The organism is Thioalkalivibrio sp. AKL9 (assembly GCF_000377825.1).
GTDB classification, from domain to species: domain Bacteria; phylum Pseudomonadota; class Gammaproteobacteria; order Ectothiorhodospirales; family Ectothiorhodospiraceae; genus Thioalkalivibrio; species Thioalkalivibrio versutus.
Genome location: NZ_KB905104.1, coordinates 115,344 through 171,629, shown reverse-complemented (window position 1 = coordinate 171,629; position 56,286 = coordinate 115,344). Strand labels below are relative to the sequence as shown.

The following is a 56,286-nucleotide window of genomic DNA, read 5'->3' as shown; positions in this document are numbered from 1 at the left end:
CGTCTGGGCATGCGGCGGACCACGCTGGTTGAGCGCATGCGCAAGTTCGGGCTCGGCAAGGCCTGAGAACACGCGAATGCGGGCGTGAACGCGCCCGGAAATCGGTGTGCTCAAGTGGACGGAATCCCGTCACTCGCAGGAGCCTAGGTGGACGATCCCAGCGTCATAGGCTTGACGAATCCCGGTTCGATCCAGAAAAACCCGCTATAAACCAATCGCCTGCATTGGTGGCGCGATGTTTGCTAGATCTTCCCCGAATCGATACGGGAAGAACTTCATGTCGCGAGCCACGATCCTGCTGGTGGATGCCGAACCCGAACTGCGAGAGGCCGTGGTCCAGGTGCTGGCCACGATCCCGCGGGTGCGTCTGCAGACGTGTACTGCCGACGATCTGGTGCAATCCCTGGAGGTGTCCGCCCCGACGGTCATCCTGCTGGCGCATCCTGCGGACGTGTCCCGGGATGCCCTGAGCCAAGCCACGGCAGCACTGGCGGCAGTCAGCCGCGACGCAAGCCAGGATCAGGAGCTGGCTGCGATGCGACATGGGCTGGAGGCGCACTTCGCGCTCCCGCGGATGGCGGACGAGCTGGCCGGGTGGCTGCGTCCGCGAGTGCGGCCGGAGCCGTCGCTCGAGGTCCCTGCATTGGTGACACGCAGTCCCGTGATGCGCGGCATCGATCGCTTCGTTACGCGCATTGCCGGCAGCACGGCAACCGTCTTCGTTACCGGTGAGTCGGGGGTGGGCAAGGAGGTCCTGGCGCGGCAGCTGCACGCGCGCTCGCCGCGGCGACGGGGACCATTCGAAGCGATCAACTGCGCCGCACTGCCCGAGGCGATGCTTGAGGCGATGCTCTTCGGGCATGCCAAGGGCGCCTTTACCGGCGCGGTCGAGGCGCGACCGGGCAAGTTTGTGCGGGCTGACGGCGGCACATTGCTGCTGGACGAAGTGACGGAGATCCCAGTGCATTTGCAGGCAAAGCTGCTGCGTGCGCTGCAGGAGCGCGAGGTCGAGCCCCTGGGCGGGCGGCGGCCGCAGCGCGTGGACGTGCGCGTGATCGCGACCTCCAATCGCGATTTGCGCGCAGCCGTGGCCGAAGGGCATCTGCGTGAAGACCTGTACTACCGACTGAACGTCTTTCCCCTGTGCATCCCGCCTCTGCGCGAACGTGCGGAAGATATTGTGCCCTTGGCCGAGGCCTTGCTCCGACGCCTGAGTGGCGGCCAGCTCCAGACCCTGGATGACGGCGCACAACGACGGCTGCGCGAACACGACTGGCCGGGCAACGTGCGCGAACTGGCGAACGTGATGGAACGCGCGGTCACCTTGCATGACAACCCGGATCCGCAGGTGAGTGCAGAGTCGGTTTGGCTGGATGCGGACATGGTGAACCCCTGGAGTACCGGGGCCGGCGAGGTGACCACCGGGGCGCAATCGATACCGGATGACGAGAACCCGACACCGATGCTGGAGCAGACCCTGCAGACGCAGGAGAGCAGGGTGATCATGAACGTCCTGCGCGAGTCCGGCGGGCGGCGCAAGGAGGCGGCCGACCGGCTGGGAATCAGCCCCAGAACATTGCGTTACAAGATTGCGCGTCTGCGCGAGCACGGCTTTGCGGTGCCCGCGTCGGGCTAGTGTGCCGTCGCCTGGCATATGGATTGCTTGAGAGTTTCTGTCGAACACGAAAATACGACGGGCCCTTCGTGGTCGGTCGGCCGGCGTAACAAGACGCCCCGGGGGTAGTGAGCATGAGCGAGATGCAGATCCAGAACGTCCTGCAGCAGATGCGTCAACTGACGCAAGCCAACGGCGTGGAAAACACGAATGCGGCCCAGCAGACGCGCGAACCCCAGCGCGTCGGCGGCGCGGACTTCCAGAACGTGCTGACGGAGTCGCTGCGGGGTGTCAATCAGGTGCAGCAGCAGGCGACCGATCTGCAGACGCGCTTCGAGCTCGGCGACGACAACGTGAGCCTGCCGCAGGTGATGACCGCGATGAGCAAGTCGAGCATTGCCTTCGAGGCGACCAACCAGGTGCGCAATCGTCTGCTGACGGCGTATCAGGAAATCATGCGGATGCAGGTCTGATCGGCCGATCGGGCTGAGGGAGAGAACGGACGATGGCCGAAAATGCACAATCCCTGCCCGCGGTGGTGACCGGCGGGATCAAGGAGTTTAACGGGATGCCTGCGGGCCGCCAGCTTGCCCTGATCGGCATGCTGGCGGGTGCCATTGTGGTGATTGTGGCGCTGCTGTACTGGGCGCTGCGCCCGACCTACGTACCGCTGTTTCCGCGCATGGATGCGGAGGATGCGGCGGAGGTCGTGCAAGTCCTTTCGCAGGCCGGTATCCAGTATCAGGTCGATTCCACGACGGGGCAGGTGAAGGTGCCCCAGGGCGAGGTGGCGGGCGCGCGACTGCAGCTGGCCGGCGAAGGCCTGCCACGTTCCGGCGACATGGGCTTCGAGCTGCTGCAGGAGGATACCGGCCTGGGTACGAGCCGGATGATCGAGGGGGCGCGCCACCATCGGGCGATGGAGGGCGAACTGGCGCGTACTGTGGCATCGCTGAATGCGGTGGACCGCGCGCGTGTGCACATTGCCGAGGGTGAGCAGTCGGTGTTCGTGCGTGATCGGCGCCCGGCCAGCGCGTCGGTGGTCGTGCACCTGCGCGGTGGGCGGTCCCTGAGCGAGTCGCAGGTCGGTGCGATCGTGCACCTGGTCGCGTCCAGCACCTCTGATCTGGATCCTGATCGGGTCACTGTGGTGGACCAAAGTGGGACGCTCCTGACCCAGGATGGCGGCGAGAGGGGCATGGGTGGTAGTGGCGACCGCCTGAGTTTCACCCGCGACGTGGAGACCCGCTATACCGACCGTATCCGTGACCTGCTGATTCCGATCGTCGGGCGCGACAAGGTCCGGGTGCAGGTGAACGCGGACATCGACTTCTCGAGCGTCGAGCGCACCGAGGAACTGTACGATCCCGAGACGATTGCCCTGCGGTCCGAGCAGACCCGCGAGGACGAGCGCACGGGACCCGAGGGCGGTATCGGGGGTGTCCCCGGGGCGCTGACTAACCAGCCGCCCGCCGGTGGGGTTGTCGGCGAGGAAGGCGAGGAGGGTGATGGCCCGCCCGCGGCTCTCCCGGGCAGCCGCAGCACCAATATCACCCGCAACTACGAGGTGGATCGCCGCATCAACCATATCCGCGAAATGCCGGGCGGCGTGCAGCGCGTGTCCACGGCCGTGGTGGTGGACTTCCGCCAGGAGGTCAACGAGGACGGCGAGACCGTGCAGGTGGCGAGGGATGCGGAGGAACTGCAACGCATCGAGGCGCTGGTGCGCGAGGCGGTAGGATTCAATGCCGAACGGGGGGATACGATCAATGTAGTGACCGCCCCGTTCGAGGCACCCATCGAGGCGGTGGCGGCGGACGAAATCGCGTTCTGGGAACAACCCTGGTTCATCGAGGTGGTCAAGATCGTGGCGGCATTGCTGCTGGCTCTGATTATCCTGTTGACGGTGGTGCGTCCGGCGATGAAACATCTGATGAAGCGGCCGGCTCCGCCGCCGCGGCGCGAGGAAGATCGCGAGGCGCTGACCGACGAGTCAGGCGGCAGCGAGACGGGCATGGCAATGGGCCAGGGCGAGGGTTCGGCCGTGGCTGCGCTGACTGGCCCCAAGGGGCCGGACCAGCAGGAGATGGATCTGGAGGCGGTGCGCGAGATGGTCCGCGAGGACCCCAAGCGCGTGGCACAGGTGATGAAGACGTGGTTGGGTGACGATGGCCGCTGACAAGAACGCCAAACAGGAAGGTGCCGAGCGCGCCGCCGTGTTCATGATGAGCCTCGGCGAGGACGCCGCCGCCGAGGTCATGCGCCACATGGGGCCCAAGGAGGTGCAGAAGATTGGCACCGCGATGGCCTCCATGGACCGCATTTCGCGCAGTGACGTGAACGCGGCGCTGCACGAGTTCTCCACTCACGTGCAGGAACAGACGGCGCTGGGGGTGGGTGCCGACGAGTACGTGCGCAGCGTCATGGAGAGCGCGCTGGGTGACAAGGCCTCGGGCCTGATCGACCGCATCCTGCTGGGACGCAATTCCAAGGGGATCGAGGCACTCAAGTGGCTGGACCCGCGGGCGATCGCGGACATGCTGCGCAACGAGCACCCGCAGATCGTGGCGATTGTGCTTTCCCACCTCGACTCCGACCAGGCCTCGGACACCCTGCAGTACCTGCCCGCGCGGGTGCAGTCCGACATCGTGATGCGCATTGCGACCATGGATGGCGTCCAGCCCCAGGCCCTGCAGGAGCTGGACGAGATCCTCGACCGTCAGCTTTCCGGCAATGCCGCGAGCAAGACGTCGATGCTGGGTGGCGTGCGTTCGGCGGCCAACATCATGAACTTGATGGAGGGCTCACGGGAGGCGGAGATCATGGATACGATCAAGGAGTCCGATTCCGATCTGGGTTCGCGGATCGAGGAAGAGATGTTCGTGTTCGAGAACCTGGTGGAGATCGACGACCGCGGTATCCAGACGCTGATGCGCGAGATCCAGACGGAATCGCTGGTGCTTGCCATGAAGGGTGCCGACGACGACATGAAGGACAAGATCTTCCGCAACATGTCCAAGCGCGCGGCCGAGATGCTGCGCGAGGACCTCGAGGCCAAGGGCCCGGTCCGGGTCAGCGAGGTCGAGGGCGCGCAGAAGGAGATCCTGTCCGTGGCCCGCCGGCTTGCGGAGAACGGCGATATCGTGCTGGGTGGCGGTGGTAGCGAGGCGATGTTGTGACCGATGGCCCGGCGGCCAGGCTTTACACCGACGCGGCGGCATCGCTTTGGGAGCCGCCGGAGATTGGTGACAATGGGGTCCATCCCCCGCGTCGCCTGCCGACGGCCGCCGAGATCGAGGAGATCGAGGACGAAGCCCGCAAGAACGGGTTCGAGGGCGGTTATGCCGAGGGGCATGAGCTTGGCAAGAAAGAGGCCGAGAAGGCCACCCGGGCGCGCGAGGACAAGAAACTGCGCGAGACGGTCGCCATGCTGGAATCCGTGGCCGGCGGCCTTGCTGATCCCCTGGCGGATGCCGCGGATGCCCTGGAGCCGGAGTTGTTGGCGCTGGTGACGGCGCTTGCACGCAAGGTCGTCCAGAGCGAGTTGGAGACGCGACCGGAGCAGATCCGGACGGTCCTGGAGGGGGCATTGGCCCAGCTTCCCGGGCGCAACCAGGAGGTTCGGGTGCACTTGAACCCGGAGGACCAGGCGCTGGTGGAGGCCTATGGTGAGCGGGCGGATGCGCGCATCACCTGGGTCCCGGACGCGGGCCTGGCGCGCGGCGGTTGTCGCCTCGAATCGGGCGCGGCGAGCGTCGACGCAAGTCTCGAGCGGCGTTTGCAGCACGCGGTGGAAGCCCTCTGGGATGGCGAGTATCCGGAGATGGACAGCGCACCCGACGAGGAACATCACCAGTCCGCCACTTCCATGGACAGCGCGGCCCCGGAGGATTCATGAGTACCCCGATCGACGAGGTGCGCCGGAAGGGCCGGGAGCGGCTGAATAGCGGCTTGCTGGATCGTCTGCAGCAGTCACGCGGGCGGGTCGAGCGGGTCAACCCACCGCAGTCGGAGGGTCACCTGTCGCGCCTGACCGGCCTGACGCTGGAGGCGGAAGGCCTGCGCTTGCCCATTGGAGGGCGCGCGCTGATCCACGGCGAGAACGGAGACACGGTGCCGGCCGAGGTCGTCGGTTTCCAGAATGAACGCACGTTCCTGATGCCCGAGGAGATCGCGGCGGGCCTGACCCCCGGCGCGCGCATCGAACCGCTGGACAACCAGCGTCAGATTCCGGTCGGGGAGGGGTTGCTGGGCCGCGTGATCGATGCCAACGGGCAGCCGCTGGACGGAAAAGGCCCGATCCGTACCCATGATTTTGGGCTGTTGGCCGGGCGGCCGATCAACCCCCTGCAACGCGCACCGGTCCGTGAGCCGCTGGATGTGGGGATCCGGGCAATCAATGGTCTGCTGTCGGTGGGTCGTGGTCAGCGCCTCGGTCTGTTCGCCGGATCCGGGGTCGGCAAGAGTGTGCTGCTGGGGATGATGACGCGCAACACGACGGCGGACGTGATCGTGGTCGGACTGATCGGCGAGCGCGGTCGGGAAGTGAACGAGTTCATCCACGAGATTCTCGACGAGGAATCGCGCACGCGCACGGTGGTGGTCGCGGTGCCGGCCGACCAGTCGCCGCTGCTGCGCCAGCACGGGGCCTGGGTGGCCACTGCGGTGGCGGAGCATTTCCGCGACCAGGGCCTGCACGTGCTGTTGCTGATGGACTCCCTGACCCGCTTTGCCCAGGGCGCCCGCGAGATCGCGATGGCGATCGGCGAGCCGCCGGCCTCCAAGGGGTATGCGGCATCGGTATTTGCGCGCCTGCCGCAACTGGTGGAGCGCGCTGGCAACGGCGACGTAGGGGGCGGCTCGATTACCGCCTTCTATACCGTGCTCGCCGAGGGCGATGATCAGAACGATCCGATCGTGGACGCCGCGCGCGCGATCCTGGACGGCCATGTCGTGCTGTCGCGCGAGGTGGCAGAGACCGGGCGCTACCCGGCGATCGATGTCGGTGCATCGGTCTCGCGCGTGATGTCTTCGCTGATCTCGCCGGAACACGAGCGGGCGGCGCGACGCTTCCGCGGCCTCTCCGCCACCTATATGCAGAACCGCGATCTGATCGCGGTCGGGGCCTATCGCAAGGGGGCCGACCCGCATCTGGACGAGGCAGTGGCGATGCACGAGCGCCTCGAGGCGTATCTGGCGCAGGGTCGCGAAGAGGCCGTCGGCTTTGACCGGGCGCGGGATGACCTGCTGGCGCTGGTGGGCGGGGCGGTATGAACCCGAAGCGCCTGGAACGACTGTTGCGCCTGCGCCGGATCGAGGAGAGCGAGGCCACCCGCCAGTTGGGTGAACGTCTGCAGCAACTGGATGGCATTGCCGGTCAGCGCGATCGCCTGGAAACCTATCAGCGCGAGTATCTGCAGGCGACCCTTCCGGATGACGCCAACGCCCTCAAGTGGTTGGCGGGCATGCGCGACCAGTTGCGCTCGGCGCTGGAGCAACAGGACCTGCGCATTCAGGCGGCGGAGTCGCAGGTGGAGACCGCGCGCCAGGAGTGGCTGGAGCGCCACCGCAACAGCCTGTCGCTGGAAAAGCTGCTGCAACGCCGGAAGGCCGAGACGGCGCAACACGGCGCCCGGCGCCAGCAGACCGAACAGGATTTGTGGGCCACGCGGCAGGCTCATGCGCGCGAGGAAGCGTCGCGTTGGCAAGGTTCTTGAATGGACCGTGACTATCGATTAGGGCAAGGGCCCGGGGATTCGAGGATTCGGAGATGATCGCGACACAGAACACCGGTCAGGGCATGCTGCCGCTGCTGCAATTGCTGGGCGGCGAGGCATCGCTGCAGGACTTGGACGGCCTGAAGGGGCTGAAAGGGAAGGACGGCGAGGGGTTCCTCGCGGTTCTGGAGCCGCAGATGGAGGCCTTGCTGGCGAACCTGGGCGTGCCCGGGGACGAGCTGGAAGGGCTCGATCTGGAAGCCATGCTGGCGCGGTTGCAGGATCTACTCGACGGGCAGGGTTTCGCCGCGGGCGACGAGGCGGGTGGCAAGGGCTTGCCGGTCGCCAGCCTGATGGCGGGAGTGCACGAACCGGGGCGCATGGACGCCGCCCGTGGGGAGGCGGGCGTCTCTGGCCGCGGGGGTGCCGAGGGCCAGGCGTTGCCGGTCAAGCCCCTGCCTGCAGCTGTCATGCGCCTGTTTGTCGAGGCCAGCCAGGCGGCGGGCGGGCGCGATGGCCTGGCCGCATTGAAGCCCGAACTGCTGGGCGCGCAGGGCGGGCTGTCGCGGGATGGCGTGCTTGATGTCCTCGCGCAGTGGATGACCCAGGGCGGGGACGAGTCGCGTCGGGGGCGTACCGATCCCCTGGGGGGCGTCCTGCCGGCTGTCGCCGGTGGCCAGGCCGAGGGGGCGGACGCTGCACGCGCGTTGCCGCGACTGGACCTGACCCGGCTCCTGCAGCAGCCCAATGGGGCCCGCGAGCTGGCCGATCAGGTGCGCATGCTCGCCCAGGCACAGGGTGGGCGAACCGAGCTCAAGCTGCATCCCCCGCAGCTGGGCAGTCTGGATATTCGGGTGCTGGTCGAGGGTGACCGCACAAGCATCCAGTTCATCAGCGCCAATCCGGTGACCCGCGAGGTGCTGGAGGCGGCCATGCCGCGCTTGCGCGACAGCCTCGCCGAGAGCGGGCTGATGCTCGAGGACGCGACCGTCTCCGACCAGGCGGCCGAGGAGCAGGCCGAGCAGGATGAGCGCCAGGCCGCCGCCGGGACTGCTTCGGAGCTGGACGAGACCGAAGACCACGAGAATGGGGGCAGCACGCTCTCGATGCTGAACCGGCGCCTGGATCTGTTTGCCTGAGTCGAGCCCGGCGCGGGCTTGGTCTTGCGCTATCCGATGGGCGGCCGGCGGTATCCGTGACCTGCCCCATCGGGCCCCTTTCTCTGTCGTAGCGATCTTCCATGAGTGCCGCCAAGAATCCGTCTTTCCTGCGCGGAGGGCGGCCGATTCTTGACGTTATCGGCCGTGCCTTTCCCCGAAGTGTCCTTCCGCCCCCTCCAGTATTCGCTTCTAACTATCGGATAATGCGATAGAAAGCCAATGCTGGCATCTGCCTTGCTAAGGTCTTTGCCGAGAGCAAATCCTCGGTTTACCGGACAGCGAGTGCGACATGGCGGATAAAGAAGTCAATCTGGACGACGACGAAGGCGGCGCCCCCAAGAAGGGCGGCATGGGCAAGCTGATTCTGCTGTTGCTGATCGTGATCCTGCTGGTGGGTGGTGGTGCCGCTGCGGCCTGGTTCTTCCTGGTTGCGGGCGACGATGACGCCGAACAGGTCGAGGAAGGCCCGCCCGAGCGCTTCTACACCAGCCTGGAGCCGATGACTGTCAACATCGAAGCGCCGGGCCGCATCCGGTATCTGCGTGCCGAGGTGAGCCTGGTGACCCACGAGGCGCCGGTGATCGAGGCGTTCGAGCGGCATATGCCGGCGATCCGCAACGACATCCTGGGCATCCTGGCGGAACAGCGTTACGAGGATCTGAATACGCGTGATGGCAAGGAATCGCTGGCGGAGGAGCTGAAGGAAGCAATCCGCGAGATTCTGCGCTCGCGGGATGCGCCAGACGCGGTCGAGGCCGTGTTGTTCAACGAACTGGTGATGCAGTAGGAGCCCCGTTATGGCGCAGACGGATATCCTCAGCCAGGACGAGATCGATGCCCTCCTGCATGGTGTGGACGAGGGCGACGTCGAGACCGAAGACCCGTATCCGAGTGACGGTGAGGCGCGGGAATTCAACTTTGCCACGCAGGATCGCATCGTCCGTGGGCGCATGCCCACGCTGGAGATGATCAACGAGCGCTTTGCGCGTCAGCTCCGGGTCCGTCTGTTCAATGTACTGCGCCGCTCGGCCGAGATCTCGGTGGTCGGCACCCGTATCACCAAGTTCTCCGAGTACATGCACTCGCTGTTTGTCCCCACCAGCCTGAATCTGGTGCGGGCGCATCCGCTGCATGGCACCGGCTTGTTCGTGTTCGATCCCAAGCTGGTGTTCATCCTGGTCGACAACTTTTTCGGTGGCGACGGACGCTACTACACCCGCATCGAGGGACGAGACTTCACCCCGATGGAGATGAAGGTCGTCCACGGCGTGCTGGAGGGGGCCTTCGAGGATATGCAGAAGGCCTGGCAGCCGGTGATGGAGCTCAAGTTCGAGTTCCTGAACTCCGAGGTCAACCCACAGTTCGCGAACATCGTCTCGCCGACCGAAATCGTGGTTATCAGCGAGTTCCACATCGAGCTCGACGGGGGCGGCGGCAATCTGCACGTGACCCTGCCGTACTCGATGATCGAGCCGATCCGCGAACAGCTGGATACCGGGATCCAGTCGGATCGCTCCGATGTGGACCAGCGCTGGATGCACGCGCTGCAGGAGGAGATCCAGACCGCCGAGGTCGAGATCAGCTCCATGCTGGCGGAGACCGAGGTCACCGTGCGCGAGCTGCTGGATATCCAGCCGGGCGACATCATCCCGGTGGACCTCCCCGAGAAGATCACCTTGCAGGTCGAAGACATCCCGATGTTCCGCGGGAAGTTCGGCGTATCCAATGGCATGAATGCGATCCAGGTTTCGGAACGCATTATCAAACGATAGAGGGCGCAGCATGGCTGACACCGACGATCCCAAACAGGACACCCCGGCCGTGGATGAAGATACCGCGGGCGCTGAAACCATGGCCGACACCGAAGGCGGCAGCGATGACCAGGCGCTGGCGGATGAGTGGGCGGCGGCCCTGGCCGAGCAGAAGGATGACGACGGCGAAGACGCGGCTGATCCCGATGAGTTGCTGAACGCCGCGCAAGGCGGGGCTGCTGCGGGGGGAGGTGATGACGCGACCGCAGCGAAGCAGACGCCGAAGTCCGAGAAAAAGGAGCGCAAGCACCAGCCCGATTCGTCCGCGGAGGCCCTGCAGCCCGAACAACTCTCGGGGGTGGTGCAGGGCGACGGCGAGGAGATGAATCTGGAGATGGTGCTGGACGTTCCAGTGACGATCGCCATGGAGATCGGCCGCACGCGGATCCCGATCCGCAACCTGCTGCAGCTGAACCAGGGCTCGGTGGTGGAACTGGACCGTCTGGCCGGGGAGCCGCTGGACGTGCTGGTGAATGGCACGCTGATCGCGCATGGCGAGGTCGTGGTGGTCAACGAGAAGTTCGGGATCCGGCTGACCGATGTGATCAGCCCCAGTGAGCGCATCCGCAAGCTCAAATAGCCATGAATCCACGTAATACGCGCAGTTCGGCCCTCGTCCTGGCGGCCGTCACGGGGACCCTCTGGCCATTGACTGCCCTTGCGGAGGGTGGCAGTGGCGGGGCCGCGGCCTATCTGACCCAGCTAATCGGCGGTCTGGTACTGGTGATCGGTGCCATTGTGGTGCTGGGCTGGATCCTGCGCCGGACCCAGGGCGGACTGAACCGCGGCTCGCAGGTGATCGAGATCGTCGCGGCACGTTCGGTGGGCACGCGCGAGCGTCTGGTGCTGGTTCAGGTGGGCGATGAACAGGTGCTGGTGGGCGTGGCGCCCTCCGGCATGCGCACCCTGCACACGATGCGCGAGCCGGTGGTGGCGCCGGCCGGGGAGACGCCGGATTTCTCCAGCGCACTCAAGCGCGCCGTGACCCGCCGGGCTCCGCCCGGTAGCAGCGAGCGGGGGCAGTCGTGATGGCGCTGTTCCTGCGGTTCGCGCTGGCACTGGGCCTGCTGCTCCTGCCGGGGCTCGCCGGTGCCCAGGTGGCGCAGGGCATCGAGGCCCTGACTGTGACCACCAACGGAGACGGGGGCGAGACCTACTCGGTCACGCTGCAGATCATCCTGTTGATGACGCTGCTCACCCTGCTGCCGTCGATCCTGATCATGATGACGTCCTTCACCCGGATCATTGTGGTGTTGGCGATCCTGCGCCAGGGCCTGGGCACGACCCAGACACCCTCGAACCAGATCCTGATCGGTTTGGCCTTTTTCCTGACCCTGTTCGTGATGGCCCCGGTGCTCGACGAAATCTACGAGACCGCGTTTGTGCCCTACGTGAACGAGGAGATCGGGACAGAGGAGGTGATCGAGGCGGGGGTGCAGCCGTTGCGCGAGTTCATGTTGATGCATACCCGCGAAAGCGATATCGCGATGTTTGCCGAGATCAACGGGATCGACGGATTCGAGGAGGCGGATGACATCCCGTTGAACCTGCTGGTGCCGGCGTTCATTACCAGCGAGCTCAAGACCGCATTCCAGATTGGCTTCCTGATCCTGATCCCGTTCCTGATCATCGACCTGGTGGTGGCCTCGGTCCTGATGTCGATGGGGATGGTGATGCTCTCCCCGCTGATTATCTCGCTGCCGTTCAAGGTGATGCTGTTCGTTCTGGTGGACGGCTGGGCGCTGATGATGAACACCCTTGCCACCAGTTTCTTCGTGTAGGAGAGCGCGATGACACCCGAACTCGTTGTGGATATCGGTCGCGAGACACTAACCGTGGTGGTCCTGCTAGCCGCGCCGCCGCTGCTGACGGCGCTGGCCGTGGGTCTGACCATCGGGATGCTGCAGGCAGCGACCCAGATACAGGAAATGACCCTGTCGTTCATCCCCAAGCTGCTGGCGATGTTCGCGGCGCTGCTGATCAGCGGGCACTGGATGCTGGCGTTGTTGATCGACTACACCGAGCGCCTCTACGAGAGTGCGCCGGGGATGGTGGGGTAGGCATGGCCCTGGCGGCGGAACAGCTGGTGCTGTGGGTGGGGGCGGTCCTGTGGCCGTTCGCCCGCATTGGCGCCATGCTCGTCGCCATGCCGATCTTCGGCGCGGATACGGTCAATGCGCGGGTGCGCATGGGGCTGGCGCTGTTGCTGGCGATCTTTGTGGCCATGCAGGGCCCGGTCCTGCCGGATATCGATCCGTTGAGCCTTGAGGGCGTGCTGGTCACCCTGCACCAGGTCGCGATCGGCGTGTTCATGGGGTTTATTCTGCAGATGGTGTTCTCGGCCGTGACCCAGGCGGGCGAGGTGGTCGCACTGGGTATGGGCCTGGGTTTTGCCTCCATCATGGATCCGGCCCAGGGGGTGCAGGTCCCGGTGGTCTCCACCATTTTCGTCATCTTCTCGACCCTGCTGTTCCTCGCAATGAACGGCCATCTGATTGCTCTGGAGCTGATGTTGACCAGCTTCGAGACCATGCCGATCGCCCCGACCGGTCTGAACGCCGAGGCCTTCTACGCCCTGGTGGCCTTCGGCTCCACGATGTTTGTGGGCGCGGTGCTGGTGGCATTGCCGGCGGTTGCGTCGCTCCTGTTGGTGAATATCTCCATGGGGGTCATCACCCGCGCGTCCCCGCAGCTCAACATCTTCGCGGTGGGTTTCCCGATGATGATCCTGATCGGGTTCGTGCTGATGATGTTGATCCTGCCGGGCCTGCCGGAACGTTTTGGCGAACTGATGTTCGAGGCCTTCAACCTGATGCAGACCCGGATGGGCTTCTGAAATGGCCGAGAACGAAAGCGGACAGGAAAAAAGCGAAGAGCCCACTCCGAAACGCCTGCGCGAGGCGAAGGAGAAGGGGCAGGTCCCGCGCTCGCGCGAGCTGAGCACCTTTCTGGTGCTGATGGCGGGCGGGAGCTTCCTGCTGATGTACGGCCCGAACATGGGGGCGCAACTTACTGAACAGATGAGCAGTCGCCTGGATTTCGAACGCGAGATGGCCTACGACTCGTCGCTATTATTGCCCTATCTGGCCGACGAGATTTTCCGCACCCTGCGGACCCTGTTCCCTCTGTTCGGCGTACTGGTGGTGGCCGCGGTACTCGCGCCGATCGTGATCGGCGGCGCCAATTTTTCCTGGAAGGCCGCCGCGCCCAAGGTCTCCAAGCTGAATCCCGGGAAGGGCCTCAAGCGAATCTTCTCCTGGCAGGGGCTGATGGAGTTCGGCAAGACCTTCGCCAAGTTCGTACTGATCAGCAGTGTCGCGGTCGCCGTGCTGGCCACCTTCTCCGACCGGCTGCTGATGCTCGGTTACGAGCCTGTTCATCAGGGCATCATCCATGCCGCCCAGCTGGTTCTGGGAACCTTCATCGCGGTCTCGGCGGCCCTGATCGTGGTCGCCGCCATTGATGCGCCGTTCCAGATGTGGAATCACCAGAAGCAACTGCGCATGACCCGGCAGGAGGTCAAGGACGAGTACAAGGAGACCGACGGCAAGCCAGAGGTCAAGCAGAAGATCCGTCAGTTGCAGCAGGAGATGGCGCAGCGGCGAATGATGGAGGAGGTCCCCAAGGCCGACGTGATCATCACCAACCCGACCCACTATGCCGTGGCTATCGTCTACGAGGCCTCGCGCATGGCGGCACCGAAGGTGGTGGCCAAGGGCGTCGACGAGGTGGCCGCCTCGATCCGTGCAGTCGGGGACGAACACGCGATCATCCGCGTCGAGGCCCCGCGCGTGGCCCGCGCCATCTACTTCACCACCGATCTGAACCAGGAAGTGCCCAACGGGCTGTTCGTGGCCGTGGCCCGCATCCTGGCGTACGTCTACCAGCTCAAGCGGGCCGATGCCGACGCGCAGATGCCGGATGACCTTCCAGTGCCCGAGGACTATCTCGACCCCGACAAGCAACGCGGCCCGCGGAGGGATCGCTAATGGCCTTCTTTGACCGTCTGGGTAACGTGGGCAAGTGGGGGCTGGGGGCGCCGATCCTGCTGATCGCGATGCTCTCGATGATGGTGCTGCCGCTGCCGCCGCTGGCGCTGGACGTGCTGTTCACCTTCAATATCGCGCTGTCGCTGGTGGTGATCATGGTTGCGGTGTACACCCCGCGGCCGCTGGAATTCGCGGTCTTCCCGACCGTGTTGCTGGTCGCCACGCTGCTGCGCCTGGCGCTGAACATCGCCTCCACCCGCGTAATCCTGCTGGAAGGCCACACCGGCACGGATGCCGCTGGCAAGGTCATCCAGGCCTTCGGCGACTTCGTGGTCGGCGGCAACTACACCGTGGGGCTGGTGGTGTTCGCGATCCTGATCATCATTAACTTCGTGGTGGTGACCAAGGGGGCCGGGCGTGTGTCCGAGGTCAGCGCCCGCTTTACCCTGGACTCCATGCCCGGCAAGCAGATGGCGATCGATGCCGACCTGAACGCCGGCATCCTGACTCAGGAAGAGGCGCGCAAGCGCCGCGAGGAGATTGCCAGCGAGGCGGACTTCTACGGCTCCATGGACGGTGCCTCCAAGTTCGTCCGCGGCGATGCCATCGCGGGGATCCTGATCCTGTTCGTAAACATCATCGGCGGGCTCACCATCGGTGCGGTGCAGCACGGCATGTCGATCGGCGATGCCGCGACCAACTACGTGTTGCTGACCATCGGCGACGGCATTGTCGCCCAGATCCCGTCGCTGGTGCTGTCCTCCGCCACCGCGATCATCGTGACCCGCGTGACCAGCAGCCAGGACATGGGCCAGCAGGTGTACGGGCAGATGTTCTCCAACCCGCGGGTCCTGTACGTCGCCGGTGGCGTGATCGGCGCGCTGGGCGTCGTGCCGGGCATGCCGAACGCCGTGTTCCTGGGGCTGGCGGCGTTGATCTTTGGCTGGGCCTACCTGCTCAAGCGCCGGAGTCGCGAGGCCGAGGTGGAAGTGGAGCGCATCCCGCAGGAAGAGGAAGGCGGGGCTCGTTCGGAGGATCGCGACCTGACCTGGGAAGACGTCCCGCCGGTGGACCTGGTTTCCCTTGAAGTCGGCTACCGCCTGATCCCGCTGGTGGACCGTACCCAGGACGGTCAGTTGATGGGACGGATCAAGGGCGTGCGCCGCAAGCTGTCGCAGGAGCTGGGCTTCCTGCTGCAGCCGGTGCACATCCGCGACAACCTGGAGCTCAGTCCCAACGCTTATCGGATCAGCCTGTTGGGGGTGACCGTGGCTGAGGCCGAGGTATTCCCCGACCGCGAACTGGCGATCAATCCGGGCGAGGTCTTCGGCACCGTGCCGGGCACCCCGACCAAGGACCCGACCTTCAACCTGGATGCCCTGTGGATCGACCCGTCGGATCGCGACCAGGCCCAGGGCGCCGGCTATACCGTGGTCGACTGTTCCACGGTGATTGCGACGCATCTGTCGCAGGTGTTCCGCGAGAACGCCCACCGCCTGATCGGGCACGAGGAGGCACAGCACCTGCTGGATCAGCTGGCGCGGCATTCGCCGAAGCTGGTGGAGAACCTCGTGCCCAAGACCCTGTCGCTTTCGATCGTGCTGAAGGTGTTGCAGAACCTGCTGGCCGAGCAGGTCTCGATCCGCGACCTGCGCACGATCGCCGAAACCCTGGCAGACGACGGGGTGAAGAGTCAGGATCCCGGCACTTTGACCGCTGCGGTGCGCGTCGCGCTGGCGCGCTCCATCGTCCAGGACCTTGTGGGACCGGAGGATGAGCTGCCACTGATTGCCCTGGACCCATCGCTGGAACAGCTCTTGCATAAGTCCCTGCAGGGCAGCTCGGGTGGCACGGTTGGACTGGAGCCCGGGCTGGCGGAACGGTTGCAGCGTTCGGTTGCGGATGCGGCGCGGCGCCAGGAGACGGCCGGCCAAGCGGCGATCCTGGTGGTGGCACCGGAGATCCGTTCCTGGATTGCCGGCTGGTTGCGCGGCGCGGTTCGCAGCCTGACCGTCCTGGCGTTTACCGAGATCCCCGACAACCGGCGGATTCGGGTAGTGGCCACGGTCGGTCAGGAAGAAACGGCGAAGCAGTCCGCATGATACATAGGGGTTCCGCCGCGTGAGCGGCGCAGGAGATCAAAGCATGAATGTCAGACGATATCGGGCCCGGGACATGCGCGACGCCATGCGTCAGGTGCGCGAACAACAGGGAGAGGATGCCGTGATCCTCTCCAGTCGCCGGGTGGATGGCTGGTTGGAGGTGGTCGCCGCCCTGGAGGATGGCGAGTCCTCGGAGCCGGTGCGCGAGCCGGAGGCCGCAAAGCCGGCCCGCGTGGCGCGAACCGCCGACCGTGCCCCGAATTCGGCGGCCCCTTCGTGGCCGGCCGATCCCGAGCTCACCGCGATGCGCCAGGAGTTGCGTGACCTGCGCAGCCTGATGACGCGTCAGTATGCGGAGAGTGACGAGGCTCGCTGGGCGGCCCGTCACCCCCTGGCGGCCGAATGCAAGGTCCGCCTGATCGACCGCGGCTTCGGTGAATCGCTGGCCCGCAGCCTGGCGGGCAGCATCCTCGATGACAGCTCCCCCGAGCAGGCTTGGGAGCGTCTCCGCGCGCGGCTTTCGGGTGCGATTGCCACGCATCGCCCGGCGATCCTGGACGAGGGCGGGCTGCTGGCGATGGTGGGGCCGACCGGTGTCGGCAAGACCACCACGCTGGCACGGATCGCGTTGCGCCAGATCCGTCGGATGGGACCGGATTCGGTTACGCTGGTGACCCTGGACAGCCAGCGCATCGGTGCCACACGGCAGCTGCAAGCCTTTGCGCAGATGGCGGGGATCTCGGTGCGCGTGCTGCAGAATGCGCGCGAGCTGCGCGATCTGGCGCGGCGCGTGGACGATGGCCACCTGATCCTGGTGGATACCGCCGGGCAGGCGCCGCGCGCGGTGGAGGAGGAGTCGCTGTTCGCGCATCTGCCGCCGGATATTCGTGCCGAGAGCTGGTTGGTTGTGTCGGCCACGACCCAGGGCAGTACCTTGCGGCGGGTGCTGGACGCGTTTCGCAAGGCGGATCCCTCGGCGCTAGTGCTGACCAAACTGGACGAGGCAGAACAGCTGGGCGAGGTCCTGTCGGTCCTGCTGGACCAGCACCTGGGGCTTGGGTTCGTAAGCGATGGCCAGCGCATCGCCGAGGATTTTCACCGGGTCGATACGGGGTATCTGACCCGCCTGGCACTGGACGACGATGCCGAGGGTGCGCGGGCGGGTGGCAATGCCCGCGAGACCTGGGCCGCCGAACGGCTGGCCGAAATGGAAGCGCCGCGACGCTCGCGCTCGCCGCTGCGCCCGGCGCAGGGGGCCGAGCCGGCCACACTGGAACTGATTCAGCCGGTTGGAAAGGGGCGTTATGCCACGCACTAACAAGCCGTTGAAGGTCATTGCGGTCGCCTCGGGCAAGGGCGGCGTGGGCAAGACCAACGTGTCGGTCAATCTGGCGGTCGGCCTGGCCCGGTTGGGCCGCGAGGTGATGCTGTTCGATGCGGATCTGGGCCTGGCCAACGTGGACCTGTTGCTCGGGATGCGCCCGGAGCGCACCCTGCACGACCTGGTGACCGGCGCGGTGGACAGCCTGGACGATGTCCTGGTTCAGGGGCCGGACGGGGTGAAGGTGGTCCCGTCGGCCTCCGGTATCGCGGCGATGGCGAATCTCACGCCGGCCGAGCACGCGGGTTTGATCCATGCCTTCAGCGCCTACCGCAAGCCGCTGGATGTCCTGATCGTGGACACTGCTGCAGGCCTGCAGGAGTCGGTGACTTCGTTCTGCCGGGCGGTACAGGAGACCCTTGTGGTGGTCTGCGACGAGCCGGCTTCGATTACCGATGCCTATGCCCTGATCAAGGTGCTGCATCGTGACCACGGGCTGCGGCGTTTCCGCATGGTCACCAACATGGTCAGCGGACGCGAGGGTGCGGAGCGGCTGATGCAGAAACTCAATACCGTCTGTGGCAATTACCTGCCGGAGGTGGTCCTGGATCTGGCCGGCTATATCCCGATGGACGAACATCTGCGCAAGTCCGTGCAGAAAAGGGCACCGGTGGTTCAGCAGTATCCCGGCAGTCCGGCCGGCAAGGCGTTTGCCGAACTGGCACGCACGGTGGACCGTTGGCCGGTTGGTGGGGGTGACCACGGGGGCGTCGGGTTCTTCGTGGAACGAATGCTGCAGAGTGCATGATGACGACGCGTAATCGACTTTCCGGCTACCAGGCGACGTCCACCGCGACCGGTGGACACGAGAAGTTGATTGCCGATCACGTTGAACTGGTGCATCGCATCGCGCACCACCTGATGGCCCGTCTGCCGGCCTCGGTCCAGGTCGATGATCTGATCCAGGCCGGCATGATCGGCCTTCTGGAGGCGGCGCGGCAGTTCGAGGGCGGGCAGGGGGCGACCTTTGCCACCTACGCCGGAATCCGCATCCGCGGTGCGATGATCGACGAATTGCGTCGCAGTGACTGGACGCCGCGTTCGGTGCATCGCAACAGCCGGCGTATTGCCGCCGCGATCCAGAGTGTCGAGGCCCGCGAGGGGCGTGCGGCGCGTGGGAGCGAAGTGGCGGCCGAGCTGGACGTGGCGATCGATGACTATTACGACATGCTCAAGGACCACGCCGGGGCCCATCTGTTTGCGCTGGACGATCTGGGTGGCGGGGATGACGGGGCCGATCGTGTGATCGAGGGGCAGGAAGTCTCTCCGTCGCGTAGCCTTGAGGCTGGCGAGTTTCGCGAGGAGTTGGCCGAGGCCCTTGGGGATCTGCCTGAACGCGAACGCCTGGTGCTGTCGCTGTATTACACCGAAGAACTGAATCTGCGCGAGATCGGGGCTGTTCTGGGCGTGACCGAGTCGCGCGTGAGCCAGATTCGCAGCCAGGCGGTCATCCGGCTGCGCGCGCGCATGGGGTCGTGGCTCGAAGACGGCGCGGCTTTGCAGTTATTCTAAAACTCACCTTACGAATCCCGGAGTGACGTGTGGACAAGGGAATGAAAATTCTCATCGTGGACGATTTTTCCACGATGCGGCGCATTATCAAGAACCTCTTGCGCGATCTTGGCTTCAATAATACGCAGGAAGCCGACGACGGCAGCACCGCGCTGCCGATGCTGCAAAATGGTGACTTCGACTTCCTGATTACCGACTGGAACATGCCCAACATGCCGGGCATCGACCTGCTGAAGGCCGTCCGGGCGGATGCCAACCTGAAGTCGATGCCGGTGCTGATGGTGACGGCCGAGGCCAAGCGCGACCAGATCGTGGAGGCTGCGGAGGCAGGTGTGAACGGTTACGTGGTCAAGCCGTTTACCGCCGAAACGCTGAAGGAAAAGATCGACAAGATCTTCGAACGTATTGAAGCACAGGGCTAAGCATCGCCCAGTGATTAATACGGACGACGTCCGTCTCGCTTGCGCGGGTGGACGTGACCCGGCTCCTTCGGCGCCGTACCAGCAAGAGGCTCCTCATGACTGAACAGGAACACCCCCCACGCGACGGCCAGCTCGAGCTGGCCCGGCAACTGGTGCAGACGCTCGAGGCGGGCGACGACGCGGCGGCACGCGCGCTGGTGCAGGATCTAGCGCGTCCATACGACCGCGAGCTCTTCGACGAACTGGGCAAGCTGACGCGCGACCTTCACGAGGCCTTGCAAAGCTTCCGTGGCGACTCGCGTCTGGTAGAGCTGACCCAGGCGGAGATCCCGGATGCGAAGGAACGCCTGAACTACGTGGTCACCATGACCGAGCAGGCCGCGCACGCCACGATGGGCGCCATCGAGTCGAGCCTGCCGATCGCCGAGTCGTTCAGCCAGCAGGCGGCCGACTTGACCGCCAAATGGACGCGCTTTCGCAACCGGCAGCTCTCGGTGGACGAATTCCGCGATTTCGCGCGTGAGCTGGACAGCTTTTTCGGGCAGGCGGGCGAGGACGCCGAGGAATTGCGGCGGCTGCTCTCCGAGGTGTTGATGGCACAAAGTTATCAGGACATTACCGGCCAGGTGATTCGCCGCGTGATCCAGCTGGTGACCGACCTCGAAGAGAACCTCGTTACCCTGATTCGGCTCTCCAGCGGGCGCATGGAGCAGGTCGAAGCGGCCGAAGCGTCCCTGGAGCGTGGCGAAGAAGACCGCGAGGCGGACCGCAAGGGCCACGGCCCCAGTGTGCCCAAGACTCAAGATTCCAGCGCAGATGTCGTTCAAGGACAGGACGAGGTGGACGATCTGCTATCAAGCCTGGGCTTCTAGCAGTGCCCCCCATACGACTGGCGCCACGGGACCGGAGAGACTGAATGGCCATCGACCCCAATGACGAAATCCTTCAGGACTTCCTGATCGAGGCCGGGGAACTGCTGGAGGGGCTCAACGAGCAACTCATCGACCTGGAACAGAATCCGGACGATCGGGATCTGTTGAATGCGGTCTTTCGAAGCTTCCACACCATCAAGGGGGGCGCCGGGTTCTTGAGCCTGGATCCGCTGGTGACGGTGTGTCATCACGCCGAGGACGTCTTCAATCTGCTGCGCAACGGCGAGCGCCGGGCCGATAGCCATCTGATGGACACCATGCTCCGCGTGCTGGACTCCCTGAACGTCATGTTCGGGGATCTGCGCTCCGGCGTGGACCCGACCCCCGCCGATGCCGCGGTGGTCGAGGACCTGCGGCGCATGGCAAAAAACGAAGACGTGGCCGGAGATACCACCACGGCGCCGCCCGCGCCTGAACCGGAGCCCGTCCCCGAGCCACAGGCCTCGGCCCCCGGCGACGCCATGGTGGGCGGCGGGGAGGAGATCACGGACGACGAGTTCGAGGCCCTGCTGGATACGTTGCATGGTGACGGTGCCCCGGCACCCGTGGACGCGGCTGTGTCGGGCGGCGCCGGGGCCAGCGATGACTCGGGCGGTGATCTGATCAGCGACGACGAGTTCGAGAATTTGTTGGACGAGTTGCAGGCCAAGGGCGGGGGTCCGGCATCGCCCGAACCGGCTGCGGACGCCCCTGCGGATCCACTGCCGACCGAGCCCGCGGCCGCGGCGCCCGAGCCGGAAAAAGCAGTAACGCCGGAGCCGGCTGCCGCCGGTGGGCAGGGCGGTGGTGGTGCCCGCGCCGGCGGGGCCGAGGCCGGGGGGCGCCCGGCTCCACAGGGCGAGACCTCCGTGCGTGTGGATACCGAGCGGCTGGACGAGATCATGAACCTGGTGGGCGAGCTGGTTCTGGTGCGAAACCGGCTGAGCATGCTGCGTTCGCAGCATGTCGACGACGAACTGGGCAAGGCGATCAGTTCGCTGGCACTGGTGACCTCCGACCTGCAGACCTCGGTGATGAAGACCCGCATGCAGCCGGTGAAGAAGGTCTTCAATCGCTTCCCTCGAGTGATCCGCGATCTGTCGCGGAATCTGGGCAAGGAGATCGAACTGGAGATCTTCGGCGAGGAAACCGACCTCGACAAGAATCTGGTCGAGGCCCTGTCCGATCCGCTGGTGCATCTGGTGCGGAATGCTGTGGACCATGGCATCGAGACGCCCGATGTGCGCGAGGCGGCGGGCAAGCCGCGCAAGGGTACGGTCGTGCTCGGTGCGGCGCAGGAGGGCGATCACATCGCACTGCTGATCAAGGACGACGGCGGTGGCATGGATCCACAGGCCCTGCGCCGGAAGGTGGTGGAGAAGGGGCTGATGGAGCCCGCTATGGCCGAACGCATGACCGATCGCGAGGCCTTCAACGTGATCTTCATGGCCGGATTCTCCACCAAGACCGAGATCTCGGACGTCTCCGGCCGCGGGGTTGGCATGGACGTCGTCAAGACCAAGATCTCGCAGCTCAACGGCACCATCGAGATCGATTCCGAGATCGGCGTAGGGACCACGCTGCGGGTGAAGCTGCCCCTGACCCTGGCGATCCTGCCCGCGCTGATGGTGATTCTGGACGGCCGGCGTTTTGCGATCCCGCTCGCTTCGGTCTCCGAGATCCTGGATCTGGATTTGACCAAGACGAATTACGTGGATGATCAGGAAGTCATCATGGTGCGCAAGCACGCCCTGCCTGTTCATTACCTCAAGCGCTGGTTGAAGCCTGGGCACGAGCCCGAGGCGCGCAAGGATGCCCACGTAGTGGTGGTCCACACCGCCGACCGCAAGGTAGGGCTGGTAGTGGATGATCTCGTGGGGCAGGAAGAGGTGGTGATCAAGCCGCTCGGCCAGAATCTGCAAGGTGTGAAGGGCCTGGCGGGAGCGACGATCACCGGTGATGGCGGCATCGCCCTGATCCTCGACGTCTCCGACCTGGTGACCATCCTGATGCGGCAACTGCAAATGTCCGGTCGACCGCGCCGCGCGTCGCGCTCGAGCGAGGGCTGAGGATGCCGATCAGGGTTCTGGTGGTTGACGACTCGGGGTTCTTTCGTCGGCGTATCGCCGAGATCCTGGATTCCGATTCCGGCATCGAGGTCGTGGGTTCGGCCGAGAATGGCGAGCAGGCGATCGCCAAGGTCCGGGAGCTCGATCCCGATGTCGTGACCATGGATATCGAGATGCCGGTGATGGACGGCATCACGGCGGTGCGCAAGATCATGGCCGAGCGTCCGCTTCCGATCCTGATGTTCTCCAGTCTCACCACCGAGGGAGCCCAGGCGACCCTGGATGCGCTGGAGGCCGGTGCGGTGGACTTCCTTCCCAAGCGCTTCAGCGACATGGCCGGGGACGAGGACAGCGCACGCATGCTGCTTCGGCGCCGTGTGCGCTCGTTGTCACGCAGCCGGGCGCGCTCTGTCAGTGCCCCGGGCACGACCACGCCTGCGCGGGAAGCCCGTCCGTCCGCGCGCCGCGAAGAGACGGACCGTCAGGCGGCGGCCGATGCGCGCAAGCCGGCTCCGGCGGTTGCCAGTACCCGGCCGCCGACGCCGTTACGGCAGTTGCGCGCAGTGCTGATTGGTACCTCCACCGGCGGTCCGGTGGCGCTGCAGGAGGTGCTGAAGCCGCTCCCGGCGAATTTCCCGCTGCCGATCCTGCTGGTGCAACACATGCCCGCCAGTTTTACCCCGGCCTTCGCCGAACGCCTGAACGCCATGTGCAATATCGAAGTCCGTCAGGCGAAGGACGGCGACGTGCTGAAGCCGGGCGTGGCGCTGCTGGCGCCGGGCGGGATGCAGATGACCCTGGAACGCGGCAGCCAGACGCATGTGCGAATTGCGGAGAGCCCTCTGGGCACCATCTACAAGCCGAGCGTGGATGCGGCCTTCGGTTCCGCTGTGGAGGCGCTGCGAGGGCAGGTGCTTGCCGTGATCCTTACCGGCATGGGCGCCGATGGCCGCGAAGGCACGCGGGCGCTGAAGGGCGCCGGTGCGCAGGTGTGGTCGCAGGATGCGGCGACCTGCGTGGTGTACGGGATGCCGGCGGCAGTGGCCGAGGCCGGCCTGTCCGATCATGTGTACCCGCTGCCCGAAATCGGGCCCGCACTGGTGAAGGGGTTCTGCTGACATGGATATCCTGAGCCTCATCGGGATTACCCTGGGGCTGGTGGCGGTTCTCGGGGGCAGCATTGCCAAGGGCAGTGGCCTGGGCGCGCTATGGAATGCCGCGGCCTTCCTGATCGTGGTGCTGGGAACCCTGGGGGCGACCCTGGTGCAGGCACGGCTGTCGGTGTTCATGCACGGTATGCGCATCCTGCCGTGGGCCTTCAAGCCACCGAAGGTCGACAATCGCGCGACGGTCGAGCAGATCGTCGAGTGGTCGCATGTCGCGCGCAAGGAAGGCCTGCTAGGCCTGGAGACGCTGGCCGACGAGGAGACCGACGGCTTTGCCCGCAAGGGGCTGCAACTGCTGGTGGACGGTAGTGAACCGCAGACCATTCGCCAGATCATGGAGGCCGACCTCGACAACCGCGAGCACTTCGACCTGCAGGGCGCGAAGATCTTCGAGAGCATGGGGATCTATGCCCCGACCCTGGGGATTGTCGGCGCGGTGATGGGCCTGATGGCAGTGATGCAGAACCTCGCGGATCCGAGCAAGCTGGGGGCGGGCATCGCGGCGGCCTTTGTCGCCACGATCTACGGCATTGCCTCGGCCAACCTGCTGTTCCTGCCGGTGGCCAACAAGTTGAAGTCGATTATTCAGAACCGTTCGCAACACCAGCAAATGCTGATGGAAGGTCTTATCGCCATTGCGGAAGGGGAAAACCCGCGGAACATCGAAAGCAAGCTGAGTGGCTTCATCCACGAGTGAGGTCACCATGGCGCGACGCAAACGGGCGGAAGAACACCAGAATCACGAGGCTTGGGCCATCCCCTATGGGGACCTGGTCACACTGCTGCTGGCGTTCTTCGTGGTGATGTACGCCATCTCCTCGGTGGACGACGGCAAGTACCGGGTGCTGTCCGAGTCGCTCGTGGACGCCTTCCGCGCACCGATGCAGGCCGACCCGATTCAGGTCGGGGATCCCACCGTGGCCCGGGAACGTACACCGCAGGATCTGCGTGCCCTGGTGCCTATCGAGGTCCAGCCGGGTCTGGTGGAAGAGGGTCCGCAGCCCATCGACATGGCTTTGAGCGGGATGCTTGACGAGGGCCCGGACGACGCTGGGATGCAGGCGTTCCTGGACGAACTGGCGGATACCGCGCGCGAGATCGAACAGGCGATGGCGCAATGGATCGAGGATGGCGACCTGCGCGTGACGCGCGAGGCCTATTGGCTGGAGATCGAGATCACCAGCCGTCTGCTGTTTGCGTCCGGGGCGGCGACCCTGAACCCGCAGGCGGAAGCTCTTCTGCAAGAGGTTGGCGGGATTCTGGCGCCACGTGTCTCGCGCGTTCATGTGGAGGGACACACGGACAATGTGCCCATCCAGACCGCGATCTATCCGTCGAACTGGGAGCTTTCGTCCGGACGGGCGGCCGCGGTGGTCAGCGTGTTCGAGGAGGTCGGGGTCGATCCGGAGAATCTGGTCGCCCTTGGCTATGGCGAGCACCGGCCGGCGGCCAGCAACGACACCGCGGAGGGACGGGCCGAGAACCGGCGCGTGTCCATCGTGGTACTGCCCGGGGCGCGTCCGCGCGCCGAGGGCGCGCAGGAACCGGAGCGCCTGCGCGAGGATCTTCCGCCCGCACCGCTCCCGACGGATGGAGACACACCATGAAGGTCTGGGCGGTTGCGAACCAAAAGGGCGGTGTGGGCAAGACCACCACCACGGTGACGCTGGGCGGCCTGCTGTCGGGCCCGGAGCAACGCGTGCTGCTGGTGGATGTGGACCCGCACGGATCGCTGACCGCGTATTTCGGCCATGATCCGGAGACCGCCACGCGCGGGGTGTACGAGCTTTTCAGCCAGTGCGCCGAGGGTGCGGATCCAGACCCGAATGGTCTGATCCGCGAGACCCGGTTCCCGGGGCTGGACCTACTGACCGCGAGTACCGCGCTGGCAACGCTGGATCGCCAGCTGGGCACCCGCAGTGGCATGGGGCTGGTGCTGCGTCACGCGCTGGAGAAGATCTCGGACCAGTACGACTACGTGCTGCTGGATTGCCCGCCGATGCTCGGTGTGCTGATGGTCAATGCCCTGGCCGCCTGTGACGAACTGCTGGTGCCGGTGCAGACCGAGTTCCTCGCCCTGAAGGGGCTGGAACGAATGATCAATACGCTGAAAATGGTACAGAAATCGCGCAAGTCCGAGTTGGCGTACCGAATTATTCCGACCCTGTTCGACCGTCGAACGCGGGCGGCGCACGAGGCCTTGTCGGAACTGCGCCGTTTGTACGGCGACGACGTCTGGCCGGGTGTAATCCCGGTGGACACGAAATTCCGTGATGCCTCCAGTGCCGGGCAGCCGCTGTGTTTCATGATCCCGGACGCCCGGGGCGTGCTTGCCTACTCGGATCTGCTGGAGGCCATTGGTGGCCGGCTGTCCGAACCCCATGAACGGAGGCGACGCGGATGAAACGTTCCATAGTCGACAACCTGGCCCTTAAGGCCGAGCCGGAGGCGCTGGATGACTACTTCGGCAGCCTGCTGGACGAGCCGGAGCCCGTTCGGCCGCTTCTGCGACCGGATATCCTGGAGCCACGGCCACCGGTAGAAGAAGCGGCGCCCGTAGTGGAGCTGGAAGCCCCGGTCCGTGAAGCAGACGCGGTGGACCTCCCGGCGCCGGTAGTGGCCTCGACCCCACCAGCCCCACCGGCCGATCCGGCGGAGCGCGAGTATGCGCGGCCCGAGCAGCCGTTTTCGGCCCTCGTGATCGAGGCTGGCAATCTGACCCTGCTGGCGCCGCTACATGCGCTGGGCGGGGTGACGCCGCTGGACAGCCTGGAAGTGCGGCCCACCCCGAATCATTCGGTCTGGTACCTTGGATTGGCGGATACCAAGCAGGGGCGGGTGCAGCTGATTGACCTGGCCGCCGTGGTGACACCGGAAGATCGCGATTACGAGCCGGATACGGCCCGGCAGGTGGTGTTCCTCGCGGGTTCGCGGTTCGCGCTGGCCTGCCGCGCGATTCACGGCACCCGGGTGATCCATCCGGAGTCGTTGCGCTGGCGCAGCCAGCGCCGGCGCCTGCCCTGGCTGGCCGGCGTGGAACGCGAGAAGATGGCGACGTTGCTGGACCTGGAGGCGCTGGACCGCACCCTCGACGAGGGTGGCTGGGACTGATCCCGGCCGGTGCCATTCAAGCATGGCGGTAATCGGCCGATAACCCGGTCAAGACGACACTACAGGGCGGCCCCCGCCGGCACGGAATATCGAGGATGACATGAGCAGCGCACAAGACGTAGAAGCCATGACCAAGGCCGACACCGCTCCGTATGTGACTTTCAGTCTCGCGGAGGAAACCTATGCGATCGACGTTCTGCAGGTTCAGGAGGTGCTCAAGGTTACCGAGATCGCCCCGGTACCGGGCGTGCCGGACTACATCCTCGGGATCATCAACCTGCGCGGCAATGTCGTTACGGTCATTGACGCCCGGCGGCGTATGGGGCTGGATGATCGCGAATCGGATGAGGCCTCGCGCATCGTGATCATCGATGTGGACAATCAGAACGTGGGGATTCTGGTGGATTCCGTCTCGGAGGTCGTGCGGATCTCCCCGGATTCGGTCGAGCCGGCGCCCGAGGTGGGTAACGATGACAGCAGCCGCTTTATCCAGGGCGTGACCAGCACCGAGGAGGGCCTCACCATCCTGGTGGACCTCAACAGGCTGCTATCGGACGACGAGTGGGCGCAATTGCGCGAACTGTAGCCGCGCACATCGGGTCTACAGTGAACAGACGAGGACCATGAGGCGCAAGCCGGGAGGTGAGCCATGGTCGACGAACTCCAGCCGGACCGGACTGTTCGACCGGTCCATACCACCGTTCCCGGGCGCAGTTTGAGCGACGACCACGACCGCGATCCGGTGTTTCGTCCCGCAGTGCGTCCAACCCAGCAGCGTCCGCCGCGCAAGGAAGAACGTCGCCAGCGGCGCGGCCTGATCGACGACTACGCCTGAACGCCCCGGTGACCGGCACCCACTCGGTCCGGGCGCGGTTCCGTGTCCGAGTTTTTCGCCATGGCTGGTCACGCCCTCACGAATCACGCGACAATCGGCAGGCCTCGGGTTTCAGGAGTGTGCAGGCAATGGGAGAGGGAATGCTGATCTGGCTCGCCGCGTTGATTGCGTTGCTGGCGACCATCGTCGCCGGATTTGCCGTGGGGCTCGTGATTCTGTTGCGTCGGCAGTTGGCGGCCCTGCGCCAGGATTATCAGCGCCAGGCCACCTCGGTGATGGCCCTGCAAGGGGCCATGAAGGCCCTGTCGGAAGGGGTTGCGACCCATGGGCAGGCACAGGCCTCGGTACAGCGTGCCCTGGAACGCCTGCATGACCAGCACAGCGAGCTACGCGCGCGCGAAGGCGACAGCGGTGCCTACGAGCAGGCGATTCTTCTGATCCAGCAGGGGCTGGGTCGTGAGGAGGTCCGTCGGCGTTGCGGACTTACTTCGACCGAACTCGACTTGTTGTTCAGCCTGCACGGCTCCGGGAATGCCGGCGGTTCCGGGTTCGCCGGGCGTTCATGAGTCCCGGTCCGGCCCTTCGCGGTCCGGTCTGGACTGGCGCGAGGGGGCCTGATACCCACTTCCCCGGTCGTCGGGTGTGATCCCTGCCAGCAGGAACACAAAGGCGAGAATCTCCGCGACTGCGACGTAGAGCTCTTCCGGGATCTCGCTGCCGACGGGGACCTGCGCCAGCGCCTCGCTCAGGGCCGGGTCCTGATGCAGCGGGATTCCGTGTTCCTCGGCAATGCGCAGGATGGCCTCGGCCGTCAGGCCCGAGCCGCTGGCTGTGATCCGCGGCGCCTGCCGACGATCCCATTCCAGTGCGACCGCCTTGGCCGGTGATGGGCCGCGGTCGGGCGTTCGGTCCCCATGATCCTTTCGTGCCATCGGCTCAGGCCTGTTCGTCCAGCATGCGATGCGAATTCGTGGGGCGCGGGTCCGTATCGACCTCGCCCTGACGTACCGAAAGCCCCGTCACCGTCAGGTCGCGCTCGCCCAGCCGATCGAGGAGATAAGCCATTTCGCTGCGCAGTCGAGTGACAGTATCGGCCTCGGGTGCGGTGAAGTGCACGCTGACGCCCCCATTGCGCGATGCCAGGGCGATCCGCGTCGGGCCGAGGTCACCGATATCCAGCGTCAACACAATCGACCAGGGCGCTTCGGCTTCGTCGTCGCTTCCGCCTTCGCGGTGGATCTCGCCGAAAACGCCGTGGATACCCTGCTCGCTGCGTAGCGGAAGTTCGAATAACCAGCGACTGTTGCCGGGCTCGTCACTTGCGAAGGACTGCAGCGACTGGAGCTGGAGCGACGTGACACGTTTCAGGAGCCCCTCCAGAAGTCCGGACAGGGCGGCCGGGGCAGGGGGAGCCGAGGCGGTGGCGGGGGGTGCTTGCGCTGCAGGGCGTGCGTCCGCCGCTTGGCGAACCTGGTCTGCGGCACGCAGCAGCTGGGCCTTGAGATCTGCCGCGAATGGATGCATCGGGCCTTGACCGCGTCCGGCATGCCCCAGCATGGCCTCCATCCAGAGTCCCGATTGCTGGACGTGCTGGCGCAGGGTCTCGGGCTGTGCCAGTTGGGCCGGGGTGGGCAGGAGCTCCAGGATACGGTGCAGTGCGGGTGCGGCCTTGGCCCCGGCGATGGCGCTCGTGGCTGGCGCCCCGGTCCCGGAGGGCTGGGTTAGCAGGCCATGCAGAGCCGGCCCCAGTGGGCGAGCCCCGGGGAGCTGCAGACGCAGTTCTTGTCCCAGCCACTGCTGGGCCGGGTTGGGCGCTGAGCCGCTACTGGCGGGGCGGGGTGCGGCGCGATCCATGGTCAGGGGGAGCAGGCGGACCTCCAGGCGTGGCTCGGTGCGGGTGATCTCGGCCAGCATGGCGGTGCCGGAAGCGCCCGAGCCGGGTCGGTTCAACAAGGCCGTGGGCAATGCGCCGGTCAGCTGGGCGGTGACCACCGTGGCAGGGGGGGAGGGGCGTGTCGCGGTCGATGCGCCGCTGCGCCCCGGGGAGGGTTCGAGACGCAGCCGCACCCCGCGATCGGCAAGTACGTCCAGGACACGAACCTCGATGCGCGTTCCGGTCTGGAGGGATTGTTGCGTTCCGGTGCCCGCCCCACTGGTCACATTGCCGGGGGGTGTCCAGCCGGGAATGCGCGGACCGCCAAGGTCGACCATCAATGGATCTCGTGATGCAAAGCCTCAGCATGGCATACCGGAGGGCGCGGAATGAAACGGCCCGCCCAGGATGCCCGGTTTGTTATCCTGATGCCTTTCGCGATTCGGACTGTGGAGCGATGTCGAAGATACGTGTACTGATGGTTTGCCTGGGTAATATTTGTCGCTCGCCGATGGCCCATGGAGTGTTCGAGGCGCGGGTGCGCGAACACGGACTGAGCGAGGCCATCGAGGTCGATTCGGCCGGAACCGCCGGGTATCACGTGGGGGCGAAGGCGGATAGCCGGGCCCGCCAGGAGGCGCGCTCGCGCGGCTACGATCTGGAACATCTGCGCGCGCGTCGGCTGGAGCCCGAGGATTTCCTGGAGTTCGATTACATCCTGACCATGGACGACGCGAACTACCGCAATGCCGAGCGCATCCGTCCGGCAGATGCGCGGGCGGAGTTGCTGCGGTTTCTGGATTTTGCGCCACAGTTCGGCGAACACGAAGTCCCGGACCCGTACTACGGCGGGGGCGAAGGGTTCGTGCACGTCATGGACCTGGTGGAAGCGGCAGCGGATGGGTTGCTGGAACATATCCGCGATCGCCACACGTTGAAGGCCTCCTGACAGCACTGCCGGGCGAGTGGCGGACCGGGCGCAGGAGTCGATGCCGGAGTCGACTGGCGCAAGGTCGCGTTCAAGCCGCGCCAAAGGCGTCGGTCTGACCCTTCTGGAAGATCATCCATTCGGAATCCCGAGGCCAGAACGACAAAGGGCCCGCCAACAGGCGGGCCCTTTTTGGTTGGACGAGGGACCTCGTCCTGTCAGTCGTCGCCTTTTCGGTTCGGGCTTTCCGCGGCCGGTTCCGCTGGCTCGGCAGTGGGCCTGGGCGCGGCAGGTTTGTCGTCTTTCGCCTCCGCAGGCTTTTCTGCTTTCACTTCGTCCGGCCTTGAAGCAGCGGCCCCTTCATCGGTGGGGGTGGTCTCCGCCTTGGTCGCTTTTGGCCGCCGGGTTCTTGGCTTGGGAGCGGTGTCCGGCTGGTCCGTCGAGGCCGCATCGGTCTTGCTCGCGGCATCCCCGGCATCGGCTGCGGCCTTCTTGGCCCGGGCCGGGCGCTTGGCCGGGGCCTTGTCGCTTTGGCCTGTGGTGTCCGCCGCGTCCTGCTTCGCAGCTGGCTCCGCTTTTGGGGCCGGATCCCGGGAATCGGAAACGGCCGGCTGGCTTTCCGTCGGGGTGTTCGGCTCGCTGGAGCCCGAACTCACTTCGCCCGTGGAGGTATCTGCGGAGGCCGGGGCCGGCTTGCGGCCGCGACCACCGCGGCTACGCCCCTTGGTGGGTGCGGCGTCCTTGGGGGCACCATCGTCGGGGCTGGCCTTTTCCGGTGGCGGGGTACTCTCGCCACCGTCCTTGGTTGGGGCAGAGGACTCGGGGTTCTGAACTTCTTTGGGCGTCTCAGCCTGCGTCTTTCCGGTGTCGGCCGCGGGGGCTGAGTCCGGGGCGGCCGTATCACTGCCGGATTCCGGAGCGGAACCCTCGTTTGCAGTGTTCTGCGCACCGTCGGTGCCGGCTTCGCCGGCGTTCTCGCCAGAACGTCCACGACCGCCACGACGCCGGCCGCCGCGACGGGAACGGCGGGAACGGGTGCTGCGACCCTTGCTGCCGTCATCCTCGTCCGACTTCTCCGGTCCGTTACCCGCAGGAGTGTCCGCGGCTACGCTCGTGGCGGTCTCGTCCTTGTCCCGTGCTGGCTTCTCGGCCGGCTTTTCGGCCGGTTTCGAGTCTGCGGACTTCTCGGCTCCCCTGTTGTCAGGCGTCCGGCCTTCGGCGGCTTGTTTCGGCGATTCGTTGCTCGTGCCCTTCGCGGCATCGGCATCTTTCTTGCCGCCACGACGGGAACGGCCCTTGGCACCATCGGGCTTGGTGCCATTGCCCTTGGCACTATCCGTCTTGTCGGGTGCGCCCTTCTTGCCCTTGTCGGTGTCGTCACGCTTGTCGCCGGTATTGCGGCCGCCGTTGTCGGCCTTTTTCCGACTGCCCCCGCGGCCGCTGCCCTTGCCGCCGCGGTTGCTTTCGCCGGCGCGCCCGCGACCTCCGCCCTTGCGGCTGTCTTCCTGATCATCTTCCGGTCCGTCCGCCGGACGCGCGTTGGGGAACAGCGAGGACCAGATGCGTGTGAAGAATCCGGGCTTCGCTACCGGCTGTGACGTCTCCGGTGCGGAGGGTGCGCTGTCGCTGACCGGGGCCGGCCCGGTCATCTTGACGCCCTGGACCAGCGGCTTCTCGACCTTGCTGCGGCGCTCCTGATGCGGATCGCTCTCGTCCTCGGTGGTCTCCACCAGTTCGTGCGAGCCGCGGTCGCTGATCGTCTCTTCGCGTTCGTCGCCGCGCACGCGGCGGACCTCGAAGCGTGGGGTGAGGTACTGCGGATTGGGGATGATGCTGATGTCGACCTTGTGGCGATCCTCGATGTCGTTGATCGATTCGCGTTTCTCGTTCAGCAGGAAGGTGCCCACGTCGACCGGGACCTGACCCATCACCAGGCCCGTGCGGTCCTTCATCGCCTCTTCCTCGATCAATCGCAGGATCGACAGGGCGAGGGATTCCACGCTACGGATCTGGCCGTGACCCTGGCAGCGCGGGCAGGTGTTCTGGCTGGATTCCCCCAGCGACGAACGCAGGCGCTGGCGCGACATCTCCAGCAGGCCGAAGCGGCTGATGCGCCCGACCTGGACCCGGGCACGATCCATCTCCAGCGCTTCGCGCAGGCGGTTTTCGACCTCCCGCTGGTGCTTGTTGGCGTTCATGTCGATGAAATCGATCACGATCAGGCCGCCCAGGTCGCGGATGCGCAACTGGCGCGCGACTTCTTCCGCCGCCTCCAGGTTGGTGTGGAAGGCGGTCTCCTCGATGTCGCCACCCTTGGTCGAGCGCGCAGAGTTGACGTCGATGGAGATCAGGGCTTCGGTGTGGTCGATGACCAGCGCACCGCCGGAGGGCAGGGTGACGTCGCGATCGAATGCGCTCTCGATCTGGCTCTCGATCTGGTAACGATTGAACAGCGGGACCGGGTCATCGTAGCGCTTGAGCTTGCGCAGGCTGTTGGGCATGACCAGACGAACGAATTCCTCGGCCTGCTGGTACACGTCGTTGTCATCGATGATGACCTCGCCGACGTCGTTGCGCATGTGGTCGCGCAGGGCGCGGATGATGACGTTGCTTTCCTGGTGGATCAGCGCCGGGGTCTTGGCCTTTTCCGCCGCTTCGGTGACCGCCGCCCACAGGGCAGTCATGTAATCCAGATCCCACTGGAGCTCTTCGGTGGTACGCCCGACGCCCGCGGTCCGGGCGATTACGCCCATGCCGTCCGGCATCGTCAGTCCGGAGAGTGCGTCACGCAGGGAGGCGCGGTCTTCGCCCTCGATGCGGCGCGAGACTCCGCCGGCTTTCGGGTTGTTGGGCATCAGGACCAGATAGCGGCCGGCCAGGCTGATGTAGGTAGTCAGCGCGGCACCCTTGTTGCCGCGTTCTTCCTTTTCTACCTGGACGAGGAGTTCCGTGCCTTCCTTCAGGAAGTCGCGGATTGGCTTGTCGCTGTCGGCAGGGGCGCCAACCGCGGAATGAGCGATCTCCTTGAACGGGAGGAAGCCGTGGCGATCAGCACCAAAGTTGACGAACGCGGCCTCCAGGCTCGGTTCGACGCGGGTGATCTTGGCCTTGTAGATGTTCGCCTTTTTGCGTTCGCGCGAAGGCAGTTCGATATCCAGGTCGTACAGCCGCTGGCCGTCGACCATGGCGACCCGCAACTCTTCCGGCTGCGTGGCATTGATCAGGATGCGTTTCATGCATTGGACTCGGTAGGGCGTCCTGGCGTCCGGCGGGGAAGATCGGGGTCCGGGGTGCGGCGATCGAGCGGCGGCACGGCAACGCTTGCGCACGCGTGCTCGCAGCGGCGGCGCGTAGCACAAGCCAACGCGCCAGCCAGGTGTTCACCAGCAACCACGGGATCAGTCGCCTGCGGGAGGCGTAGCCGGGGAGACAGGACTGGGTTAGAAGAAATAGCGTCACAGTGTCGCTTTGTGGCGATGGCCCTTCGACCGGAGGCTGCGTTCAGCCTGTGGATCGAAGCGGCGGGTGATTCGAGGCGCGTTGCAGGCGTAGCACAGCAACGTACCGTGGGCCAATGTAGGGCATAACCCCCCGTCCGGGCAAGTTTTTCCGCCCGCAAGGGGGATGGGTACAGTAGCCCGGTGAGCGCAGCTCCGGTAGCATCCCGCGCCATGAAAGCAACGCGCGAACCCTCCGGCCCACGTACCTTCCAGGTCACCGAGCGTGGTGACGGTCAGCGGCTCGACAACTTCCTGCTCCGCGAACTGAAGGGCGTGCCCAAGGGCCTGATCTACCGCCTGGTCCGTCAGGGTGCCGTGCGGGTGGATGGGCGCCGGGCCAAGGCACACAAGCGCCTGGCGGTCGGCAACGAGGTCCGGGTGCCGGATCTGGATCGACCGGAGGCAGCCAGCAGCGAGATCCCGCCGAAGGTACTGGACCGGTTGCGGCGGGCGATTATCCACGAGGATGACGATGTGCTGGTGCTGGATAAGCCATCCGGCCTGGCGGTGCACGGCGGGAGCGGGCTGGCGTTTGGCATTATCGAGGCGATGCGCCAGTTGCGGCCGGATATCGAGCTGGAACTGGGGCACCGCCTGGATCGCGAGACCAGTGGCTGCCTGCTGCTGGCCAAGCGCCGCTCGGCGCTGCAAGAGTTCCATGCCGCGCTGCGTGAAGGGCGGGTCGACAAGCGCTACCTGGCGCTGCTGGTGGGGCAGTTCGCGGGCGGACAGACCATCGAATGCGATGCCCCGGTCGCCAGTGGCCGACAGGAAGACGGCCGCCGCCGGATGCGTGCGGGCGAGACCGACAGCGACGGACCGCGGGCACGGGAAGCCCGGAGCGTCTTTGTGCCGCTGGAGGCGCACGGTGCCTTCCAGTTGGCGGAGGTGAAGATCGGGACCGGCCGCACGCACCAGATTCGCGTCCACGGTCAGTCGATCGGCCATCCGGTGGGGGGCGATCACGACTACGGCTTGCCGGATGCCAATCGCAGCCTGCGGCGCCATGGGCTGAAACGGCTGTTCCTGCACGCACAGGCACTGGCATACCAGTCGGCGGACGGCGAGCGACATATCTTCTCCGCCCCGTTGCCGGACGAGCTGACCGCGGTGCTCGCGAGCCTGGATGCCGGAGGCGAGGACGACGCATGATGACCCCGTTGCTGCCACCGGAGGAGGGCGACCTGCGCCTGGTTGTGTTTGACTGGGATGGAACGCTGATGGACTCGCCTCGCCGGATCGTGCACTGCCTGCAGCGTGCGGCGAAGGATACCGGTGCCCCGGTGCGGGACGAGGCGACGCTGCGCAATATTATCGGGCTCGGGGTTCAGGCGGCGGTCCGCGAGCTCTACCCGGACGCCGATGATGCGTTCGTGCAGCACTTTTCCGACACCTATCGCGAGTGTTATCTGGCGGCTGACGATGCCCCGGAGACCCCGCTGTTCGCCGGCGTGAGCGACCTGCTCGACTGGCTGGATGCGCGCGAGATCCTGCTGGCCGTGGCGACCAGCAAATCGCGACGGGGACTGGACCAGGCCCTGGAGGCGACCGGTCTGGGCAGGTACTTCGTGGCAACTGCCACGGGCGACGAATACCCGTCGAAGCCGAATCCGACGATGCTCCAGTCCGTGATGGGACGCGCGGGGGTGGAACCGGCCCGGACGCGCATGGTCGGTGATAGCGTTTATGATCTCGAAATGGCGCGGCATGCAGGAGTACCGGCCGTGGCTGTCACCCACGGGGTGCATTCGCCGGAACGCCTGAGTGACGAATCCCCCCTGGCCTTGCAGCCGGATCTGGAATCGCTGCTTGAGGCGTTCCGGCGGGCTGAAGGTACAACTTAGAAAAGGAATCACGATGGGCTGGGCGAACGAGAATAAACCGGGCTGGGAACGCGAGGCCCTGGAGAACCTGGTCCAGGCACAGGTGATCGAACAACGCCGGGCCCGACGCTGGGGCATCTTCTTCAAGCTGTTGTTCTTCTTCTACCTGGTCGCGCTGCTGATCCTGGTGCGCGGCGGCGATCTGGGGCTTTCGGGGATGTTCGAGAGCGAACGCGAGCCCGCCGAACACGTTGCCGTGGTCGAAGTCGAGGGGCTGATTGCCTCCAGCGCGGCGGCCAATGCCGAGGACATCTCCAAGGTGCTGAAAGAGGCCTTCGAGGCGGATGGCACCCAGGCGGTAATGCTGCGTATCAACAGCGGGGGCGGAAGCCCGGTGCAGGCCGCCAACGTGCACGATGAGATCCTGCGGCTAAAGGAGAAGCACGCGGATATCCCCGTGTATGCGGTCATTGGGGATGTGGGCGCCTCGGCGGCCTATTACATCGCGGTAGCGGCGGACGAGATCTATGCCAGCCAGGCCAGCATGGTGGGTTCGATCGGCGTGCGCATGGACAGCTTCGGGCTCGTGGATCTGATCGACAATATCGGTGTGGAACGACGGCTGTTTACCGCCGGCGAGAACAAGGGGTTCCTGGACCCGTTCCTGCCGTTGGACGATGACCATGTGAATCACCTCGACGGGGTGCTGCAGGGCGTGCACGAGCAGTTCGTGGAGGTGGTGCGTGCCGGTCGTGGCGATCGTCTGGTCGAACACGACGATCTGTTCAACGGCCTGATCTGGACGGGCGATCGATCGGTGGAGCTCGGCCTGATCGATGGCATCGGCACGGACCGCAGCGTGGCGCGCGACGTGATCGGTGTGGAGAAGATGGTGGAGTTCAAGCCGCGGCGCAGTGCGTTGCAGTTGCTGTTCGAAGACCTCGGCATGGCGGCCTTCCAGCAATGGATGAGCTGGGAGACCACGCCGCAGTGGCGCTGAGGCGCGCTGGCCGGCCTCCCAGTCTGCGGGTCAGCTGCGATCGATGCGGGTGACGCGGGCGATCATGCCGATCACCGGATGGTCCAGGTAGAACAGTTCGTCGCCGGAGTTCATGCGCTGGCTGCCGCGTACCGTTATCGCGCGCGGCGGCTGGTCCCCCTGCGGTTCCTCGACGTGGTAGATCAGGTCGGTTTCCAGGTGCAGGAATCGCCCCACCCAGATACGCAGCCGGCCCTCCAGCTCGAAGCGTTCGTCCTGTTCCTCCATGAGCGGACGCGGCATCCGGTCGGCCTCGTCGCGCAGAAGATCACGCGTACCGATTCGCCGTCCCTGCTGCACTCGCAGCCAGGGGGCTGAGGCGTGGTCGCGTCCAGTCTGATCCCAGGCCAGGCTCGCCAGGATGCGCCCGGCGCCGGAGTCCTCCACCCGGCGTACCACGCGTTGCAGTTCAAAGCCCTTGCGTGAGTCGCGATAGATCCGCCCGCCCAGTTCGGATTCGCCGAGCATGGCCTCGCGCGGCGCGGCGAGCTCCATCTGCAGCCGACGGCTCTCGTCCGTGCGATGCTCGAAGATCACCAGTTCGATGCGATACTGGCGCCCGGCCTGTGCCAGGGCCGGTCCCGTGGCGCCAGCCAGGGGCAGGGCGGCCAGTCCGCCCAGCAGGCGGCGTCGAAGGGGGTTGTGGGATTCGGATGGGTCGTTGCGCATTCAGGCGGCCTGTTGTTCGGGGCTGATGGTGTTCAAGAGGCGCAGGACGGCCTGCGCCCGAGCCTCCAGTGTCTCCATCGGCGCAAAGAAGCGGAAGGCCTTCTGGCCATCCAGTTTGTACATTTGCGGATCGGATTGCACCAGCTGGATCAGGGCCGCGATGTCCAGATTGGGACTCGGGCCAAAAACCAGGCGTCCGCCAGCAGGGCCCAGTTCCAGCTTGCGTATCCCGAGCGGGGTCAGCTTCAGACGCAGACGGGCGGCCTCGAACAGGGCCTTGGCCGGGTCCGGAAGCAGGCCGAAACGGTCCACCAGTTCGACTTCAAGCTCGCGAAGGGCATCGGAGGTCGGTGCGCTGCTGATGCGCTTGTAGAGGATCAGCCGGGTGTGCACGTCGGGTACGTAGTCGCCCGGGAGCAGGGCGGGCAGGCCCAGTTCCACCTCGGTCCCGGTAGCCGCGGGCCCTTCGAGTTCCGGCATATTGCCGGAGCGCAGGGCATTCACGGCGCGGTTGAGCAGGTCGTTGTACATCGAGAATCCAACCTCGTGGATCTGCCCGCTCTGCTCGTCGCCGAGCAGCTCGCCGGCACCCCGAATCTCCAGGTCGTGGCTGGCCAGGGTGAAGCCGACGCCCAGGTCCTCCAGCGATGCGATCGCCTCCAGCCGTTTCTTGGCGTCGGCGGACATGGCCTTCTCAGGCGGCGTGATCAGGTAGGCGTAGGCGCGGTGGTGTGAACGCCCGACGCGGCCACGCAACTGGTGCATCTGTGCCAGGCCCAGCTTGTCCGCACGGTTCATTATGATGGTGTTCGCGGTGGGGACGTCGATGCCGGTCTCGATGATGGTGGTGCACACCAGGATGTTGTAGCGCCGGTGATAGAAGTCGAGCATCACCTGTTCCAGTTCGCGCTCGCGCATCTGCCCGTGGGCAATGCCGACCCGTGCCCCGGGCAACAGCTCCTGCAGGCCCTGGGCAGTGCGTTCGATGGTGTTGACCTCGTTGTGCACGAAGTACACCTGGCCCCCGCGCCGGATCTCGCGCAGGCAGGCCTCCTGGATGATGGCGTCGTTCCATTCGTTGACGAAGGTCTTGATCGCCAGGCGGTCGCGCGGTGGTGTGGTGATCACCGACAGGTCGCGCAGGCCGGCCAGGGCCATGTTCAGGGTGCGCGGGATCGGTGTGGCGGTCAGCGTGAGCATGTCGACCTCGGCGCGCATCTTCTTCAGCGCCTCCTTGTGGCGCACGCCAAAGCGCTGTTCCTCGTCGACGATCACCAGGCCGAGGTTGGAGAAGTCCAGGTTGGCCTGCAGCAGCTTGTGGGTGCCGATCACGATGTCGACCTTGCCGTCTTTCAGGCCCTCCAGTACCGCGGCCTGCTGTTTGGCGCTGCGAAAGCGTGACAGCGACTCGATGTGGACTGGCCAGTCGGCGAAGCGGTCGGTGAAGTTCTGGTGGTGCTGCTGCGCGAGCAGGGTGGTCGGGACCAGGACCACGACCTGCTTGTTGTTCTGCACCGCGACGAAGGCGGCGCGCATCGCGACCTCGGTCTTGCCGAAGCCCACGTCGCCACAGATCACGCGATCCATGGGGCGGGTGTCGGCCATGTCCGCGAGCACGGCGTCGATGGCCTGTTGCTGATCCAGGGTCTCCTCGAACGGGAACCCGGCGGCGAAGGCGTGATACTCGGCGGTGTCGGTAGCGAAGACCGTGCCCTGTTTCGCCGCGCGCCGGGCATGAATATCGAGCAGTTCGACGGCCACGTCCCGCGCCTTTTCCGCCGCCTTCTTGCGCGCCTTGCCCCATTGCTCGCTGCCGAGCCGGTGCAGGGGGGCGTGCTCGGCATCCGCGCCGGTATACCGGCTGATGAGGTGCAGCGAGGACACCGGGACATAGAGCTTGGCCTCGTCGGCGTACTCGAGCGTCAGGAACTCCGAAGGCTGGCCGTTGAAGTCCAGGGTCTGCAGCCCGAGATAACGGCCGACGCCCTGTTCCTCGTGGACCACCGGTGCACCGATGGTCAGGTCGCTGAGGTTCTGGATGACCGCGTCTGCGTCCCGCGTGGTGCGGTTGCGCCCGCGGGTCTGGCGCGCGCGCTCTCCGAGCAGGGCGGCCTCGGGGGCGACGGCTACGCCGTCGGGCAGTACGAAGCCCTCCCCGAGGGCGGCCACGGTGACGTGCAGGCCTGGCTCGGCGGCGAGGAAGGCGTCCCAGTCGTCCACGGCATGATGGGGTACGGCCTGGTCCCGCAACAGCGTCAGCAGGGCCTCGCGGCGACCGGCGGACTCCGCGGTCAGGAGCACGCGCTGTTGCCCCTCGACAAAGACCTTCAGGGGCTGGGCTGGATCGTCGCGGCCCTGCTGCATGCCGAGTTCCGGCAGGGCGTCGCAGGCAAATGCGATGTCCGCGCCGCGTCCCGCGGGGAGCGGGGCGGCCGGGTCGCCCAAGGCAATGCCGGAGTGCTCGCGCAGTGCGCCGGCCAGGCCGTCGACGTCCAGGTAGAGCCGTTCGGGCGGCAGCAGCGGTCGATCATACTGATGGCTGAGCTGTTCAAAGCGGTCATGGATCTCCTGGGCGAACTCCTCGGCTGCCCCGGCGATGTTGCCGACCTGCACCATCTGGACCTCGGGGCAGTAGTCGAACACCGTGTCCATGCCCTCGAAGAACAGCGGCAGGTAGGCCTCGATACCCGGCGGGACCAGGCCCTCGCTGATGTCGCGGTAGATCGGGTGCTTGGCGGGGTCGCCTGAGAAATGCGCCCGGTAGCGGGTGCGGAATTCGCTGATGGAGGTATCGTTCAGCGGGAATTCGTGGCTGGGCAGGATCTCCAGTCGCTCGACCTTTTCGGTGGAGCGCTGCGACTCGGGGTCGAAGCGGCGCAGGGAGTCAATCTCGTCATCCAGAAACTCGATGCGCACGGGTTCGTCCGCGCCCATCGGAAACAGGTCGAGAATCTCCCCGCGGGCGGCGAATTCGCCATGGCTGATGACCTGCTGAACGGCGCTGTACCCGGCCTCGGTGAGGTTCTCGCGCAGGGTCATGCGGTCCAGGCGCTGGCCGGTTTGCAGCGAAAGGCCCTGGGTGGTCAGCCAGTCGCGCGGCGGCAGGCGCTGCATCAGGGTCGAGACCGGCATCAAGACGATGCCGCGTTCCAGCCCCGGCAGGTGGTACAGCGTGCGCAGGCGTTCGGAGATGATGTCCTCGTGCGGGGAGAAGACATCGAACGGCAGGGTCTCCCAGTCCGGCAGGCGCAGCAGCGGCAGGTCGTGGTCGCCGGCGAAGAACTCCCACTCTTCCTGCCAGCGGTCGGCCGCCTCGTTGGATTCCGTGATCACCAGAAGTGGCCGGGCGAACTCGCCGGCGTTCCGCGAAAGTGCGAGCGTCGCCGCCGAGGCATTGAGCCCCGACCACACCTCGAAGCCGGAGCCGGGGAGGCGGCCGGGATGGAGCGGGTTGCGCCGTTGTTCGGACATGGGCCTGTTGTTCGGTCGGGAGGGGCGGAAAGGGCCGCGATTATACGGATTCCGCCTGACGGGTGCGCGTGAGCCAGAGGACGCCCTGACGAATCGGTTTGTGCTGTGTGAGGCTGAAGGGCGTTTTTGCGGCGGAGGGCATGGAGATCACGGAGAAGGCCGGGGATTACCTGGGGCGGATCGCGCTAGTGGGTGTTGATCACCTCAGGTGGGATCGATGTAGCGTTGCAGGATCGGGCCGTAGGCATCGATGCGGCGATCGCGGAGAAAAGGCCACTGGCGGCGTACGGCCTCGGTCCGGCCGCGATCCAGCTCGACGGTGAGGATCTCCGGCTGCGCTTCGCCGGCGCGGGCCAGGATCTCGCCCTGGGGCCCCGCGACGAAGCTTGTGCCCCAGAAGTTCGCCCCGGGCGCGTGTCCGGAGGGGTCCGGTTCGTGCCCCGTGCGGTTGCAGGCGATCACCGGCAGGTTGTTGGCAACGGCGTGGCCGCGCTGGACGGTCATCCATGCATCCTGCTGCCGGGCCTGTTCCTCGGGCGTGTCCTGCGGGTCCCAGCCAATGGCGGTGGGATAGATCAGTAGCTCGGCGCCGGACAACGCCATGATGCGGGCGGCCTCCGGGTACCACTGGTCCCAGCAGACCAGGACCCCGAGGCGACCGACCGAAGTGTCGATGGGGACGAAGCCGGTGTCCCCCGGGGTGAAATAGTACTTCTCGTAATAGCCGGGATCGTCCGGGATGTGCATCTTGCGGTAGGTGCCGACCGGGCGGCCGTCGGTTTCGAAGACCACTGCGGTGTTGTGATAGAGGCCCGGGGCGCGACGCTCGAACAGGGAGCCGACCAGGACCACGCCGTTGTCCCGTGCCATTGCGCCCAGGCGCTCGCAGCTCGGGCCGGGGATCGCCTCGGCGCGATCGAAGGTGGCGAGGTCCTCGGTCTGGCAGAAGTAGGGGCCGGTGTGCAACTCGGCCAATACGACCAGGCGGGCACCATTCGCGGCGGCCTCGGCGACCGCGGCCGCGGTGGCGTCGAGATTGGCCTCGACGCTCCCGGCATCGCGGTGCTGGATCAGGGCGACGGACAATGGGTCGTTGGGCATGGCGGGTGCTCGGTGCAGAAGGTTATTCCTGCGGGATGCCGAGGGCAGCCGCAGGGTATTGCATGGTCAGGCAGTGCAGGCTGCCCCCCTGGCGAATGATCGCCCGGCAGTCGATCTCCACGATCTCGCGTCCCGGGAAGGCCCCGGCGAGCCGGTCGCGGGCGACGGCATCGGCGGGGTCATCGTAGACCGGCAGGAGCACCGCACCGTTCAGAATCAGGAAGTTCGCATAGGTGGCAGCCAGCCGTCGGCCGTCCTCGACGATGGGGGCCGGCCAAGGGAGCGGAATCAGGCGGTAGGGCTCTCCGGAGGTCTGGCGCAGGGCCCGGAGTTCCTGTTCCATCGCTTGCAGTTCGGGGTGATGGGGGTCCTGCGGATCGTCGCACTGGACGTAGGCGATCGTATCGCGGGCGCAGAAGCGGGCCAGCGTGTCGATATGGGCATCCGTGTCGTCGCCCTCCAGCTGCCCGTGTTCCAGCCAGAGGATCCGTTCGGCACCCAGCCATTCGCCGAGGCGCTGTTCCAGCCCGGTGCGATCCAGATCGGGGTTGCGGGTGCTGGAGAGCAGGCAGCGCGTTGTAGTGAGCAGTGTGCCGGCGCCGTCGGATTCGATCGACCCGCCTTCGAGGATCAGCCCGGTGGGTTCCGGTACACAGCTGCCGAATACGCCCTGGCTGGCCAGGGCCCGAGTGATCGCATCGTCCAGATCGGCGGGGTATTTGCCGCCCCAGCCGTTGAAGGTAAAGTCCAGCAGGCGTGGCTGATTGCCGTCGAATACCGTGATGGCGCCATGGTCGCGCGCCCAGGTGTCGTCACTCGAGGCCAGGGCAAACCACAGCCGGTCGGGCCGGATGGCGGTCTCGGTCAGGAAGCCGGAGATCTCCTCGATGTGCTCGGGATCGCGCGCGACGATGATGACCGGTTCGTACTGGCTGATGCTCGCGGCAATGGTGGCAAATACCGGGTGCACCTGATCCAGGACGGGTGCCCAGTCCGTGGCGTCATGCGGCCAGGTCAGCTGGATCGCACCCTGGGGCTCCCACTCGGCGGGGAGGCGGCGTTTGGGCGGCACCGGGGTGGCGTCCCCGGTACTCATGGACGGTCGGAGCGGGATCCGTTGCGCACTGCGCTGTGCAGGACGTACTCGCCCTCGAAGAACACGGAGAAGTCGGCATAGTCCCAGCGTGTGATCGGCGGATCGCCCACGGTGGCGTGGCGTTGTTCCGGCTCGCCGTGCTGGCGAATGACCGCTGACTGGCTCTGACCACGGGTTGGGGCCCCTTCACGTTCCTTTACCGTGAAACCCCCTTCGGGGCTGCGCAGGATGTCGGCCGAGGCGGTGGCCATGGCCCCGGCGAAAAGCGCCAGCACAAGGGCGCTGGCCGCGGCGCGCACGGTGCTGCCCCGGCGTGCGCCGGACTTCGAGGTGGGGTTCGCTGCGTTGCATTTCCCTGGCATGGCCAACTCTCCGTTTGCTGGATGGCTCCATGGTAGCGTCAACTGCGACGCCATGCCTCCCCCGACGCGTCCCCTATAGGCGCGACCCGGTATCTCTGGCATGCTTTCGCGATGTTTCGCCCCCTGACCCTTGCCATCGGCCTGCGCTATACGCGTGCCAAGCGGCGTAACCACTTCATCTCGTTCATCTCGGTGGTGTCGATCATCGGGCTGGTGCTCGGCGTGATGGCGCTGATCACCGTGTTGTCGGTGATGAACGGGTTCGAGCGCGAATTGCGCGAGCGCATCCTGGGGATGGCCTCGCATGCGACCATCGGTGAGGCCAACGGAGGGCTGCGTGACTGGGAGCGCCTGCAGCGCGAGGCGCCGGACATCGATGACCGGGTGGTGGCCGCGGCCCCTTATGTTCAGGGCGAAGCGATGCTGAGTGCGCGCGGGAACATCTCCGGGGCGCTGATCCGCGGTGTGGAGCCGGAGGCGGAGGAACGGGTGGCGCGCATCGGTGAACACATGATCCGGGGCGAGCTGGGGAGCCTGGAGGGCGGTCGCTACCGCGTCGTGCTTGGGCGCGAACTGGCGGCGGAACTGCGTGTGCAGGTTGGCGATTCGATCATCCTGATGGCTCCCCAGGCCTCGGTGTCGCCGGCCGGGGTGATGCCGCGCATGCGGCGCTTCGAGGTGTCCGGCCTGTTCGAGGTCGGCATGTATGAATACGACCGGGGGACTGCCTTCATCCATCTGGAGGATGCCCAGGCGGTGTTCCAGATGGGCGATCAGGTGACCGGGCTGCGGCTGCGGCTGACCGACATGATGCAGGCCGGGGTGATTGCACGCGACGTCGCGGCGCAGCTGGACGGGCTTTTCCGGGTGTCCGACTGGACCCGTCAGCACGCGAATCTGTTCCGCGCCATCCAGATGGAGAAGATGGTGATGTTCATCATCCTCTCGCTGATTGTGGCGGTCGCAGCCTTCAATATCGTCTCGACCCTGATCATGCTGGTGACCGACAAGCAGGGGGATATCGCGATCCTGCGAACGCTCGGGTTGTCGCCCGCAGGCATCATGGTGATCTTCATGGTCCAGGGGGTCGTGATCGGGGCGATCGGCATCCTCCTGGGCACCGCGGCCGGGGTCGCCCTGGCGTCCAATATCGATGTCGTCGTGCCCTTTATCGAGCGGCTGGTGGGCGTCGAATTCCTGTCCGCTGAGGTCTATTACATCAGTGATTTGCCATCTGAACTTAAACTGTCGGATGTTCTCCGGGTCGGCATCCTGGGCTTCCTGCTGACGGTCGTGGCCACACTGTTCCCGGCCTGGCGCGCGGCCCGTACCCAGCCGGCGGAGGCGCTGCGCTATGACTGACCACGAGACCCCGGTCCTCGAGGCCTTGGGCGTGGAACGCCGTTTCCGCGACGGCAAGCTGGATGTGGCCGTGCTGACCGGGGTCGATTTCGCCCTGCAGCCGGGGGACCAGACCGCGATTATCGGCGCCTCGGGTAGTGGCAAGAGCACGCTGCTGCACCTGCTCGGTGGTCTGGACCGCCCGACGGCCGGCGAGGTGCGCTTGCTGGGCACGGACTGGACCCGCATGAGCGAGGCGCGGCGCGGGCATCTGCGCAACCAGCATCTGGGGTTCGTTTATCAGTTCCACCACCTGTTGCCGGAACTGACGGCCGCCGAGAATGTGGCCCTGCCACTCCTGATCCGGCGGATGTCCAACCGCAAGGCGCGGGAGGAGGCCCGCCACTGGCTACAGCAGGTGGATCTGGGCCACCGCCTGGAGCACAAGCCTTCGGAGCTCTCCGGTGGCGAGCGTCAGCGGGTCGCGATCGCCCGTGCGTTGGTCACCCGACCCTCGGCGATCCTGGCGGATGAGCCGACCGGGAACCTGGACCAGGAGCGGGCAGCGCAGGTGTTCGAGCTGCTGCGCGCGATGAATCGCTCCACCGGCACCGCGCTGGCCCTGGTGACCCACGACATCACCCTGGCGCGCGAGCTGGACCGCTCGGTGCAGCTGGTCAAGGGGCACCTCGAGCCGGAGGTCTTCGACGGCCAATTGGCGGCGGTCCACGAATAGGCCCCCGTGCAGCGCGCATCCGCGCGCCTGGCAGCATCGGATCCTGAACGGGCTCGGTTGATCAGTCCAACGGCGGTTGCTTCTTGTTCGATTTTTCCTCTTCGCTGCGTTCCGCGGCTTCGCGTTCCGCCAGTTCCTTGCGCAACCGCCGCAGATAACGGCGGCTGCGCACGCGCTGGACCACGTTCAGCCGCCACAGGAAGCGCACGAGCAAATAACCCGACAGGCTCGCGACCGAGCCCAGCAGGACGCTCCCCAGGAGCAGGGGCTGCCAGATGGTCAGTAACTCCGTGCTGAACCACTCCCAGCTCCAGTCCAGGCGGATATCGCGACGGGGTTCGTCCAGAAGCTTGCGCCCGATCGTGTAGGCCGTATACAACATGGGCGGCATGGTGATCGGGTTGGAGATCCAGACCAGGATCACCGAAATCGGCAGATTGACGCGGACGATAATGGCCACGGCCGCCGCGATCAGCATCTGCATGGGCAGTGGCAGGAAGGTCACGAAGAGCCCCACGGCAAACGCACCAGCCACGGAGCGGCGGTTCAGATGCCACAGATCCGGCGACCCCAGGCGCGGCCCCAGCGGGGCAAGCGCCTTGTGCCCACGCATGCGCTCCATGCCGGGAAACATCTTCTTGATGATGTGTCTTGCCATGTTCCGGGTTGCCGATGGTGCGCCTGGCGCGGGCTCGCGACCGCGCATGTGGGTTCCATTCTCGCTGATTTGGGCCGGCGAATGCCCGTGTCGCCCGGCACTTGGGTCTTGGGCCACGCGGTTGGCCGGGCGTTCAGGGCCTCAACGTGACCGCTTTCACCCTCGGACTTCTGGTCACGGCGTGGTGGCTGCACCGGGTACCGGAGCCGCTTCCGATGGCCCCGGGTCTGCTGCTCGCGCTGCTCGTGGTCACCGCGGGCGCCAGCGCCGGCCTGCGACGCTACGGCTACCGGGCCACTGTGCCATGGGCGATGGCGCTGGGTGGGGTGGTCGCCTGGGGGAGCGTCTCCATGACCGCGAACATCTGGCTCGAGGAGGCCTTGGCGCCTTCGCTTGCGGGAGAAGAGGTCACCGTTCTTGCCACGGTCACCAGTTTGCCGGAACACGCCGGGCATCGCAGCCGGTTCCGGGTCACGGTGGAGGCGGTCATCGCGGGGCCGGAGGCATTCGCTGCCCGTGAGCTCCTGGTGACGGCGTATCCGGCGCGGCCTGAGGTCGAGGCAGGCACACGCGGCCAGATGATCCTGCGCCTGCGCCCGGCCGAAGGGCCCGCGAATCCTGGCGGATTCGATCGCGCGGGGTGGTTTTACCGCGAGGGCCTGCATGGCTCCGCGACGTTGCTTGATCTGGAGTCGATCGGGAACGCAGTGCCGGCCGCACCGGCACGGCCCTGGCGGGTCGACTTGCACCGCGTCCGCGGCTGGCTGCGCGGGCGGCTGGAAGTCGCGGCCCCGGAGCTCCGCCATCCGGGGCTGGTGCAGGCCCTGGTGATTGGCGACCGTCAGGGGATGACCGCGCCGGAATGGCAGGCCTTTCTGCGCACCGGAACCAACCACCTGATGGCGATCTCCGGGTTGCATGTGGGGCTGGTTGCCGGTTTTGTCGGGTTGCTGTCGGGGTTGGTCTGGAGCGGTTTGTTGCCGCTGCAACGGGGTCTGCGGAAGGCGGCCTTCATGGCGCTGGCCGGTCTGGCGGGGGCTGCGGTGTATGCCGCGTTGGCCGGCTTCAGCATCCCGACCCAGCGGGCGTTGATCATGCTCGCGGCCTTCATGGCGGCCCTGTTGTGGCGCCGCGAGGCGTTCGCCTGGCGAGGTCTGATGCTGGCCGCGATCGCGGTCGTGCTGTGGCAGCCGACGAGTGTACTGGCCCCCGGTTTCTGGTTTTCGTTTGGCGCGGTCGCGGTCATTCTTCTGTTGTTGCAGGGGCGCTCGGGGCGTCCGGGCTGGCGCGAGGCGGGGAGTATCCAGGTGATGCTGGCACTGGCGATGCTTCCGCTCAGTCTCGCCTGGTTCCAGTTGGGTTCGTGGGTCGCGCCGGTGGCCAACCTGGTGGCAGTGCCCGTGATCAGCCTGCTGGTGCTGCCGGTGTTGCTGGTCGGGGCAGGGCTGGCCGCCTTGTGGGCCCCTTTGGGTCAGCCGTTCCTGCACGCGGGCGACGGCGTACTGGCTCTGCTGGTCGGGTTGCTGGATCTCCTGTCCGGATTGCCCGTGCTGGTGGACGAGCGGCGGGTCCCGCTGGCTGCGAGCCTGCTGGGCGGGCTCGCGGTGCTCGTGGCCTTGCAGCCGCGGCTGCGCCTGGGTGCCGTTTGGGTCGTGCTCGCAGGCATGGCGCTGGCCTTGCCCATGCGACCAGATATCGAGCCGGGTGCCGTGCACGTCCTCCTGATGGATGTCGGGAACGGGCAGTCGGCCTTGCTGCAGACGCGTAACCACAACCTGTTGTTCGATGCGGGTCCCGGGCGTGCGGGTGGCTACAGCGCGGGTGAGCAGATTGTGGTCCCGACCCTTCGGGCCGAGGGGGTGCGCCGGCTGGATCGCATGATCCTCAGCCACGAACACGCCGCGCACGCCGGGGGCAGCGCCGGGGTCCGGGATTCCATACCCGTGGTCGAGACCCTGCGACGGGTGCCGGCAGAGGCCGATGAGCGGGCGTGCGAGGTCGGAGAGCGCTGGGAATGGGACGCGGTGCGATTCGAAGTGCTGCACCCGCCGCCCGGATGGGATGGCAGCGCCTCGGCCTCCTGCGTGCTGGCGGTGGAGACGGCCGGTGGCGTCCGTCTGCTGCTGACGGGCGGGCTCGGAGGACTGGGCGAGGCAGTGCTGATGCGTGATGTGCTGGACGGGCGTGCCAGTGATCTTCTGGTGCTGCCGCGCGGGGCTGGCACGGGCAGCTTGAGCCGGGGCTGGCTGGTGGATGCGCCGCCGCGCATCGCCTGGGCGAGTACCGATGGGCGCGGGCGCGGTCTGGAGGCCGCTGTCCGCGAACGTCTGAAGGCGGCCTGTGTGCCACTGCAGGAGACTGGGCTGCATGGCGCCTTGCGCCTGGAAGCGAACTCGGAGCTGGAGGTGGGGCCCGGTCATCGAGCCCGCCACCGGAGGCTCTGGCAGCCTGCGCCCTTGCCACCCTTGCGCGGGCAGGAGGGTTGCACCCCCACGCCGACGGACGAGACACGCTGGTAGAATGACCGGATGAATCGCGAACATTCCGACACCATCCGTCCCATCCGCTTCCGCGAGGGCGCGCTCCAGTTGCTGGACCAGCGCCGCCTCCCGCAGGAGAGCGTCTGGCAAACCTATCAGGACGCGCCCGCCGTTGCCGTGGCGATCCGCGACATGGTCGTGCGCGGGGCGCCGGCGATCGGCATTACGGCGGCATTCGGTGTGGTGCTGGCTTGTCAGCGCGCGACAGCTCAGCACGACTGGCGTGCGCGGGTGGCCGCCGATATCGAGACCCTGCGCGGTTCGCGCCCCACAGCGGTGAATCTGTTCTGGGCGCTGGATCGCATGCAGGCGGTCGTGGTCGCCAGCGAGTCGGTGGATGCTGCCGTGAACGAGACCCGGGCGGTAGCCGAGCGGATGCTGGAGGCGGACATTGCCGGCAATCGGCAATTGGGCGCCCTGGGTGCGCAATTGATCGAGCCGGGTCGCGGCGTGCTGACCCACTGCAATACGGGTTCGCTGGCAACCGGGGGCTATGGCACCGCGCTCGGTGTGATCCGGGCCGCCTGGGATGCCGGGCGTATCAAGGAGGTGTTTGCCGACGAGACCCGCCCCTGGCTGCAAGGCAGCCGACTGACCGCCTGGGAACTGGTGCACGACGGCATTCCGGTGCAGGTGCTGTGCGAGGGTGCGGCGGCCAGCCTGTTGCGCTCCGGCCGGGTGGGCTGGGTGATCGTCGGGGCGGACCGAATTGCCGCCAACGGCGATACCGCCAACAAGATCGGCACCTATGGCCTGGCGTTGCTGGCGCGGGCCCACGGGGTGCGTTTCATGGTTGCGGCGCCCGTGGCGACCATCGACTTCGAGATGGCAGACGGATCGGGCATCCCCATCGAGCAGCGCGGCGAGAACGAGGTGCTGGCGCTGGCCGGCCAGCGTGTGGCCGCCGACGGTGCGCGGGGATACAACCCGGCCTTTGACGTGACCCCGGCGGACCTGATCGATGCCATCGTCACCGAACGCGGTGTGGTCGAGGCCCCGACGCGGGAGCGCCTGGCCACACTGCGCGAGCCCGCTGCCGCGGAATCCGCCACGACCGGGGCCTGACACCCGGGAAAATGGGGCCGGCACCGGCCGCCCTCGGGCCTGAGAGCCTCGGAGAACCGTTTTGAGGGGAGAAAAGGGCGCCCCCAGTGGTCACCCCTGTGGTATCATCGCGAGCTTGTTCAGACGGACGGCGTAACCCTCGATGGCTGAATTTGCCAAGGAAGTTTTTCCGGTCAATCTCGAAGACGAGATGCAGCAGTCTTACCTCGATTATGCGATGAGCGTAATCGTGGGCCGGGCCCTCCCCGATGTCCGTGACGGCCTCAAGCCGGTCCATCGCCGCGTGCTCTACGCGATGCGCGAGCTGGGCAACGACTACAACAAGCCGTACAAGAAGTCGGCGCGTGTGGTCGGTGACGTGATCGGTAAATACCACCCGCATGGCGACTCCGCTGTCTACGACGCCATCGTGCGGATGGCGCAGCCGTTCTCGATGCGCTACATGCTCGCAGACGGGCAGGGTAACTTCGGTTCCATCGACGGCGACTCGCCGGCGGCCATGCGCTACACCGAGGTGCGCATGGCGCGCATCGCGGCCGAGCTGCTGGCCGATATCGAAAAGGAAACGGTCGACTTTACCGACAACTACGACGGCTCCGAGAGCGAGCCGGCCGTGTTGCCGAGCAAGTTTCCCAACCTGCTGGTCAATGGTTCCGCCGGCATCGCGGTGGGGATGGCGACCAATATCCCGCCGCACAACCTGCGCGAGGTCGTCAACGCCTGCGTGGCGCTGATCGATGACCCCGACATCTCCATCGACGGCCTGATGGAACACGTGCCGGCGCCAGATTTCCCCACCGCCGGCATCATCAACGGCATCGATGGCGTGCGCGAGGCCTATCGGACCGGTCGCGGCCGGGTCCTGATCCGGGCGCGCTCGCACGTGGAGCCACTGGAAGGCGGCCAGCGCGAGGCGATTGTCGTCACCGAGCTGCCCTACCAGGTGAACAAGGCGCGTCTGACCGAGAAGATCGCCGAGCTGGTGAAGGAAAAGCGCATGGAGGGCATCTCCGAGCTGCGCGATGAGTCGGACAAGGACGGCATGCGCCTGGTCATCGAGCTCAAGCGCGGCGAGATGGCCGAGGTGGTCCTGAACCACCTCTACATGCACACCCAGATGCAGAATGTCTTCGGCATCAATATGGTCGCGCTGGTAGATGGCCAGCCGAAGGTGCTGGATCTGCGCCAGGTGCTGCGGGCCTTCCTGCGTCATCGCCGCGAGGTGGTGACCCGGCGCACGATCTTTGATCTGCGCAAGGCGCGCGAGCGCGCCCACATCCTGGAAGGCCTGGCGATTGCGCTGGCCAATATCGATCCGGTGATCGAACTGATCCGTGCCGCGCCGAACCCGGCCGAGGCCAAGGCCGGGCTGCTGGCGCGCGCCTGGCCGCTGGGGGTGGTCAGCGACATGCTCGATCGCGCCGGGGCCAGTGCCTCGCGTCCCGAGGACATGGCGCCGGAATATGGCGTGAGCGAGGATGGTTATCGGCTGTCGGAGGCCCAGGCCCAGGCGATCCTGGATCTGCGTCTGCACCGCCTCACCGGGCTGGAACAGGACAAGATCCTCGACGAATATCGCGACCTTCTGGAGCTGATCGAAGACCTCCTGGATATCCTCGGCTCGGGCGACCGCCTGCAACAGGAAATCCGCAACGAACTGCTGGGGGTGGCCGAGCAGTTCGGCGACGAACGCCGTAGCGAGATCCGCGAGCGCCAGGCCAACCTGACGCTGGAGGACCTGATTGGCGAGGAAGACGTGGTCGTCACGCTTTCGCACGCCGGCTACGTGAAGTACCAGCCCGTGGCCGACTACCGCGCCCAGCGCCGGGGCGGTCGCGGCAAGGCGGCGACCAGCTTCAAGGAAGAGGATTTCATCGACCGGCTGGTGGTGGCCAATACGCACGACACGATCCTGTGCTTCTCCAGCCGCGGCCGGGTGTACTGGTTGAAGGTCTACGAGTTGCCGCAGGGGTCACGGGCCGCGCGCGGCAAGCCGATCGTCAATCTGCTTCCGCTGGAAGCGGATGAACGCATCAGCACGATCCTTCCAGTGCGCGAGTACGACCCGGATCACTATGTGTTCATGGTGACCGCGCAGGGAACGGTGAAGAAGACCCCGCTGACGGATTTCTCGCGCCGTCGTGCCTCCGGCATCATCGCGGTGGATCTGCGCGAGGGGGATCATCTGGTCGATGTCTCCCTGACCGACGGCACCCTCGACGTGATGCTGGTGACCACGGCCGGCAAGGCCGTGCGTTTCCACGAGAGCGACGTGCGCGCCATGGGGCGGACGGCCTGCGGCGTGCGCGGCGTGCGCATGGAGGATGACCAGCGGGTGATCGCGCTGCTGAATGTCGACGAGGGATCGGCGCTGCTGGCGACCGAACACGGTTACGGCAAGCGCACCCGTTTCGACGAATTCCCGGTGCATCGCCGTGGTGGCCAGGGCGTGATTGCGATCCAGACCGAGGGCCGCAATGGCCTGCTGGTCGGGGCAGCACGGGTGCTGGACGACGACGAGGTCATGCTGATCACCAATGGCGGGACGCTGGTGCGGACACCGATCGACCAGATTCCATTGATCGGTCGCAACACGCAGGGCGTGCGTCTGATCCGTCTCGATGAGGACGAAAACCTGGTCGAGCTCGCCCGGGTCGCCCAGTTGCAAGGCGAGGACGGCGTCGAAGACGATGAAGAGCCCGGTCAATCGGAAATCGGGACGGACCCGGAGACGGGTCCCGAATCCAGTGACGATGGAGAACAGGCATGACGCGAGTGATGAACTTCAGCGCGGGGCCGGCGGCCCTGCCTCAGGCGGTGCTCGAACGGGCGCGTGACGAGCTGCTGGACTTCCGCGGGTCCGGGATGTCCGTGATGGAGATGAGCCACCGCGGCAAGCCCTTCATGGCCGTGGCCGAGAAGGCCGAGCAGGACCTGCGTACGCTGATGGACATCCCCGACAACTACACAGTGTTGTTCCTGCAGGGCGGGGCGACCGGGCAGTTTGCCGCCATCCCGATGAACCTGGCGAATGGCCGGGGTATGGACTACATCGATACCGGGGCCTGGTCCGGCAAGGCCATCAAGGAGGCTCAGAAGTACGGGCCGGTGAATATCGTGGCCAGCTCGCAAGCGAGCGGGTACGACTCGATCCCGGATCGCGCCTCGTGGAACCTGGATCCGAACGCCGCCTACGTGCACTACACCCCGAACGAGACCATCGGCGGGGTCGAGTTTCCGGAAATTCCGGATGTGGGGGACGTACCGCTGGTGGCGGACATGTCCTCCACCATCCTGTCGCGTCCGATCGATGTGTCGAAGTTCGGCGTGATCTATGCCGGGGCGCAGAAGAACATCGGTCCGGCCGGCCTGACCGTGGTGATCGTGCGCAATGACCTGCTGGAGCGCGACAAGGGCAACGTGCCGGCGGTGCTGGACTGGGCGCTGCAGGCCAAGAACGATTCGATGTACAACACCCCGCCGACCTTTGGCTGGTACCTGGCCGGGCTGGTGTTCGAATGGTTGCTGGAGCAGGGCGGCCTGGAGAGCATGGGCAAGACCAACCAGCGCAAGGCCGCCAAGCTGTACCAGTACATCGACAACTCCGCCTTCTATCGCAACCCGGTCGAGCCCACGGCCCGGTCGTGGATGAATGTGCCGTTTATCCTGGCGGACGATTCCCTCGACGGGACGTTCCTCAACGAGGCGGATGCGGCCGGCCTGTCCTCGTTGAAGGGACATCGCTCGGTGGGCGGGATGCGTGCAAGTATCTATAACGCCGTGCCGGAAAGCTCCGTGGATGCCCTGATCGATTTCATGGCGGACTTCGAGAACCGCCACGCCTGATCCTGTTGAATCGTGGTCGCCGGGCGTAACTACCGGGCCAGGAGGTCGTGATGTACCGAATTCAGACCTACAACAACATCGCCGTGCGTGGGCTGGACCGCTTCCCGCGCGACCACTACGAGGTCGCGTCGGACATCAACCAGCCAGACGCCTTGATGCTGCGGTCGTTCGACCTGCATTCGGTCGATATCCCGGATTCCGTCCTGGCTGTCGGGCGCGCCGGTAGCGGGGTGAACAATATCCCGGTGGAGGCGCTGTCCGAGCGCGGGGTGGCGGTGTTCAATGCCCCGGGCGCCAATGCCAACGCCGTGAAGGAATTGGTGATTGCCGGTCTGCTGTTGGCCGCGCGCAATCTGTTGCCGGCGGCAGGCTACGTGCAGGGGCTGGACCCCACCAAGGAGGACTTCATGTCCTCGGTGGAGCAAGGCAAGAAGAAGTTCACCGGCTTTGAACTGCCCGGCCGGCGCCTGGCTGTGCTCGGCCTGGGTGCGATCGGTGTGGGTGTGGCCAATGCCGCGCGGGCGCTCGGCATGGAGGTGGTGGGCTTCGACCCCAAGGTGACGGTCGAGAACGCATGGCGTCTGGACTCCGGCATCGAGCGCGCGCGCTCGGTGGAAGCCGCGATGGAGGGGGCCGATGCGGTCACCGTGCATGTGCCACTGACCGAGAACACCGCGAACCTGGTCAACGCGAAGAACCTGAGCGGGATGAATCCCGGGGCGATGGTGCTGAACCTGGCGCGCGAGGGCATCGTGGACGACGCCGCGGTGCGCGAGGGACTGGACGCCGAACGCCTGCACGCCTACATCACCGATTTCCCGGTGCAGGGCATGATGGGGCACCCGCGGGTAATCACCCTGCCGCATCTGGGGGCCTCGACGACCGAATCCGAGGAGAATTGCGCCGTGATGATCGCGGATCAGCTGCGTGACTACCTGGAAAACGGCAACGTGGTCAATTCGGTGAATCTGCCGACCCTGGTGCTGGATCGCAAGGGGGATACCCGGATCGCCGTCGTCAACCGCAACCTGCCGGACCGGGTCGGGCGCATCTCGCATACCCTGGGTGAGTCGAACATCAACATCCTGCACTTGATGAACGACTCCCGCGGCGACATTGCGTACACCCTGCTGGATGTGGATGGCCAGCCGGACCAGGCGACCCTGGATGCACTGCATGAGATCGACGGCGTGCTGCGGGCGCGGGTGCTGTAGATCGTGGCCGGGGACCCGCATTCGTCGCAGCCCGCCGACGGCCAGGAAGATCTGGCTGCCCTGCGGGCGCGCATCGACGCGCTGGATGCCGAGCTGCTTGAGCGGCTGAGCGAGCGTGCCCGCTGTGCCGAGGCCGTGGCCCGGGTGAAGCGCAGCCAGGAGAGCAATCCGGTGTTCTATCGTCCGGAGCGTGAAGCCGAGATCCTGCGCCGGGTGCGTGAGCAGAACCCCGGCCCGCTATCCGGCGAAGCGATTACCCGGCTGTTCCGCGAAATCATGTCCGAATGCCTGGCGCTGGAGCATCCGCTCCATGTGGCCTATCTGGGACCGGTGGGCACCTTTACGCATCTGGCGGCGCGCAAGCATTTCGGCCATGCGGTCGAGACCCAGCCGCTGGCCTCTATCGATGCCGTGTTCGACGCCGTAGAGACCGGTCGCGCGCAGTTCGGCGTGGTGCCCATCGAGAACAGCTCCGAGGGGGTGGTAACCCACACGGTCGACTGCTTCATGGATTCTTCGCTGCAGATCTGCGGTGAGGTCGTGACTCCGATTCACCACCATCTGCTGACGCACGCCGAAGATCTCGGTCAGGTCCGGCGCGTGCTGGCCCACGCCCAGGCGCTGGCGCAATGCCGCCAGTGGCTGGACGCGGAGCTGCCGAACGCCGAACGCGAGGCGGTCTCCAGCAACGCCCGCGCAGCCGAGATTGCGGCGCAGGACCCGACCGTGGCGGCACTCGCCAGCCAGGCCGCGGCCGACCATTACCAGATCCCGGTGCGGGCGCCGCACGTGGAAGATCGCGCCGACAACACCACACGTTTCCTGATTATCGGTTCCGGCACCACGGAACCCAGTGGCGCGGATCGCACCTCGGTGATGCTGACGACCGCCAATCGTCCGGGATCGCTGTATTCGCTGCTCAAGCCGATTGCGGAGTCGGGTATCAGCCTGACCCGTATCGAATCGCGCCCGTCGCGCTGCACGCCGTGGAACTACGTATTCTTTCTCGACCTGGTCGGCCACCAGCAGGATCCGCTGATCCGCGAATGTCTGGAGCAGCTGCGCGCAAGCGCCGATACCGTCAAGGTGCTGGGGAGCTATCCCCAGGCCGCCACCTGAATCCCCGAGGTTTCCGCATGGCATCCAATCCTTCCGTATCCGCTACGGCCGGCCCGGCGTTTGATCCGGTGACTCTGGCGGTTGCTGGCGTCCAGGGGCTTAGC

General features: G+C 66.1%; 54 protein-coding genes (2 of these 54 running past the window's edge). 45 read left to right on the top strand and 9 right to left on the bottom strand.

Going from position 1 to position 56,286, the window contains the following annotated elements:
- The 32 genes from D573_RS0102980 to D573_RS0102825 form a co-directional block, all read left to right on the top strand.
- On the top strand, positions 1–66 hold the 3' portion of the coding sequence (locus tag D573_RS0102980) for a sigma-54-dependent Fis family transcriptional regulator (RefSeq protein WP_018939166.1). It extends 1,314 nt beyond the left edge of the window; only the last 66 of its 1,380 coding nucleotides appear in the window; the start codon falls outside the window, past its left edge; its stop codon occupies positions 64–66.
- Between the two features lie 211 nt (positions 67–277).
- Positions 278–1,636 (top strand): sigma-54-dependent Fis family transcriptional regulator, encoded by a 1,359-nt coding sequence (locus D573_RS0102975; RefSeq protein WP_018937643.1) that lies wholly within the window; start codon positions 278–280, stop codon positions 1,634–1,636.
- 113 nt (positions 1,637–1,749) lie between these two features.
- A complete protein-coding gene (gene fliE, locus D573_RS0102970) occupies positions 1,750–2,088 on the top strand; it encodes a flagellar hook-basal body complex protein FliE (protein ID WP_018937642.1) in 339 nt (112 codons plus the stop codon).
- A gap of 32 nt (positions 2,089–2,120) precedes the next feature.
- Positions 2,121–3,794, top strand: coding sequence for a flagellar basal-body MS-ring/collar protein FliF (fliF, locus tag D573_RS0102965; protein ID WP_018937641.1), 1,674 nt, complete (start codon positions 2,121–2,123; stop codon positions 3,792–3,794).
- Positions 3,784–4,794 (top strand): flagellar motor switch protein FliG, encoded by a 1,011-nt coding sequence (fliG, locus tag D573_RS0102960; protein ID WP_018145758.1) that lies wholly within the window; start codon positions 3,784–3,786, stop codon positions 4,792–4,794. Before fliF ends, fliG begins: the two co-directional genes overlap by 11 nt.
- The gene (locus D573_RS0102955) at positions 4,791–5,513 is read left to right on the top strand and encodes a FliH/SctL family protein (protein ID WP_018937640.1); all 723 of its coding nucleotides are present in this window, start codon (positions 4,791–4,793) and stop codon (positions 5,511–5,513) included. Before fliG ends, D573_RS0102955 begins: the two co-directional genes overlap by 4 nt.
- Positions 5,510–6,889 carry a FliI/YscN family ATPase gene (locus D573_RS0102950; RefSeq protein WP_018937639.1) on the top strand — a complete coding sequence of 460 codons (1,380 nt, stop codon included), beginning with the start codon at positions 5,510–5,512 and terminating at the stop codon, positions 6,887–6,889. The genes D573_RS0102955 and D573_RS0102950 overlap by 4 nt, the downstream gene beginning before the upstream one ends.
- Positions 6,886–7,332 (top strand): flagellar export protein FliJ, encoded by a 447-nt coding sequence (locus D573_RS0102945; protein ID WP_018937638.1) that lies wholly within the window; start codon positions 6,886–6,888, stop codon positions 7,330–7,332. Before D573_RS0102950 ends, D573_RS0102945 begins: the two co-directional genes overlap by 4 nt.
- A 53-nt stretch (positions 7,333–7,385) precedes the next feature.
- Entirely contained in the window at positions 7,386–8,471 is a 1,086-nt protein-coding gene (locus D573_RS0102940) for a flagellar hook-length control protein FliK (protein ID WP_018937637.1), read from the top strand.
- Between the two features lie 310 nt (positions 8,472–8,781).
- Positions 8,782–9,279 carry a flagellar basal body-associated protein FliL gene (fliL, locus tag D573_RS0102935; RefSeq protein ID WP_018937636.1) on the top strand — a complete coding sequence of 166 codons (498 nt, stop codon included), beginning with the start codon at positions 8,782–8,784 and terminating at the stop codon, positions 9,277–9,279.
- Positions 9,280–9,289: 10 nt separating this feature from the next.
- Positions 9,290–10,264, top strand: coding sequence for a flagellar motor switch protein FliM (gene fliM, locus D573_RS0102930; protein WP_018145752.1), 975 nt, complete (start codon positions 9,290–9,292; stop codon positions 10,262–10,264).
- A gap of 10 nt (positions 10,265–10,274) precedes the next feature.
- A complete protein-coding gene (fliN, locus tag D573_RS0102925) occupies positions 10,275–10,883 on the top strand; it encodes a flagellar motor switch protein FliN (RefSeq protein ID WP_018937635.1) in 609 nt (202 codons plus the stop codon).
- 2 nt (positions 10,884–10,885) lie between these two features.
- Entirely contained in the window at positions 10,886–11,332 is a 447-nt protein-coding gene (gene fliO / locus D573_RS0102920) for a flagellar biosynthetic protein FliO (RefSeq protein WP_018145750.1), read from the top strand.
- Entirely contained in the window at positions 11,332–12,084 is a 753-nt protein-coding gene (gene fliP, locus D573_RS0102915; protein WP_018145749.1) for a flagellar type III secretion system pore protein FliP, read from the top strand. Before fliO ends, fliP begins: the two co-directional genes overlap by 1 nt.
- A 9-nt stretch (positions 12,085–12,093) precedes the next feature.
- Positions 12,094–12,363 carry a flagellar biosynthesis protein FliQ gene (gene fliQ, locus D573_RS0102910; protein ID WP_018937634.1) on the top strand — a complete coding sequence of 90 codons (270 nt, stop codon included), beginning with the start codon at positions 12,094–12,096 and terminating at the stop codon, positions 12,361–12,363.
- Between the two features lie 2 nt (positions 12,364–12,365).
- Positions 12,366–13,139 (top strand): flagellar biosynthetic protein FliR, encoded by a 774-nt coding sequence (gene fliR / locus D573_RS0102905; protein ID WP_018937633.1) that lies wholly within the window; start codon positions 12,366–12,368, stop codon positions 13,137–13,139.
- Between the two features lies 1 nt (position 13,140).
- A complete protein-coding gene (flhB, locus tag D573_RS0102900) occupies positions 13,141–14,292 on the top strand; it encodes a flagellar biosynthesis protein FlhB (RefSeq protein WP_018937632.1) in 1,152 nt (383 codons plus the stop codon).
- Positions 14,292–16,394: a flagellar biosynthesis protein FlhA gene (gene flhA, locus D573_RS0102895; RefSeq protein WP_018937631.1), complete on the top strand. Its 2,103-nt coding sequence runs from the start codon at positions 14,292–14,294 to the stop codon at positions 16,392–16,394. The genes flhB and flhA overlap by 1 nt, the downstream gene beginning before the upstream one ends.
- 73 nt (positions 16,395–16,467) lie before the next feature.
- Entirely contained in the window at positions 16,468–17,712 is a 1,245-nt protein-coding gene (gene flhF, locus D573_RS0102890; protein ID WP_018937630.1) for a flagellar biosynthesis protein FlhF, read from the top strand.
- Complete coding sequence (locus D573_RS0102885) at positions 17,699–18,523, top strand: MinD/ParA family protein (protein WP_018937629.1); 825 nt, start codon at positions 17,699–17,701, stop codon at positions 18,521–18,523. The genes flhF and D573_RS0102885 overlap by 14 nt, the downstream gene beginning before the upstream one ends.
- The gene (locus D573_RS0102880) at positions 18,520–19,287 is read left to right on the top strand and encodes an RNA polymerase sigma factor FliA (RefSeq protein ID WP_018937628.1); all 768 of its coding nucleotides are present in this window, start codon (positions 18,520–18,522) and stop codon (positions 19,285–19,287) included. The genes D573_RS0102885 and D573_RS0102880 overlap by 4 nt, the downstream gene beginning before the upstream one ends.
- A gap of 41 nt (positions 19,288–19,328) precedes the next feature.
- Positions 19,329–19,709: a chemotaxis response regulator CheY gene (cheY, locus tag D573_RS0102875; RefSeq protein ID WP_018145741.1), complete on the top strand. Its 381-nt coding sequence runs from the start codon at positions 19,329–19,331 to the stop codon at positions 19,707–19,709.
- A gap of 95 nt (positions 19,710–19,804) precedes the next feature.
- On the top strand, positions 19,805–20,581 hold the full coding sequence (locus D573_RS0102870; RefSeq protein ID WP_018145740.1) for a protein phosphatase CheZ: 777 nt from the start codon (positions 19,805–19,807) through the stop codon (positions 20,579–20,581).
- 44 nt (positions 20,582–20,625) lie between these two features.
- Positions 20,626–22,689, top strand: coding sequence for a chemotaxis protein CheA (locus D573_RS0102865; RefSeq protein ID WP_018937627.1), 2,064 nt, complete (start codon positions 20,626–20,628; stop codon positions 22,687–22,689).
- Between the two features lie 2 nt (positions 22,690–22,691).
- A complete protein-coding gene (locus tag D573_RS0102860) occupies positions 22,692–23,807 on the top strand; it encodes a chemotaxis response regulator protein-glutamate methylesterase (RefSeq protein ID WP_018937626.1) in 1,116 nt (371 codons plus the stop codon).
- A gap of 1 nt (position 23,808) precedes the next feature.
- Positions 23,809–24,552 (top strand): flagellar motor protein, encoded by a 744-nt coding sequence (locus D573_RS0102855; protein ID WP_018145737.1) that lies wholly within the window; start codon positions 23,809–23,811, stop codon positions 24,550–24,552.
- Positions 24,553–24,559: 7 nt separating this feature from the next.
- A complete protein-coding gene (motD, locus tag D573_RS0102850) occupies positions 24,560–25,462 on the top strand; it encodes a flagellar motor protein MotD (protein WP_018937625.1) in 903 nt (300 codons plus the stop codon).
- Positions 25,459–26,259, top strand: coding sequence for a ParA family protein (locus D573_RS0102845; RefSeq protein ID WP_018937624.1), 801 nt, complete (start codon positions 25,459–25,461; stop codon positions 26,257–26,259). The genes motD and D573_RS0102845 overlap by 4 nt, the downstream gene beginning before the upstream one ends.
- Positions 26,256–26,966, top strand: coding sequence for a chemotaxis protein CheW (locus D573_RS0102840; protein ID WP_018937623.1), 711 nt, complete (start codon positions 26,256–26,258; stop codon positions 26,964–26,966). Before D573_RS0102845 ends, D573_RS0102840 begins: the two co-directional genes overlap by 4 nt.
- A 127-nt stretch (positions 26,967–27,093) precedes the next feature.
- A complete protein-coding gene (locus D573_RS0102835) occupies positions 27,094–27,552 on the top strand; it encodes a chemotaxis protein CheW (RefSeq protein ID WP_018145733.1) in 459 nt (152 codons plus the stop codon).
- Positions 27,553–27,615: 63 nt separating this feature from the next.
- Positions 27,616–27,801 carry a hypothetical protein gene (locus D573_RS0102830; RefSeq protein WP_018169737.1) on the top strand — a complete coding sequence of 62 codons (186 nt, stop codon included), beginning with the start codon at positions 27,616–27,618 and terminating at the stop codon, positions 27,799–27,801.
- Positions 27,802–27,941: 140 nt separating this feature from the next.
- Entirely contained in the window at positions 27,942–28,367 is a 426-nt protein-coding gene (locus tag D573_RS0102825; protein ID WP_018937622.1) for a DUF2802 domain-containing protein, read from the top strand.
- On the opposite strand, the gene D573_RS0102820 is transcribed toward D573_RS0102825, so the two are convergent.
- Complete coding sequence (locus D573_RS0102820; RefSeq protein ID WP_018937621.1) at positions 28,362–28,733, bottom strand: EscU/YscU/HrcU family type III secretion system export apparatus switch protein; 372 nt, start codon at positions 28,731–28,733, stop codon at positions 28,362–28,364. The two genes, D573_RS0102825 and D573_RS0102820, sit on opposite strands and share 6 nt — an antisense overlap.
- 4 nt (positions 28,734–28,737) lie before the next feature.
- Positions 28,738–30,012, bottom strand: a complete 1,275-nt coding sequence (locus D573_RS0102815; protein ID WP_018937620.1) for a flagellar hook-length control protein FliK — start codon at positions 30,010–30,012, stop codon at positions 28,738–28,740.
- Between the two features lie 119 nt (positions 30,013–30,131).
- Between D573_RS0102815 and D573_RS0102810 the strand changes: the two genes are divergently transcribed.
- A complete protein-coding gene (locus D573_RS0102810; protein ID WP_038039593.1) occupies positions 30,132–30,623 on the top strand; it encodes a low molecular weight protein-tyrosine-phosphatase in 492 nt (163 codons plus the stop codon).
- 197 nt (positions 30,624–30,820) lie between these two features.
- Here the strand turns inward: D573_RS0102810 and D573_RS0102805 are convergent, their stop codons facing one another.
- Positions 30,821–33,838 carry an Rne/Rng family ribonuclease gene (locus D573_RS0102805; RefSeq protein ID WP_018937618.1) on the bottom strand — a complete coding sequence of 1,006 codons (3,018 nt, stop codon included), beginning with the start codon at positions 33,836–33,838 and terminating at the stop codon, positions 30,821–30,823.
- A gap of 435 nt (positions 33,839–34,273) precedes the next feature.
- On the opposite strand from D573_RS0102805, the gene D573_RS0102800 reads away from it, so the two are divergent.
- The 3 genes from D573_RS0102800 to D573_RS0102790 are packed head-to-tail and all read left to right on the top strand — an operon-like array spanning position 34,274 to position 36,925.
- Positions 34,274–35,254, top strand: coding sequence for an RluA family pseudouridine synthase (locus D573_RS0102800; protein WP_018937617.1), 981 nt, complete (start codon positions 34,274–34,276; stop codon positions 35,252–35,254).
- The gene (locus D573_RS0102795) at positions 35,251–35,946 is read left to right on the top strand and encodes an HAD family hydrolase (protein WP_018937616.1); all 696 of its coding nucleotides are present in this window, start codon (positions 35,251–35,253) and stop codon (positions 35,944–35,946) included. Before D573_RS0102800 ends, D573_RS0102795 begins: the two co-directional genes overlap by 4 nt.
- A 13-nt stretch (positions 35,947–35,959) precedes the next feature.
- Positions 35,960–36,925 (top strand): S49 family peptidase, encoded by a 966-nt coding sequence (locus D573_RS0102790; protein ID WP_018937615.1) that lies wholly within the window; start codon positions 35,960–35,962, stop codon positions 36,923–36,925.
- 30 nt (positions 36,926–36,955) lie between these two features.
- On the opposite strand, the gene D573_RS0102785 is transcribed toward D573_RS0102790, so the two are convergent.
- From D573_RS0102785 to D573_RS0102765, 5 genes are all read right to left on the bottom strand, one after another.
- Positions 36,956–37,633, bottom strand: a complete 678-nt coding sequence (locus tag D573_RS0102785) for a CsiV family protein (protein WP_018937614.1) — start codon at positions 37,631–37,633, stop codon at positions 36,956–36,958.
- Positions 37,634–41,104, bottom strand: a complete 3,471-nt coding sequence (gene mfd, locus D573_RS0102780) for a transcription-repair coupling factor (RefSeq protein WP_018937613.1) — start codon at positions 41,102–41,104, stop codon at positions 37,634–37,636. It abuts the gene before it with no gap.
- Between the two features lie 204 nt (positions 41,105–41,308).
- The gene (locus tag D573_RS0102775) at positions 41,309–42,205 is read right to left on the bottom strand and encodes a carbon-nitrogen hydrolase (protein WP_018937612.1); all 897 of its coding nucleotides are present in this window, start codon (positions 42,203–42,205) and stop codon (positions 41,309–41,311) included.
- A 22-nt stretch (positions 42,206–42,227) separates the two neighbouring features.
- Positions 42,228–43,301, bottom strand: coding sequence for an agmatine/peptidylarginine deiminase (locus D573_RS0102770; RefSeq protein ID WP_018937611.1), 1,074 nt, complete (start codon positions 43,299–43,301; stop codon positions 42,228–42,230).
- Positions 43,298–43,663, bottom strand: coding sequence for a hypothetical protein (locus D573_RS0102765; protein WP_018937610.1), 366 nt, complete (start codon positions 43,661–43,663; stop codon positions 43,298–43,300). The genes D573_RS0102770 and D573_RS0102765 overlap by 4 nt, the downstream gene beginning before the upstream one ends.
- Before the next feature lie 111 nt (positions 43,664–43,774).
- Here D573_RS0102765 and D573_RS0102760 point away from each other — a divergent pair, with 111 nt between their 5' ends.
- Positions 43,775–45,025 (top strand): lipoprotein-releasing ABC transporter permease subunit, encoded by a 1,251-nt coding sequence (locus D573_RS0102760; protein ID WP_018937609.1) that lies wholly within the window; start codon positions 43,775–43,777, stop codon positions 45,023–45,025.
- Positions 45,018–45,740 (top strand): ABC transporter ATP-binding protein, encoded by a 723-nt coding sequence (locus D573_RS0102755; protein WP_018176818.1) that lies wholly within the window; start codon positions 45,018–45,020, stop codon positions 45,738–45,740. Before D573_RS0102760 ends, D573_RS0102755 begins: the two co-directional genes overlap by 8 nt.
- A gap of 61 nt (positions 45,741–45,801) precedes the next feature.
- Here the strand turns inward: D573_RS0102755 and D573_RS0102750 are convergent, their stop codons facing one another.
- The gene (locus D573_RS0102750) at positions 45,802–46,398 is read right to left on the bottom strand and encodes a DUF2062 domain-containing protein (RefSeq protein WP_018176817.1); all 597 of its coding nucleotides are present in this window, start codon (positions 46,396–46,398) and stop codon (positions 45,802–45,804) included.
- A gap of 215 nt (positions 46,399–46,613) precedes the next feature.
- On the opposite strand from D573_RS0102750, the gene D573_RS0102745 reads away from it, so the two are divergent.
- From D573_RS0102745 to hisC, 7 genes are all read left to right on the top strand, one after another.
- Complete coding sequence (locus D573_RS0102745) at positions 46,614–48,917, top strand: DNA internalization-related competence protein ComEC/Rec2 (RefSeq protein ID WP_018937608.1); 2,304 nt, start codon at positions 46,614–46,616, stop codon at positions 48,915–48,917.
- A 9-nt stretch (positions 48,918–48,926) separates the two neighbouring features.
- Positions 48,927–50,003, top strand: coding sequence for an S-methyl-5-thioribose-1-phosphate isomerase (mtnA, locus tag D573_RS0102740; RefSeq protein ID WP_018937607.1), 1,077 nt, complete (start codon positions 48,927–48,929; stop codon positions 50,001–50,003).
- A gap of 142 nt (positions 50,004–50,145) precedes the next feature.
- The gene (gene gyrA, locus D573_RS0102735) at positions 50,146–52,773 is read left to right on the top strand and encodes a DNA gyrase subunit A (protein ID WP_018937606.1); all 2,628 of its coding nucleotides are present in this window, start codon (positions 50,146–50,148) and stop codon (positions 52,771–52,773) included.
- Positions 52,770–53,849, top strand: a complete 1,080-nt coding sequence (serC, locus tag D573_RS0102730; RefSeq protein ID WP_018937605.1) for a 3-phosphoserine/phosphohydroxythreonine transaminase — start codon at positions 52,770–52,772, stop codon at positions 53,847–53,849. Before gyrA ends, serC begins: the two co-directional genes overlap by 4 nt.
- Before the next feature lie 50 nt (positions 53,850–53,899).
- Complete coding sequence (locus D573_RS0102725) at positions 53,900–55,063, top strand: 3-phosphoglycerate dehydrogenase family protein (protein ID WP_018937604.1); 1,164 nt, start codon at positions 53,900–53,902, stop codon at positions 55,061–55,063.
- A gap of 3 nt (positions 55,064–55,066) precedes the next feature.
- A complete protein-coding gene (pheA, locus tag D573_RS0102720) occupies positions 55,067–56,182 on the top strand; it encodes a prephenate dehydratase (protein ID WP_018176813.1) in 1,116 nt (371 codons plus the stop codon).
- Between the two features lie 17 nt (positions 56,183–56,199).
- Positions 56,200–56,286: the 5' portion of a histidinol-phosphate transaminase gene (gene hisC, locus D573_RS0102715; protein ID WP_018937603.1), read on the top strand. 1,071 nt of this gene lie beyond the right edge of the window; 87 of the gene's 1,158 nt are visible here — the first part of the coding sequence; it begins with the start codon at positions 56,200–56,202; the stop codon falls past the right edge of the window.

Coding starts and splice junctions, on each gene's coding strand:
- D573_RS0102975 (WP_018937643.1), top strand. CDS start 278: ATGTCGCGAGCCACGATCCTGCTGGTGGATGCCGAACCCGAACTGCGA.
- fliE (WP_018937642.1), top strand. CDS start 1,750: ATGAGCGAGATGCAGATCCAGAACGTCCTGCAGCAGATGCGTCAACTG.
- fliF (WP_018937641.1), top strand. CDS start 2,121: ATGGCCGAAAATGCACAATCCCTGCCCGCGGTGGTGACCGGCGGGATC.
- fliG (WP_018145758.1), top strand. CDS start 3,784: ATGGCCGCTGACAAGAACGCCAAACAGGAAGGTGCCGAGCGCGCCGCC.
- D573_RS0102950 (WP_018937639.1), top strand. CDS start 5,510: ATGAGTACCCCGATCGACGAGGTGCGCCGGAAGGGCCGGGAGCGGCTG.
- D573_RS0102945 (WP_018937638.1), top strand. CDS start 6,886: ATGAACCCGAAGCGCCTGGAACGACTGTTGCGCCTGCGCCGGATCGAG.
- D573_RS0102940 (WP_018937637.1), top strand. CDS start 7,386: ATGATCGCGACACAGAACACCGGTCAGGGCATGCTGCCGCTGCTGCAA.
- fliL (WP_018937636.1), top strand. CDS start 8,782: ATGGCGGATAAAGAAGTCAATCTGGACGACGACGAAGGCGGCGCCCCC.
- fliM (WP_018145752.1), top strand. CDS start 9,290: ATGGCGCAGACGGATATCCTCAGCCAGGACGAGATCGATGCCCTCCTG.
- fliN (WP_018937635.1), top strand. CDS start 10,275: ATGGCTGACACCGACGATCCCAAACAGGACACCCCGGCCGTGGATGAA.
- fliO (WP_018145750.1), top strand. CDS start 10,886: ATGAATCCACGTAATACGCGCAGTTCGGCCCTCGTCCTGGCGGCCGTC.
- fliP (WP_018145749.1), top strand. CDS start 11,332: ATGGCGCTGTTCCTGCGGTTCGCGCTGGCACTGGGCCTGCTGCTCCTG.
- fliQ (WP_018937634.1), top strand. CDS start 12,094: ATGACACCCGAACTCGTTGTGGATATCGGTCGCGAGACACTAACCGTG.
- fliR (WP_018937633.1), top strand. CDS start 12,366: ATGGCCCTGGCGGCGGAACAGCTGGTGCTGTGGGTGGGGGCGGTCCTG.
- flhB (WP_018937632.1), top strand. CDS start 13,141: ATGGCCGAGAACGAAAGCGGACAGGAAAAAAGCGAAGAGCCCACTCCG.
- flhA (WP_018937631.1), top strand. CDS start 14,292: ATGGCCTTCTTTGACCGTCTGGGTAACGTGGGCAAGTGGGGGCTGGGG.
- flhF (WP_018937630.1), top strand. CDS start 16,468: ATGCGCGACGCCATGCGTCAGGTGCGCGAACAACAGGGAGAGGATGCC.
- D573_RS0102885 (WP_018937629.1), top strand. CDS start 17,699: ATGCCACGCACTAACAAGCCGTTGAAGGTCATTGCGGTCGCCTCGGGC.
- D573_RS0102880 (WP_018937628.1), top strand. CDS start 18,520: ATGATGACGACGCGTAATCGACTTTCCGGCTACCAGGCGACGTCCACC.
- cheY (WP_018145741.1), top strand. CDS start 19,329: ATGAAAATTCTCATCGTGGACGATTTTTCCACGATGCGGCGCATTATC.
- D573_RS0102870 (WP_018145740.1), top strand. CDS start 19,805: ATGACTGAACAGGAACACCCCCCACGCGACGGCCAGCTCGAGCTGGCC.
- D573_RS0102865 (WP_018937627.1), top strand. CDS start 20,626: ATGGCCATCGACCCCAATGACGAAATCCTTCAGGACTTCCTGATCGAG.
- D573_RS0102860 (WP_018937626.1), top strand. CDS start 22,692: ATGCCGATCAGGGTTCTGGTGGTTGACGACTCGGGGTTCTTTCGTCGG.
- D573_RS0102855 (WP_018145737.1), top strand. CDS start 23,809: ATGGATATCCTGAGCCTCATCGGGATTACCCTGGGGCTGGTGGCGGTT.
- motD (WP_018937625.1), top strand. CDS start 24,560: ATGGCGCGACGCAAACGGGCGGAAGAACACCAGAATCACGAGGCTTGG.
- D573_RS0102845 (WP_018937624.1), top strand. CDS start 25,459: ATGAAGGTCTGGGCGGTTGCGAACCAAAAGGGCGGTGTGGGCAAGACC.
- D573_RS0102840 (WP_018937623.1), top strand. CDS start 26,256: ATGAAACGTTCCATAGTCGACAACCTGGCCCTTAAGGCCGAGCCGGAG.
- D573_RS0102835 (WP_018145733.1), top strand. CDS start 27,094: ATGACCAAGGCCGACACCGCTCCGTATGTGACTTTCAGTCTCGCGGAG.
- D573_RS0102830 (WP_018169737.1), top strand. CDS start 27,616: ATGGTCGACGAACTCCAGCCGGACCGGACTGTTCGACCGGTCCATACC.
- D573_RS0102825 (WP_018937622.1), top strand. CDS start 27,942: ATGCTGATCTGGCTCGCCGCGTTGATTGCGTTGCTGGCGACCATCGTC.
- D573_RS0102820 (WP_018937621.1), bottom strand. CDS start 28,733: ATGGCACGAAAGGATCATGGGGACCGAACGCCCGACCGCGGCCCATCA.
- D573_RS0102815 (WP_018937620.1), bottom strand. CDS start 30,012: ATGGTCGACCTTGGCGGTCCGCGCATTCCCGGCTGGACACCCCCCGGC.
- D573_RS0102810 (WP_038039593.1), top strand. CDS start 30,132: ATGTCGAAGATACGTGTACTGATGGTTTGCCTGGGTAATATTTGTCGC.
- D573_RS0102805 (WP_018937618.1), bottom strand. CDS start 33,838: ATGAAACGCATCCTGATCAATGCCACGCAGCCGGAAGAGTTGCGGGTC.
- D573_RS0102800 (WP_018937617.1), top strand. CDS start 34,274: ATGAAAGCAACGCGCGAACCCTCCGGCCCACGTACCTTCCAGGTCACC.
- D573_RS0102795 (WP_018937616.1), top strand. CDS start 35,251: ATGATGACCCCGTTGCTGCCACCGGAGGAGGGCGACCTGCGCCTGGTT.
- D573_RS0102790 (WP_018937615.1), top strand. CDS start 35,960: ATGGGCTGGGCGAACGAGAATAAACCGGGCTGGGAACGCGAGGCCCTG.
- D573_RS0102785 (WP_018937614.1), bottom strand. CDS start 37,633: ATGCGCAACGACCCATCCGAATCCCACAACCCCCTTCGACGCCGCCTG.
- mfd (WP_018937613.1), bottom strand. CDS start 41,104: ATGTCCGAACAACGGCGCAACCCGCTCCATCCCGGCCGCCTCCCCGGC.
- D573_RS0102775 (WP_018937612.1), bottom strand. CDS start 42,205: ATGCCCAACGACCCATTGTCCGTCGCCCTGATCCAGCACCGCGATGCC.
- D573_RS0102770 (WP_018937611.1), bottom strand. CDS start 43,301: ATGAGTACCGGGGACGCCACCCCGGTGCCGCCCAAACGCCGCCTCCCC.
- D573_RS0102765 (WP_018937610.1), bottom strand. CDS start 43,663: ATGCCAGGGAAATGCAACGCAGCGAACCCCACCTCGAAGTCCGGCGCA.
- D573_RS0102760 (WP_018937609.1), top strand. CDS start 43,775: ATGTTTCGCCCCCTGACCCTTGCCATCGGCCTGCGCTATACGCGTGCC.
- D573_RS0102755 (WP_018176818.1), top strand. CDS start 45,018: ATGACTGACCACGAGACCCCGGTCCTCGAGGCCTTGGGCGTGGAACGC.
- D573_RS0102750 (WP_018176817.1), bottom strand. CDS start 46,398: ATGGCAAGACACATCATCAAGAAGATGTTTCCCGGCATGGAGCGCATG.
- D573_RS0102745 (WP_018937608.1), top strand. CDS start 46,614: ATGGCCCCGGGTCTGCTGCTCGCGCTGCTCGTGGTCACCGCGGGCGCC.
- mtnA (WP_018937607.1), top strand. CDS start 48,927: ATGAATCGCGAACATTCCGACACCATCCGTCCCATCCGCTTCCGCGAG.
- gyrA (WP_018937606.1), top strand. CDS start 50,146: ATGGCTGAATTTGCCAAGGAAGTTTTTCCGGTCAATCTCGAAGACGAG.
- serC (WP_018937605.1), top strand. CDS start 52,770: ATGACGCGAGTGATGAACTTCAGCGCGGGGCCGGCGGCCCTGCCTCAG.
- D573_RS0102725 (WP_018937604.1), top strand. CDS start 53,900: ATGTACCGAATTCAGACCTACAACAACATCGCCGTGCGTGGGCTGGAC.